Here is a 57671-nt window from a genome sequence, read left to right on the forward strand (position 1 = left end):
CGCGGTTGTATTTGCTCACTGTCGTTCGCCCTCGCCTGCGAACGCCGCCGGCGTTCGCTTCACGGCTCGGCCTACCTACGGACAGCCCACCGGGCTGTCCGCTTAACGGCTCAGTGCTCAGGATGACCGGAGGCAGACCACGCTCCGCTCAAAACGCCAGCGCCTTATACCACTTGGGACGGGAAAAAACAAGACTGTTGCGGACGGAGATTTCTCCCTATGCTGTGTTCCCGGTTTGAGAAACACCGAGCACAGCAAAACATCGCAGATAGAGAGGAAATCCATGACCGCTTCGCGTCTCGCCACGATCAGCCGCCGCCTCACCGCCACCGCGCTCGCCGCGCTCACGGTGATCGGCATGTCCGCCTGCGGCTCCCAGAACGCCGCAACCACCGCCACGTCCGGCAACAACTCCGCCTCCCAGAGCGCGGACGGCGCATTCCCCGTGACCATCAAGCACGCTCTGGGCGAAACCACCATCCAGTCGCAGCCCAAGCGCGTGGCCGCGATCGGCTGGGGCGCCGACGACGCGCTCGTGGCCCTGGGCATCGCCCCGGTGACGCTCAAGGACAACGGCACCTTCGGCAAGACCGTCGATGGCTTCCTGCCGTGGACCAAGGACGCGCTGGACAAGATGAACCTGTCCGCCGACCAGATGCCCACCCTGCACGACGAGTCCGACGACATCGACGCCGAGGCGATCGCCGCCGCGGAGCCGGACCTGATCATCGGGCCCTACTCCGGCGTGACCGAGGACCAGTACAAGACCCTGAGCAAGATCGCCCCCACCGTCCCGCAGATCAAGGCCGCCTGGAGCGAGCCGTGGCGCGACGAGATCGAGGTCGTGGCCCAGGCCGTGGGCAAGGAGGACGAGGGCAAGCAGCTCATCTCCGATCTGGAGAACACCATCGCCTCCGAGGCCGCCAAGTACCCGGACATCAAGGGCAAGACCGCAGCCGTGCTCTATATGGATGCCTCCAAGCTGTCCTCCTTCTCCCTCTACAACACGCTGGACACCCGCGCCCAGTTCCTCAACGACTTCGGCTTCGAGACGCCCGATTCGGTCAAGAAGATCTCCGAGAACGCCAGCACCTTCTACGCCGACGTCTCCTCCGAGAATGCCGACCAGTACGCGGACATCGACGTGATCGTCACCTACGGCACCCCCGATCTGCTCGACGCGATCCAGAAGGACCCGCTGCTGTCCAAGATCCCGGCCGTGGCCAACGGTTCGGTCGTGGTGATCGACACCTCCACCGAGATGGCCAACGCGCTGAGCCCCACCGCCCTGTCCATCCCCGCCACCGCCGCCGAGTACGCGAAGATGCTCGGCGAGGCGGCCGCGAAGGTCAAGTAGGCCGGACAAACCGCAGGTTCCCCGCAATGGCTTCGCTCTCGCAATCCAATACGCAGCGGCAGCCGCGCACGAGCGCCGCGACGAAAACCGCCGTCCTCACGGTGGTCCTCGTCGCGGCGCTCGCCGCATCCTGCCTGCTGTCCGTGGCGTTCGGCTCGCGCGTCGTCACGTTCGGGCAGATCGTCAACGCCTTCGCACACCCCGAGGTGACGGACATCGCCAGCGACGCGATCCGCCTGAGGGTGCCGCGCACGGTGCTCGCCATCCTCGTGGGCGCGGCGCTGGCCGTCTCCGGCGCGCTCATGCAGGGCGTCATGCGCAATCCGCTGGCCGATCCGACGATCCTGGGCCTCAATTCCGGAGCCGCGTTCGCCATCGTCTGCTCGATCGCCTTCGTGGGGCTGTCCACCCCGGCGCAGTACATGATCGTCGCGCTGGCGGGCGGGGCCCTGACGGCCATGGCGGTCTGGGCGGTCGGCTCGATCGGTCGGTCCGGTCCGTCCCCGCTCAAGTTCACGCTCGCCGGCGCCGTGATCGGATCCGTGCTGAGCTCCCTGACCTCGGCGATCACCCTGCCGCGCACGGACGTGATCAGCACCTACCGATTCTGGCAAGTGGGCGGCGTCTCCGGAGGCCGATTCGAGCTCATGGCCCCGGTGCTGCCCCTCATGGCCGTGGGGTTCGCGGTCGCGGCCCTCAGCGCCCGTCAGCTCAACGCGCTGGCTTTGGGCGATCAGATGGCCGCGGGGCTAGGCGTGGACGTGAACCGCGCGCGCATGATGGCATGGTCGGGCGCGGTGCTGCTGTCCGCCACCTCGACCGCGCTGGCCGGCCCGATCGGCTTCGTCGGCCTGGTGGTCCCCCACGCGGCCCGTCTGATCGTGGGTGCCGACTACCGCCGGATCCTCGCCATGAGCGCGCTGATCGGACCGCTGCTGCTGGTCGCCTCCGATGTGATCGGCCGTGTGGTCTCCCGCCCGGACGACGTGGAAGTGGGCATCGTGACCGCGCTGATCGGCGCGCCCGTGTTCATCGCGCTGGTCCGCCGACGTTCCATGCCGGAGGTGTGATATGGCAACGGCTTCCAGCATTTCCGCCGCCTCCGCCGCGCTGACGGGCCTCCGCCGCACCCGAGCCCGCGCCGCCCGCCGCAGGGCCATCGCGCTGATCGTCCTGGTCGCGCTGACGGCCGCGCTGTTCGTGATCGACCTCGCCTACGGGCGCAAATTCTATGCGCTGGACGATGTGGCCCGCGTGGTGATGGGCCAGGATGTGCCCGGCGCGACCTTCATCATCGGCGAGCTGCGCCTGCCCCGCGTGATCGTGGGCACCCTGTGCGGCCTCGCGTTCGGCATGGCCGGCGTATGCTTCCAGCAGATGCTGCGCAACACCATGGCCAGCCCGGACATCATCGGCATCACGTCGGGCGCGAATCTGGCGGCCGTGGTGGGCATCATCCTGCTCAAATGGTCCGGCCTGCCCCTGTCCGCCCTCGCCATGGCCGGCGGCCTGATCACCGCGCTCGTCACATCCGGATTGTCCTGGAAGGGCACGATCGCACCCAGCCGGCTGATCCTCATGGGCATCGGCCTGTCCGCAGCGCTCAACGCCGCCACCTCGTGGGTGCTCATCCGCGGCGACCAGTGGGACATCCAGGCCGCATCCCGATGGCTCACCGGCAGCCTCGCCTCCTCCGACTGGACCGATGTGCCCCAGCTGGCCGCCATCCTGATCGTGACCGCGGTGCCGCTCATGCTGCTCGTGGGGCAGATCGACGTGCTGCGTCTGGGCGACCCGATGGCCCGATCGCTGGGCGTGCGCACGAACGCCGTGCAGACCGCGGTGATCGTGCTGGCCGTGCTGCTCCTGTCCTCCGCCACGGCGGCCAGCGGACCGATCGCCTTCGTGGCCTTCCTCTCCGGGCCGATCGCCTCGTGGGCGGCCGGCCCCTCCAAACCGCCGCTGGCCGCCTCCGGATTGGTGGGCGCGTCGATCGTGCTGCTGTCGGACATCGTGGCGCAGCACATCCCGCCCACGCAATTGCCGGTCGGCGTCGTCACCAGCGTGATCGGCGGACCGGTGCTCATCATCCTCCTGATCCGGTTGTCCAGAAAGCAGACCCTCATATGACCCAGATTTCCACCGCCGTCTCCCCCACCGCGCATTCCCTGTGGGCCGATCATATCCGTCTTGCCTACGAGCATCGCACGGTGATCGAGGACCTGAGCCTGGACATCCCACAGGGACGCATCGGCGCAATCATCGGCGCCAACGGCTGCGGCAAATCCACGCTGCTCAAGGCGCTCGCCCGCCTGCTCAGGCCGGCCAGCGGGTCGGTGCTGCTCGACGGCAAGGCCATCAACACCATGCCCACCAAGCAGGTGGCCCGGATCCTGGGACTGTTGCCGCAGTCGCCCATCGCGCCCGAGGGTATCACGATCGCTGACCTTGTGGCGCGCGGACGTCATCCGTACCAGAAGCTGACCGGATCGTTCACCGAGGCCGACGAGCTGGCCGTGGCGCATGCGCTGGAGGTCACCGGACTGGCCGATCTGGCCGAGCGGCCGATCGACGAGGTGTCCGGAGGCCAGCGGCAGCGCGCGTGGATCGCCCTCGCGCTGGCCCAGCAGACCGACATCCTGCTGCTCGACGAGCCCACCACGTATCTGGACATCGCCTACCAGATCGAAGTGCTCGATCTGTTGAGCGAGCTCAACGCCCGCGAGGGCACCACGATCGTCATGGTGCTGCACGACCTCAACCAGGCCGCGCGCTACACCGATTGGATCCTCGCTCTCAAGGACGGCGAACAGGCCTACTACGGCACGCCCGCCGAGGTGATCAGCGAGCGGATGGTGGCCGATGTGTTCAACACCGAGGCGCGGATCGTCACCGATCCGGACACCGGGCTGCCGTTCATGATCCCAGACGCCCGGCATTCGCTTGCGCGGCACCGGAGCGCCTAGATCCCGCTCCCGCTCACGTCATCCTGAGCAAGTGCCACGGTGACCGTCCCCCGTCATCCTGAGCAAAGCCCGATAGGGCGGAGTCGAAGGATCCTTCGTCATTTCGCACATAGTCATAGTGCGGAAGGCCAAGGATCCTTCGGCTCCACTGTGTCCGGCTACGCCGAACCGTCGCCGCCTTGGCGGCGGCTCCCTTCGCCTACGGACAGCCCGCCGGGCTGTCCGCTTAACGGCTCAGTGCTCAGAATGACAGAAACCACACCCCTACCCAACGTAAGGACCGATCATGGCCAAACCCCAATCCCATCCCCCATTCACCCCGTTCATCGCGCGCGTGGAGACCGCGGAGCGACTCGCCCCGCACGTCATGCGCATCACCTTCACCGGCCCGGAGCTGCACCATGTGGCGAACACCGGCTACGACCAGCGCATCAAGCTGCTGCTGCCGCTGGCCGACGACCCCCAGTGGGAGCATTCCCCGCTGTTGAGCGAGGAATGCCGCACGCAGGGCACATGGTGGGACGTGTGGCGTTCGCTGCCCGTCAACCAGCGCAATCCGATCCGCACGTACACCCTGCGCGACGTCACCGCCGATGGCCGCGTGATCATCGACTTCGCCCTGCACGCCCCGGCCGGTCCGGCGGGCACCTTCGCGGCCAATGCGCAGCCCGGCAACACCGTGGTGCTGGTGGCCCCGGACGCACGGTCGAGCACGTACGGCGGCGGCATCGATTTCCACCCGGGCATCGCCTCGCAGGTGCTGCTGGTGGGCGATGAGACCGCGGCTCCGGCGATCGGCGGCATCGTCGATTCGCTGGCCAGGGCCGGCTGGCCGGGACGGGTGACCGCGTTCGTCGAGACGCCCGCGCGCGAGGACCATTGGCCCATGACCGGTCTGCCGGACGGCCGCAGCACGATCCTGTGGATGCCACGCGACGGCCGCGAACGCGGAGCGGATCTGGTGGAGCAGGTGCGCGGATGGGCATCCAGCCATCCGCAGCTGTTCACGACCCGATGGCGCAAAACGGGCACCGCCACAGGTCCCGCCGCGCCCTCACCCTCCGACTTCACCGAGGCCGACATCGACCGTGAGCTGCTCTGGGAGACGCCGGGCGAAGGCGTGCCCACAGCCGGTCAGCTGCCCAAGCTGGCCACCGGTTCCGACGGCTTCTACGCATGGGTGGCAGGCGAGGCCGCCGTGGTGCGGGACATCCGCCGCGTGCTGCTGCGCGACCACGGTCTGGACCGCCGCAGAGCCGCGTTCATGGGGTATTGGCGGGCCGGACGCGCAGAGAACTAAGCGCCCCGAATCATCCGCGCGCACAGCGGCGAAAACACCGCCGCGAAAACACCGCACACCGCGAATACAAGAAAACCCCGCTCGATGGCGGGGTTTTCTTGTATCAGTTCAAAACCGAATCAGGCGGGTCTCAGGCCTCGACCGGAGCGTTGACGTCCTCCGGCAGAGCGGCCTTGGCGGCCTCCACGATGGCCTTGAAGGCCTCGGGATCGGAGACGGCCAGCTCGGCGAGAGCGCGGCGGTCCAGCTCGATGCCGGCCAGACGCAGGCCCTGGATGAAGCGGTTGTAGGTGATGCCCTCGGCGCGGACGGCAGCGTTGATGCGCTGGATCCACAGCTTGCGGAAATCGCCCTTGCGAGCCTTGCGGTCGCGGAAGTTGTAGTTAAAGGAGTGGAGCAGCTGCTCCTTGGCCTTGCGGTACAGGCGGGAGCGCTGGCCGCGGTAGCCGGAGGCCCTATCCAGAACGACGCGACGCTTCTTGTGGGCATTTACTGCGCGCTTGACACGTGCCATAATCTATTTCCTCAGCTTTCTAAAATGTCTTACCGATTGCGAGCAGTGCTCACTTCTGGAGCATGGCCTTCAGGTTCTTGCTCTGGGGCGTGGCCACCACGGAGTCGGCCGACAGGGCGCGACGCTTGCGGGCGGACTTGTGCTCCAGGTTGTGGCGCATGGCGCTACCGACGTGCATCAGCTTGCCGGAACCAGTGACGCGGACGCGCTTGGAAGCGGCGGAATTACTCTTCATCTTCGGCATTGCTGCCCTCCTTGGTTGTGTTCTTCGTTGCGGAAGTCTGCTTGACGGACGCCTGGACTTCGGCCGCGGCCTGAGCCTTGGCCTCCTGCTTGGCCGCCAAGCGCGCGGCCTGACGGGCCTGGCGCTCGGCGCGGGACTGGTCGCCGCGACGACGCTGCTCGGACTGGGTGTGCACCTTCTTGCCCTTGGGCGCAAGCGTCATGATGATGTTGCGGCCCTCCTGCTTAGGCGCGGACTCGATGGTGCCGTACTCACCGACCTCGTCGGCAAGGCGCTGGAGCAGCTCCACGCCGCCGATCGGACGGGACTGCTCGCGGCCACGCAGCATGATGGTGACCTTGACCTTGTCTCCGCCGGTCAGGAACCGGACCACATGGCCCTTCTTCACATCGAAGTCATGCTCGTCGATCTTCAGACGGAAGCGAATCTCCTTGATCTCCGCCGTGCTCTGGTTGCGGCGAGCCTCACGAGCCTTGATCTTCTCGTTGTACTTGAACTTGCCGTAGTCGATGAGCTTGGCGACCGGAGGCTTCGCATTCGGCGCAACCTCGACCAAGTCGAGATTCGCCTCCTTGGCCAGGTTCAGCGCGACCGAGGTTGCGATGACTCCCACCTGCTCGCCGTTCGGGCCGATCAGGCGTACTTGGGAGACGCGAATCTCGTCGTTAATCCGTGGTTCGTCGCTGATGATGACTCCATTCCTCAATGCCTTCGTCGCGTCAGTCCCCATCCTGCGTTCGAGGCATGCCGAAATGTGCGCCGCAAGGGGCGCCGATTTGCTTCCGATCGCGTTCGCGCAAAAAGCGTGAAAAGATCGTTGCGCGGTTCGCTCCATTCGTGGACGAGCCGCGACAGGCTGTTGCCTTGAACCCGAAGCCATAAAAGGCTTCTAGGTGGGAATATCCGCTTTCTTGATTTCTCAAGCCTTGCATAGTGTAGCACAACCCCTGATTCCCGCGTGTCGCGCACGCGTCGATCGGAACATGCGACGATCGATTCGCCGTCCGCAATCCATCAGCCGTAGTATCGGATGCCCAGATACACCGACAGCACCAGCCCGGCCACGCACGCGATCGTCCGCATCACGCCCTCCGGCACGCGGCGCACCACCGCGGGCGCCAGCCTAGAGCCGATCGTCGAGCCGATGAACAGGGCGATCATGGCCGGCCAGTGGATCATGCCCGTCGCCATGAACACGATGGTGGCGGAGATGTTGCCGCATCCGCTGCCGATGGTCTTCAGCGCGTTGATCTGCGCATACGGCCCTACCTTGCCCACGCTGAGCACGGCCAGCGTGGCGGTCCCGGCCCCCGCGCCGAAGTATCCCGAGTACACGGACAGCAGCGACAGCGCGGCGAGCAGCAGGGGATTTCGACCGGGATCGCGTTTCGCCGGAACGCCCGGGGCCTCGCCGTCCCTCGCCGGTTCCGCGCCCTTCTTCGGCCTGATCAGAATCAGCAGCGCGCTGATCGCGATGAACGGCGGCACCGAATACTCGAACAGCTTCGCCGGCAGCTTGAGCAGCAGGATCGCCCCGATCACACCGCCCGCCAAGCCCAGGCAGGCGTAGATGATCGCCAGCTGCCTGCGCGCGCGCAATTCCGGCCGCGCGCCCAGACAGCCGCCGATCGTGACGCCCACATTGCCGGCCGTGTTGGTGGCCGAGCTCATCACCGGCGGCACGCCCACCGCCAGCGTTGCGGGGAACGACACCAGCGAGGCGAGACCCACGCTGTAGCCCACGAAGCCGGCGGCCATGCCGGCGAGGATCAGGAAGACGAATTGCCAAATGCCCATGCGCGCCACCGTAGTCCCGTCATCGGCCGATGCTCATCCACGTGCCATCGGTTGCCGTCACCGCACCGTTGCTCTCACTGCACGGCCCGCATGAGCCCGCCGATGCCCTCGGTGCGCAGGATCTCGCGGTACGGGCCGGCCTGCTCGGCGATCAGCCGGTCGATCGCGCGCATGCCCAGCACCTCCACCGGCGCCTTGTCGTCGGTGAGGATCGTCGCATCAACGCCTGGTTCCTCCACCTCGCGCAGTCGGGACGACACGCCGTTCATGTACCGCTCCAGCTCGCCGTCGCCGCTGCGGGCGGCCGTGTTCGCGACCAGATCGCCGCGCGCCGCATCCGCCAAAGGAGACCCGTCGTCCGCCGCCTTGGCGAACAGCTCGCGGTTCGTGGCGTTCGGCACATCGGCGGTGAGCATGTTGGAGGCGCCGAACACTGAGGCGATCGTGTCGGACAGCGCCTCGTTGATCGAACCCTCGCCGTCGGAGATCATGTTCATGTTGACCACCATCACGCCGCCGGGATTGAGGTGGCGACGGACCAGCTTGAAGAACTCGGTGGAGCTCATCTGGAACGGGATCGTGATGTCCTGATACGCATCGACCATGATCACGTCGTAGGTGTTGCGGTCGGCGGCCAGCCACGCGCGGCCGTCGTACGTGGTGACCGGGATGTCCGCGGGCTGATCGAAGTACTCCCCCGCGAGCGCGGTGATCTTCGAGTCGATCTCCACGCCCGTGACCTCCATGCCCGGGTAGTAGCGCCTCAGCTGACGGGCGTACGTGCCGGTGCCCATGCCCAGGATCAGCGCGGAATCGGCCCGGTCGGCGAGCGCCGGCGCGGCCAGGGCGGTGTCGTAGTACATGCCCGTGAGCCCCCGGTCCTTCATGCTCACCGACTGCACGCCGAACAGCACGTTGGTGGACAGGATCGTGCGGTCGGAGAGGTTCTTGACCTGCAGGTAGTTGTAGATCGACTCGCCCTCGTAGGCCAGGTTGGATTCCCAGAACGCGAAGCCGCTCATCGGCGAGGCCACGGCGGAGACCACGAACGCGACGACGCTGACCGCCGAGGCCACGAGCCTGGTGCGCGCGGCGACGAAGTAGACGATCGGGATGGCCATGAGCACGCCGGAGAAAATAAGGAAGGTCACGAAGGTGCCCACGGCCGGGATGGTAACGAAGGTGGGCAGGAAGGTGCCCAGGATCGAACCGATGGTGTTGCACGCGGACAGGCGGCCCACCACGCTGGCATTGGTGTCCAGGGAGTCGGTGGCGAACTTGTTGAGGCCGGGCGTGACGGTGCCCAGCAGGAACAGCGGCGGCACGAAGATGATCATGCAGGAGACGAATGCGGCCACGACCAGGAAGTTCGTGGACACCGTGACGATCAGCAGACCGGAGATGGCGATGATCAGGTACTTGCCCACCAGCGGGATGAGCGCGATCCATGCGGCGGCGATGAGGATGCGGCGGTACAGCCGGTCCGGATCGGGATCGCGGTCCGCCCACCGGCCGCCGAACACCGCGCCGAGCGCCAGGGCGATCATGATCGTGCCGATGATGATGGTCCATACGATCTGCGAGCTGGAGAAATATGGGGCCAGCAGGCGCGAGGCCCCCAGCTCCGCGGCCATCACGGCCATGCCGGAGAAGAACTCGGTGATGTAGAGGAAGATCTTCGAGTTGAGGATGGGACGGTCCTTCGTCCGCTCCGCCGCCTTCGCCATGACTGATCTGCCTCTCCGCCCGCAAATCGGGCCTTCGCCGTGCCGTTCGCCGTATCTATCCGGGAGCCTACCAGCATTCGGCCTTGAGAGGGCGGATTGTCCGGTTTGCGCGAAGCCATTCGGCCTTCCTAGGGCAGCCGACCAGCTCGTCAACCGGCATTCGCGGCCCGAATACCCTGCATTTGCGGCCCGATTCCCCTGCATCAGGGACGGAATTCAGTCTTTGAGCCATTCCGACATGCCCTCGGAAGGCCAAATGGCTTCGCGAAAGGTCCGAAATCCGCCCCCGGAAGACGAAGTAGTCGCGGCAATCCACGTACAGTGGATTCCATGAGTGTCTTAGCCAAGGAAACCTGCGTGATCTTCGGGGCCGGCGAATACTACCCCGGCCTGCTCAATACCCCCGTCGTGCCGGACGGGGCCCTGGTGATCGCCGCGGACGGAGGTCTGGACCATGCCCGCGCGCTGGGGGTGGCCCCGGATCTGGTGATCGGCGATTTCGATTCGCTCCGGGGCGCGCGGCCGGCCGCCGGAGAGCGCACGATCGCCCTGCCGCCACAGAAGGACGATCCGGACATGCTCTCAGCGCTGAAGATCGGCTGGCTGCATGGGGCCCGCACCTTCCACATCTACGGCGGACTGGGCGGGCGCGTGGACCACACGATCGCCAACATCCAGCTCATGGCGTTGCTCGCCACGCACGGGGGCATCGGCTTCCTGCACGGCGACGGCACGGTGATCACCGCGATCACCGACGGCGAACTCGCCTTCCCGGCCAACGACGTGGAACCGGGACGCATGGTTTCGGTGTTCTCCCATTCGGACGCATCCCACGATGTGAACGAGCCCGGTCTCAAATACCAGCTGGAGCACGGCGAGCTCACCAACACCGTGGTGCAGGGCGTGAGCAACGAGTTCCTGCCCGGCGTACCCTCGGCCATCAGCGTGCGCAGCGGCACACTGGTAATTACCTTCCCCGCCGAAGCGCCGGCTCCCGAAGTGACGCGATTCCATGATTTCGAAGGCGATCTGGGCCCGCTCAGCACCGAAATCTCCTCGATACTCGCCCCGCAGGCCCGTGAGTGACGGGACGGCCGGCCCCGGCACGGGGACAGCGTGCGGCGACGAAGTGAACGCTCACACACGTGCTGTTGAACACCCGCGGAAAACATGTCAGACAACGTTGCCGTAAGTACAGGCGGCGCATTAGAGTAAATGCTGTTGGTAAACAATGGCCCGGCGCCATAGCGTGCCACGGCCACCCCACTAAAGGGAGAATTACATGACAGTTAAGATTGGTATCAACGGCTTTGGTCGCATTGGTCGTCTTGCCTTCCGTCGCATCTTCGAGCTTCAGGCTCGCGGCGGCCAGGCCGGCGATATCGAAGTCGCCGCCATCAACGATCTGACCACCCCCTCCATGCTGGCCTACCTGCTGAAGTACGACAGCACCCACGGCACCTTCCGTCACGACGACGGCACTCCGGTCGAGGTCACCTCCACCGACGACGCCATCGTGGTTGATGGCAAGGAGTACAAGGTCTACGCGGAGAAGGACGCCAACAACATCCCGTGGGTCAAGAACGACGGTGTCGAGTACGTGCTCGAGTGCACCGGCTTCTACACCTCCGCCGAGAAGTCCCAGGCTCACATCAACGCCGGCGCCAAGAAGGTCCTGATCTCCGCCCCGGCCAAGGATGACACCACCCCGACCATCGTCTTCGGCGTCAACCACGAGACCCTGAAGCCGACCGACGTGATCGTGTCCGCCGGCTCCTGCACCACCAACTCCATGGCCGCCATGGTCAAGCTGCTGAACGACAAGTTCGGCATCAAGGCCGGCTTCATGACCACCATCCACGCCTACACCGGCACCCAGATGATCCTGGATGGCCCGCGCTTCCCGAAGGCCCGCAACAACCGCGCCGCCGCGATCAACACCATCGCGCACTCCACCGGTGCCGCCAAGGCCATCGGCAAGGTCGTCCCGGAGGTCAACGGCAAGCTGCAGGGCCACGCCCAGCGCATCCAGGTCCCGGATGGCTCCGTGACCGAGCTGACCACCGTGCTCGAGAAGAACACCACCAAGGAAGAGATCAACGAGGCCTTCAAGGAGGCCTTCTCCAACACCGAGTACTTCGGCTACAACGCTGACGAGATCGTCTCCTCCGACATCATCGGCGACACCCACGGCGGTGTCTTCGATCCGACCCAGACCGACGTCAACACCGTTGACGGCGTGACCCTGGCCCGCACGGTCACCTTCTACGACAACGAGTACGGCTTCACCTGCAACATGATCCGTACCCTGCTGTACTTCGCCGAGATCTCCGAGGACTGAGCTTCCCCGGCAGCCTCGCGCGTAGTTACACGTAACTAGGTGTTGAAAATCCCCCGATCGGATCGCTCCGGTCGGGGGATTTTCGTATGCGAGCGGCGCATGACCATGTTCCGGGCGCCGCGGTAGAACTGTCACTATGAGCAAGAAAACCAAGAACGCGAAGGGCAAGGGGTCCACGCCGGCCACGCTCCAGCTTGAGCAGGCGGGCGTGCCGTTCGAGACCTACGAATACGAGCACTCCAACGATCACATGGACGACGGCTATGGCGTGGAGGCCGCCAAGAAGCTCGGCTTCGACGAGCATCAGGTGTTCAAGACGCTGATGGCGGACACGGGCTCCGAGCGCGTGGTGGGCGTGGTGCCAGTGAGCGGGCATATGGATCTGAAGGCCCTCGCCGCCGCCGTGGGCGCGAAGAAGGCCGCCATGGCCGACCCGAAGGTGGCGATGCGCGAATCGGGCTATGTGGTCGGCGGGATCTCGCCGCTCGGCCAGAAGGTGCATCACAAGACCGTGCTCGACGACAGCGCCCTCAAGTTCGACAAGATCCTGCTGTCCGGCGGCAAACGCGGTTTTTCCGTGGGCGTGAACCCGAACGACCTGCTCAAGGTACTGGACGCGGTGGCCGCGCCGATCGGCACCTGGTAGGGCGACTCCGGTCATCCTGAGCAGCCCGTCATCCTGAGCAAAGCCCATCAGGGCGGAGTCGAAGGATCCTTGATTCGTGCACAAAGTTAAGGATCCTTCAACTGCGCGCTTTGTTCAGGATGACGTGGGTCATCGCCGCACCCCGGACGTAAAGAGCCTGCGCATGCATACCACACTGGCCCACCCACAAACTGGGCAAATCGGAATACTGAATTCGCAAACTGGGCAGATCCGGTCTTCTGCGACCGGTTTTCGGCCTCCAGACGGCAGGATCCGCCCAGTTTGCGCGGCGAGAGGCCCGATCTGCCCGATCTGCCCAGTATGCGCGGCGAATTAGACGAACTAGACGAGAACTGGGCAGACCGGGCGGATCGGGCCGGTTCCGGGATCCGGCGTGACCCGGCGTGTGACCGGGGGCGTGACACGGCGTGCGGCGTGACCGGGTGCGTGACACGGTGTGGGCACGCCCGGTCACGGGGTGCCGGAATCGTTGGAATAAAGCCATTTTAAAATCCCCGTGACCGGGAATGGGCACGCCATGTCACGCCCCCCGGTCACAACGCACACCCGGTCACGCGCCGGTCCACCTTCCGGAGAGAGGTTTGATCCCGGCCACTGGGCGCCAGCCAGCAGCACCTCGGCGAGGTCCCCGCCGTGGCGTCCTCGAGGATCAGCGCGATCGAGACGGGCAAGAGGTTCCCTCCCGGGCTCGAGCGCCGTTGCTTCGACGGCCTCCACGCCATCGGCGACACCCCGACAAAACCACTTGACAAACTATAGGGGCATCGGAGTCACCTGCTGTCATCCTGAGCAAAGCGAAGGATCCTTAACCCGTGCGCATTGGCCAAGGCCGCTGCGGAATGCCCCCTACGATGCTCGGCCAGACCCGACTTGCTGAATCTGCCAGCAAGTCGTTCGTCTTTCCGGTTTACTGGCAGATCCTGTATCTTAGCGGGCCGCTGGGGGCTCTCAGATGCAAGTTCTGCCAGCAAACCGGAAAGCGGGACAGGTTGCTGGCAGAACTTGCAATTCGACGGAGATTTGTGCGGGAAGATTTGTGCGGGGAAGTTAAGGATCCTTCGATTCCGCGCTCCGCGCTCCACTCAGGATGACGGAAAACCCTTACGGGCGCGACGATTACCTGCGGGAGCGAAGCTCCGCAGGTAATACAAAATGCATATTCTCCTTGATCGTCTCCACCGCGTGCATGCCGGTGTATCCCATGGCCTGCAGCGCGTCGATCACGCCACCCACCAGTTCGTCCGGAACCGAGGCTCCGGAGGATATGCCCACGGCCTGAACGCCATCGAACCAGGAATCGTCCAGATCGCCGGCGTCATCCACCCGATGGGCCACACCGCGCGATCCCAGACCCTCCTGCGCCACCTCGACCAGACGCACCGAGTTGGAGGAGTTGGCCGATCCGACGATCACCACGCAGTCGGACTGCTCGGCCACGAGCTTGACCGCCGCCTGCCGGTTCGAGGTGGCGTAGCAGATGTCCGAGTTCGGCGGCATGGCGATCCACGGAAAGCGATCCTTGAGCGCGGCGATGGTGTCCGCGGTCTCATCGACGCTGAGCGTGGTCTGGGTGAGCAGCACCAATTTAGTGTCCTCGCTGAAATCCAACCCGTCCACATCCGACGCATGTTCGATCAGGTGCACATGATCGGGGGCCTCCCCCACCACGCCCACGGCCTCATCGTGCCCGCGATGGCCGATGTAGATGATCTCATACCCCTCCTTCACAAAGCGCAGCACCTCGCGATGCACCTTGCTCACCAGCGGGCATGTGGCGTCCACCACATGCATGCCGCGGGCCGCGGCCTCGCCCTTCACCGTCGGGGAGACGCCATGCGCGGAGAACACCACGGGCACACCGGCCGCCACGGCCTCGTCAGGCACCTCCGAAAGCTCCTCCACGAACACGGCGCCCTGTTTGGCCAGATCCTCCACCACATGCTTGTTGTGCACGATCTGCCGTCGCACGTACACCGGAGGCAATCCCCCGTCGCCCGCCGCGGCACCACGATCGGCCGCCTTCAGAATGGTCTGCACGGTGAGGATGGCGCGGTCGACGCCGGCGCAGAACCCGCGCGGATCCGCCAGCACGATGCGCTTGCCCCCGTCGCCGATGCCCGTCATAAGCCACTCCTCCCATGTCCGCGATGCAAATCGCTTCCCAGTATGCCATGACGGCCGCCTCGGCCGGCCTGACGCCTAAAGGATCCCGCTTTCAGCCGAACAGCTCGTCGTGCGACCCGGTGCGCTGGAAGATGGCCAGTTCCCCCGCGACGCACCAGATGAGCAGCCAATCGCCGGCGTTGGCCACATGGCACTCGTTGGACCCCATCCATTCCCCGCTCAGCGTGTGCATGTTGTGCCTGCGTTTCAGCTCCTCTATGGATGCGGCGGAGTTGTCCAAAATGAGCCGCATGACCTCGTCAAGTGGAGCTATGTCCATGTGGCGCTTGCGCAGCCGCTTGAGATCTCGCTTGAACTTTGAAGTGGGAGAAGGCCTGAGCATGATCACAACCCCAAATCCTTGTACATCTCATCAAGGTTGGCATACGCAGGACCACCATTCCTGATGATCTCCTGCGTCTCGCGAATGGCCTCGCGACTCTCCTCGTTGGGACGCTCCGCCTCGAAGCTGAGCGGGATGATGCCGGTGCGCGCCATCTGCGTCCAGAATGCGCGCGTGGCCGCGGCAAGCGTGAGCCCGTACGATTCCGCCACCTGGGACGCCTGCGCGATCACCTCCTTGCTGGCGCGAATGGCCTTGGATTCAGTTGCCGGAGCCACAGCCGCCTGAGCCACAGCAGGAGACGCAGTCGCGGTGGAAGTCATTGCCGTATCCATGGAAACCTCCTTGTTTGTTTACTGATGTGGTTAATAATACCACATCCGTGCACATACTCGAATGACACCTGCATTCCACCACCCACGCCGGCATCCCCCATAACGGCCATGCGGACGCTATAGTGGGAGCGGTAACATCGCCTCTGTCACAAAGGAAGTGCCACATGGTTGCGAAGAACATCCCGCCGCGCACCGGCCAGCAATACTCCATCGCGTACGGCGACTACAAGGCCGTCGTCACCGAACTGGGCGCCACGCTGCGCAAGCTCACCTATCAGGGCAAGGACGTGACGGTGCCGCTGGGTCCCGACGACCCGGTCACCTGCTGCCACGGCCAGCTGCTGGTCCCGTTCCCCAACCGCATCGAGGGCGGCGAGTACACGTTCGAGGGCAGGACCTACACGCTGCCGATCGACGAGCACGATCGCAACACCGCCATCCACGGCTACGGCTACCGCTCCTACTGGAAGCTTGAGTCCCTCACCGAAACGTCCGTGACCCAGTCCTGGCGCGTGCCGTTCCTGCTGGGCTACCCCTTCGACCTGATCGTCACGGCCACGCACGAGCTGGGCCCCGACGGGCTGACGGTGACCGTGGAGGCCTACAACAACGGCGGCGAGAACCTGCCGTGGGCGCTGGCGATCCACCCGTGGCTGTCCAACGGTGAAAAGGGCTACGGCGACGAGATCGACGGGCACAACGCCAAGTGCCGGGTCACCATCCCGGCGGACACGCACGTGACCGTGGACGGCAACCTCATCCCGACCGGCACCGAGCCGGTGGAGGGCACGAAGTACGACTTCCGCGAGCCGCGCCTGCTGGTGGACCAGCCGTTCGACGACGCGTGGACCGATGTGCATCATGATGCGGACGGGCGCGTGTTCGCCACGTTCGAGCGCCCGGACGGCCTGACCGTGCATGTGGGCGGCGACGAGACCATCACGTCCTTCCAGATGTGCACCGGCACCGGCTTCCCGGCGTTCAAGCACCCGGCCGGCACGGCGATCGAGCCGCAGACCGCGTACGCGAACGCGTTCAACACCGGCAACCAGCTGATCGTGGTCAAGCCCGGCGAGACCAGCGTCACCAAGCTGTTCATCAACGCAACGCAGGCCTGAGTTGCCGAAATCGACGGGTTGTGCCATAATTCCGTAGGCTTATTCAAAATCCAGTAAAGGAGTCCATCATGGGCATGCGCGGACGCAAGCGCAGGGATCGCCGCAAGAAGGCCGCCAACCACGGCAAGCGGCCCAACACCTGATCCTTTGCCGCTGTAACAACGGCAGAATAACAAAACCCGCATCTCGCCACAGGCGAGCAATGCGGGTTTTTTCTTTTGTCGGAAACGCCTGCCGTCAGCCGCGCCGGCTGCAGGCCTCACTGCCCGCAGCAGCGGTCCAGCACGGCGTTCAGCTTCGCCATCAGGCATTCGGGGGCCTGATCGGGGCGCAGATACGCGCGCAGGGCCGCGATCATGGCCTTCTCCCGCTCGTCGCAACTGGCATCCACATCAAAGCAGCCGCAGCCGCAATCGCCGGATGCAACGTCGTGCGCCGCATGCGTCTTGGTGTCCGATTGCGCGACGGCCGCGGCGGACGCGACGGCGGGCACGGCGGAATCCACCGGCCCCCTGCACACCTGCGTCACATGTATTTCGGTACGGGTCATGCCGTCGTCACTGACGGTGCTCACCGACGTGGTCCGCGTAATCGACACGCGGGACTGACAATCGTCGTTCATGCCTGCTCCTTTCGCTCTTCCCCTCCATTATGGGGGTTTTCGGAAGTCCCGGCCGCGGTTTCGCCTGTGGAATGATTCGCCGTGGGCGAACCAGTGCCCGAACCCGCGCGGGCCCCAGCGCGCGAACCGGTGTGCGGGCCCTTCCCCGCCGTATCCGTCACATAGCCCCGAGCCGCCGCATAGGATGCGAGCTCGCGCTTGAGCTGGGTGCGCGCGCGGTTGAGCCGGCTCATCACCGTGCCGATCTTCACATGCTGCTCGTCGGCCACCTGCTGGTACGACTTGCCGTCGATCGCCGCGTCGATGAACACCTGACGGCGCTCGGGGCTGAGCTTGTTGAGCGCGGCGAGGATCTCCTCCGGCGCGAAGGCGTCCAGATACTCCTGCTCGGCGGATTTGAGCCCCTCGCTCGAATGCTCGGCCGCATCGTAGATGTCCCAGTCGTCATACTCACCGGTCTCGTCGTTGGCCCGCTGCGGCCTGCGCTTGTCCTTGGCATACTGGTTGAAGTAGGCGTTGCGCTCGATCGTGGTCATCCACGCCTCGAAGTTGCTGCCCTCCTGGAACGAATCGAAGGCCTTGAACGCGCGCTCGAAGGTGTCCTGCACCAGGTCCTGGGCGTTGTCCGGATTGTTGGTCAGCTTCATGGCCTGCCGGTACAGCGCATCGACGACGGGCATGGCAAGGGCCTCGAATCGGCGTCGTTTGTCTTCCATGCTTTCAGTCACAGACCGTATTCTAGCCGACTGGCTATGGTGGAGGATTATGAATGACGAGCTGATGAAAGCGATCGAGGCGATCGCACCCCAGGACGAATCCACCACGCTGGCCGATTCCATGCTGCTGGGCTTCGACACGGAGACGACGGGCATCGCGGCGGGCAGGGATGCGATCGTGTCCGCCACGCTGGTGTTGCGCGACCCGTCCAAGGGGTACGACGGCGATGTGATCGCCACATGGATCGTGAACCCCCATCGCCCCATGAACCCGCGCGCCAGCGAGGTCAACGGGTTCACCGACGAATTCCTGGCCGAGCACGGCGCGGAGCCCACCGAGGCGATCGACGAGATCGCCGCGCTGATCGCCGCCGCCCAGGCCCGCCGCATCCCGCTGCTCGCCTACAACGCCCCTTTCGATCTGGCCATGCTCAACGGCGATGTGACCCGATGGAAGCTAGCCACGCTGGATGAGCGCCAGGCGGCCGAGGGGGTCTCCCCCATGCCGCTGCTTGTGGTGGACCCGCTGGTGATCGACCGCAAGGTTTCACGCCGCAAGGGCAAGCGCACCCTGACGGACACCACGTTCTACTACGGCGTGGAGCCGCACGGCGATTTCCACGATGCGACGGCGGACACGATCGCCGCCGTGGACCTGATCGCCCCGATGAGCACGCTGTACCCGCAGGTGGGACACCTCGCGCTGGGCGATCTCATGGCATGGCAGCGCGCCGCATACGTCGATTGGCGCGACTCCTTCAACGATTGGCTCTCCTCCCGGGGCCGCGCGCCCATCCACGGCGACTGGCTCTGACGGCCCGAACCGCGTGGCGGAAGAAGCGCCGGACGGCCCTACAATGAACACGAATCGATCGGAAAGGAACGACATGGCTTTGACCCTGGCCTCGGCGGCCGAACTGCTCAGGGCGCATCATCTGCTGCGCGAGATCATCCACGGCGACGCGTGGACCCTGGACCCCGCGCGCGTGGAGGGATCGGATGTCCCGTTCGCGGACGTCACCTACGACACCCGCACGGTGGAGAAGGGCTCGCTGCTGTTCTGCAAGGGCAACTTCAAGGCCGCATATCTCGACGGCGTGGACGCCAAGGGCCTCGCGGCCTATGTGGCCGAGACCGATCTCTCCGACGCCACCAAGGCGCCGGGCCTGATCGTGGACGACGCGCGCAAGGCCATGAGCCTGCTGTCCGCCGCCTTCTTCGGCCGACCGCAGGACGAGCTGACCGTGGTCGGCATCACCGGCACCAAGGGCAAGACCACCACCGCCTACTTCACGCAGGCCATCCTCAACGCCGCATCGGAAGGCCGGGCCGCGCTGTTCTCCTCCGTGGACAACTGCTTGGACGGCCACACGTACAAGGAATCCGATCTGACCACCCCCGAATCGCTGGACGCCTTCCGCATGATGCGCGAGGCCGCGAACAACGGCATGAAATACTTGGTCATGGAGGTCTCCTCGCAGGCCTACAAGGTGGACCGCGTGTACGGCCTCACCTTCGACGTGGGCGCGTTCCTCAACATCTCGCCCGACCACATCAGCCCCATCGAGCACCCCACCTTCGAGGACTATCTCAACTGCAAGCGCCGGATCACGGCCAACAGCAGGACGCTGGTGCTGGGCGCCGACTGCGCGCACGCGGATCTGATCCGCGAGGATGCGGCCGCCGCGAATGTGCCGGTCACCACCTTCGCGCTGCACAACGCCGGCCGCGACGAGGGCACTCCGGCGGACGTCATCGCATGGCCCGCCAACGCCGACCACAGCGCGTACGATCTTGCCTCGGACGGCGCCGAACTGGGCGCATTCCGCCTCGCGCTGGATGGCGACTTCAACTACGCGAACGCGGCGGCGGCCATCGCCATCGCGCATGCGGCGGGCGTCCCGCTGGATGACGCCACTGCCCTGCACGCGATCGAGCCGATCACCATCGCAGGCCGCATGGAACGTTTCGAGGATCCGCAGTCGAACACCATCGCCATCGTGGACTACGCGCACAACTTCGCGTCCGTGACCGCCCTGATCGACTTCGTGTACGAGCGCTACGGCAAGCGGGATCCGCGCATCACGCTGGTCACCGGTTCCGCCGGCAACAAGGCGGTGGATCGCCGCAAGGAGATCGTGGAGGCGGCCGAGCACCGCATCGCGAACTTCGTCTTCACCGCGGAGGACACGAACACCGAGCCGTTCATCGACATCTGCATGGAAATGCAGGGCTACATCACCGACCCGAACGTGACGTCCACGGTCATCTCCGACCGTGGCACCGCCATCACGAACGCGGTGTACGACGCCCGCGCCCATGCCGACCGCTTCAACGTGCTGCTGCTCATCGGCAAGGGCAACGAGCGGTGGATCAAGGACCGCAACCGCCATGTGCCGTACGAGGGCGACGATCACGTCATCGAGCGCCTGTTCGGACTGAACCAGAAGTGAAAGTGACAAAGGAACACATCGCATGATCACCATCGAATCCATCGATCTGCCGGACCTTGAGCGCGAGGCGGCCGGACTGGGCATCACCCTGCCGATCGAGCAGACCAAGGTCTGGGCCGATTTCCAGGCGGAGATTCCCGGACGCACGCCGTGGGGCGCCTTCCGCATCAAGCGGGGCGCCGAGGTGCTGGCATTCTGCTCGCTCATCGACATGGACACGCACGGCTACCACTATCTGCGTTCGATGCACGGCCCCACGTGGGTGAACAAGCCCGCGGATGCGGCCGCCGAGCATGAGGTGATCGACGCGATCGCCGCCGAGGTGAAGAAGCGCGACCACAACGTGGCGTTCCTGCGTCTGGACACCTGGTTCGAGGACGGCTACGAGCGCGCGCTGTCCACCGTGCCGTACGACCGCACCGTGGTGATCGACATCACCGGCGGCGACGACGAGATCCTCGCCCGCATGAAGCGCCGTGGCCGCCGCGATGTGCGCAAGGCCCTGCGCGAATGCCCGGCCGAGTGCGCGGACGAGACCGCTCAGGCGATCGTCGATTTCGCCGAATACTACGACGTGATGGTGGAGACCGGCAAGCGCGACGGCTTCACGCCCGCTCCGATCACCGATTATTCGGATATGATCGCGGCGCTGGGCGCCGACCACTGCCGCGTGTTCGCCGCCCGCATCGAGGGCCGCGTGGTCGCCTGGTCGATCGTGACCGTGAACGGCGATCTGGCCGTGCGCTATTACGCCGGCATGCGCAACGACGTGATGCGCCTGCACGTCACGGACAAGCTGCTGTACGACGAGTGCTGCATCCTGGGTTCGCAGGGGCTCAAGCGCTACGATCTCATGGGCATCGGCTCCGACTTCGCGCCCAGCCTCATGGGACTCAACGAATTCAAGACCAAGTTCACCGAGGAGGTCACCGAAGTGGCCGCCGGACACGACATCCCGATCAAGAAGGTGTTCTACAAGTCCCTGCAGGTAGCCAAGACCGTCAAGGACAGGATCCGGTAGGAACCGTTTTCACGCCGTTTTTCACAACGAGCGCAATACGGCGTCGGCCACGGCATGGGCCGTCCGCTCGCTCAGTTCGGTGGGCAGGCAGACGGCTCCGGCCACCAGACGGCCGGTGGTTTCCAGCCGCGCATGCACGTCGCCGTCCACCCCGTAGCGGGCCGGATCGGTCACACCCGGGAACAGCTCGGGGCGGTACCAGCGCTCGGCGTATCCACCGGCCTCGCGCACGGCCCCAAGCACCTGCTCGGCCCGTTCCGTGGTGTCCATGAACAGCGGGAACCGCAGCAGCGGCTGTGGACGGCCGGTCATCGCGCCGGCGGGGATGCCGAGCCGGTCCGCCACATCCCCCAGACGCTCGCGGTAGATGGCCACCACATGCCGGCGTCCGTTCTCGTTGGAGCTCAGCGCGCTGATCGCCTCGGTCGCCTTGCGTTCGATCCACTCCGTGGGCTTCATGGAGGCGTAGGCCAATCCGCCGGCCCGTTCCACGTCGGCGATCGGCGGCTCGTACAGCCCGATGCCCGTGAAGCCGCGGCGCATATTGCCACCGAGCGATCCCAGACGGGAGAACACGCGGTTCTCGTTGATGTAGGCGCGCGTGATCGCATCCAGCCGCCTGTCCGGCCGGGGCAGCGCCTCCAGCCGGCCGCGCAGTTCCGTGTCCACGGCCGGATCGGTCTCGGTAAGACGGGGGTTGACCCAGATCGCGCCGCCGAAGCGCGTGGGCAGGATCTTCTCCACGCCGAAGGAATGCACGGACACGTCCGCACGCGGGCTGCCGTCATCGGCGCGGGACATGCGGGCCACGCAGTGCGCGCAATCCTCCACCAGCAGCGCGCCGGGCAGTTTGCGTGTCGCCTCGGCCAGATGCAGATCGGCTGCGTTGTCGATGATGCCGAAGGTGTGCTGGAGCATCACCGCGCGCGTGGGCGCGTCTCCCCTGCTTTCGCGCAGGGTGGACGCGTCAATTGACAGCGTGCGGGGGTCGATTTCCTCGTACCGCGGCTTCAGGCCCGCCACGATGATCGGGTCCACCGCCGTGCAGCAGGTGAACAGCTGCGTGCGCACCACGCCGCTGCCGTGCGCCTTCCTCAACGCCGAGAAGGTCTCCAGCATGCCGTAGCGCGCCTTGAACACGGGATACCAGTCACGCGGGCTGGTGCCGGTGCGGTTGGCCAGCGCCTCGCGCAGTCGCTCCGTCGAAGTTGCCTCGGTCATATGATCCTCCGTGTCCGTCGCATTGGTTCCCGCTGTTGCGGTCTGAAGCCAACTGTATCGCGGAATGCGCCGGGATGGAGCTATATGGGCTGTGCGGAATGGACGGTCCCGCGTATAGTGGGTGGGGTTGACGATGCAATGCAAGGAGAACAATCAGATGACGGCTTTCCAACCGGTGATTCTTGGCGGCGATCTGGGAGCGTACGCGATGGCGCGCGAGCTCAACGAGGCGTACGGCGTCAAGCCCATCATGGTGACCGCCTACAACCCCTCGGCGATCCGCGATTCGGCGATCATCACGCGCCACGCCTTCGACAAGGCCAACGAGGAAGGCCCGCTGGTCGACGAGCTGCTGCGTCTGGGCGCCGATCTCAAGGCCCGCAACCCGCGCCGGCGCCTGTTGCTGCTCGCCAACACCGATTGGCGCATCCACGTGCTGGCCACGCACCGCGCCGATCTGGAGCGGTACTACGTGGTGCCGATCCCGCCGCTGGAGGTGATCGAGCGCGTGAGCGACAAGCAGGAATTCGAGCGCCTCGCCACCGCGCAGGGCATGCCGGTGCCCAAGTCGTTCTACGAGGACTTCTCCGGGGCGGATTCCCCCGAATGGCGTCCGCAGCCCACGCCCGCCGATCTGCGCTTCCCGATCGTGGCCAAGCCTGCCGACAGCTCGCAGTACGAGAACCTGCTGTTCGAAGGCCGCCAGAAGGTGTACCGCATCGACACCCCGTCGCAGCTGAGCGCCCTGTGGTCCACGCTTGCCAAGGCCGGTTTCCGCGGCACGTTCGTGGCGCAGGAGCTGGTGGAGGGCGACGACACGCAGATGTATTCGGTGACCGCCTATGTGGACACCACGGGCACGGTGTCGCTGCTGTGCTCGGCGCATGTGCTGCTCGAGGAGCATCATCCGGCCACGCTCGGTAACCCGTGCGCCATGATCACCGAGCCGATCAAGGAAATCCTGGAGCCGGCCCGCCGGTTCCTCGAATCGATGCCGTACCGCGGATTCGCGAACTTCGACGTCAAGCGCGACCCCCATACCGGCCGGTTCTACTTCCTGGAGGTCAATCCGCGCATCGGCCGCAACAGCTTCTACGTGGTGGGTGCCGGCATCAACCCCATGGAAGTGCTGGTCTCCGACGTGATCGAGGGCCATCCGATGGCCCCGCGCGTGGCCGACGACGAGGTGCTGTACTCGATCATCCCGAACCATCTGCTGCGCCGCTACGTGGTCGATCCGAAGCTCCGGGAGCAGGTGGTGCGACTGCAGAAGGCCGGACGCATCAGTCCGCAGCGCAATCCGAAGGACATGAGCCCCAAGCGCTGGCTGCATCTCATGGAGTCCGAGCTCAACCAGTATCGCAAGTTCGGCAAGTACTATCCCAAGCCCACCAACACCGGGTTCTAGGCCTTCCCAACGTCATCCTGAGCGCTGAGCCGTTAAGCGGAAAGCCCCGTCATCCTGAGCGGAGCGCAGCGGAGTCGAAGGATCCTTAACTTACTGCACAAATCAAGGATCCTTCGACTTCGCGCTACGGTGTCCGGCTGCGCCGGACCGTCGCCGCCTTGGCGGCGGCTCCCTTCGCCTACGGACAGCCCACCGGGCTGTCCGCTTAACGGCTCAGCGCTCAGGATGACGTTGAACCAGCATGTGCCAACCGCTGACTCACCACGGCGGTCACACCATCCGCACGCATCGTTACGCCGTACAAGGCATCCGCAATGCTCATCGTGCGCTGCTGATGTGTGATGACAATCAGCTGCGCATGCTCGCGCAGATCCTCCAGCGCGTTGAGCAGCCGGGTGAGGTTCACATCGTCGAGCGCGGCCTCCACCTCGTCCATCACGTAGAACGGGCTGGGACGGGCGGTGAAGATCGCGAACAGCAGCGCCAGCGCGGTCAGCGACCGCTCGCCGCCGGACAGCAGGCTCAGCTGTTTGACGCGCTTGCCCGCGGGGCTGGCCTCCACCAGCACCCCGGTGGTCAGCGGGCTGTCCGGATCCTCGAGCCGCAGCCGTCCGGTGCCACCGGGAAACAGCATGCCGAACATGCGCTCGAAGGCCTTGGCGGTGTCTTCGAAGGCCGATCGGAACACCTCCACCATCGTGTCGTCCAAATCCTTGATGATGCCCATGAGGTCGTCGCGCGACTGGACCACGTCATTGCGCTGATCGTTCAGGTACTGGTTGCGCGTTTCCAAAGCCTCGTACTCCTCGGTGGCGAGCGGGTTGACCTTGCCGAGCGCGGCCAGCTCCCGGCGGGCCTTGTCGAGGCGCTTGCGCTGTTCGTCGCGGTTGTACGGCACGGTCTTGACCGGCCGCTCATGCTCCGGCTGCGCGTGGTCCGTCCCGGCATCGGCATCCGACCGGTCGTCCGGCACGGGCACCGGCTGGTCCGGCCCGTATTGCGCGATCAGTTCCTCCAAGGTCATGCCCAGCTCGTCGGACACCTTCTGCGTGATCTGACCGTACTGGCCGGCCACGCGTTCGCGTTCCACGTCCAGGGTGTGCTCGCGCGCGGCAAGATCGGCCACCTGCGGGTCGATGCGATCCCGTTCGGCGCGCAGGGCCCTGAGCTCGTCGTCATGGCTGGACGCCTCGGCCTGCAGGGCGTCACGCTTGGCGGTGGTCTGGTCGATGTACTCGCCGATCATCTCCGCGATCTGCCGCGCATCATCGGCCACTCCGTTCGCATGGGCCGCCTGATCGCGGCGTTTGGCGTTGAGCGCCTCCACGCGCGTCCGGCGCTCCGCGGCCTCGCGCGACTGATCATGCAGCAACCCGGCCTGACGTTCCAGCGAATCGGCCTTGCGCGTGGCTTCGGTCCATGCGATCTTGGCCGTGACCTCCTGCTCGCGAGCTGCGGACAGGTCCCGTTCCAGCACGGTCTCGCGCTCGGCGAGCTCGTCGGAATCGGCGTGCTCGCCGTCCGATTCCCCAGCCGCTTCCAGTGCCACGCGCAGATCGTCCAACTTGAGCCGGTGGGTCTGCCGATCGGACTCGACGGATGCGATCTTGCCGTCCATCGCCTTGATCTGCCGTTCGAATCCCGCCACGCGATCGTCCGCCGATTTAAGCGATTTGGCGGCCTGCTGGGCCTTCAACCGGGCTTCCGTGCGCTTGGCCGATTCACGATCGACCGCCAGCCGGGCCTCATCACGATCGGCTGTGGCACGCGCCACGCGATCGTCCAGCACTTTGAGATCCTCAGCCAACGCCCGGGATTCGGCCAGCGCCTTGTCCCTCCTTGCGGCCAAGGACAGATCGGACTGGGACAGCGACGAGCCTCCCGCCGCCGCGACCGCGTTGACGATCTCCCCGTCCCGCGTGGCGGCCGTTCCCCATCCGGCGGCGAGCGCCGATCGGGCATCATCCAGCGTATCGACGGCGGCCACGTCCTCAAGCAGCCGGCGCACGGCGGCCGTCACGCCCTGTGCAACGGCTGGATCATGCGAGGGACCGGCGTCCGGACCGTCCTGCTTGGGATCGGCCTGCATCACCAGCGATCCGAGCGACGGGAATCCACCCATCCGCCGGTTCCCCGGATCTCGGCCATCCGCATCGCCGTCCGCGAATCCCCCGTCCGCGGCCAGCACCACGGCACGGCCCAGCCTGTCCTCCCTCGCCCGGCGCAGGGCATGCATCATCTGCTCCGCGCCCGGCACCACCATCGCCCCGGCGAAGGCATCCAGCGCGTGCGCGACGGCCTCCTCCCAGCCGTCCTGAATGCGGATGAAGTCGGCGAGCCGGCCCATCGCGCCCACCTGCCGGTCATGCTCGAGCTCACCGGATGCGGTCCGGCTTTCCAGCGTATCCGTGAGCGCATCCGCCTTGGCCTTGAGCGAGATGATCCGGCCATTGACGCCCCGCTGTTCGTCCAGCAGACCGTCCAGCTTCTCCTGTGCCGCGGCGAGCGCGGATCTGGCCTCGTCCAGCGCCTTGCCGTCATCGTCCGCCATGATTTCGGATTCCCGCCTCAGCTGATCCGCCTGCGCCTGCGCGTCCCCGAGCTGTCGCTTCAGGGCGTCACGCTGCGAGGCGAAATCCCGGGCACGCGTTTCGGCGAGTTCCACGGCCGCCGATTCCCTGGCCGCGAGCGTATTGAGCTCACCGACCCGAGTCTCGCGCTCCCGCGCGCTTTTGCGCAGTTCGGTGAGCGTCTGCCGCACGGAGGCGAGCTTCCGTTCGCCGTCCGCACGCCGTTCGGTGACCCGATCGTACGCCAATCTGGCATCGGAGACCGCGTCACGCTGCCGCCGGGCCTGACCGTCCAGTTCCACGGCCCGGCGCTCCAGCAGCTGCGGATCCTCGCCCGGCTGCTCCACCACCTGCCCGAGCAGCGACCGGGCACGCTCCCCCGCCACCTGCGCGAGCGACCGGTAGCGCTCCTGCAACTGCGCGTAGCGATGCCAGATCTCGTTGACGCGCGCGATGGCCGGACTGGATTCGCTCGCCAGCGCCTCCACCTGCTCAATGCGCACCTTCACGCCTGCCAGCTGCCGCCGCGATTCGATGAGTTTGGCGCGCACGTCCGCCAATTCGGCGCGGGTCGCATCGCGACGCCGTTCCACAGCGAGCGCGTCCTCGGCGTACAGGCGGGACTGCGCATCACGCACGGTGGCTTGGATCGCGTCGGCGCGGCGGGAGATGCGCGCCTGACGGCCCAGAGGACCCATCTGGCGGCGGATTTCGCCGAGCAGATCGTCCAACCGGGCCAGATTGCGCTCGGTGTTGGCCAACTTGCGCAGCGCGCGCTCCTTGCGCTTGCGGTGCTTGAGGATGCCGGCCGCCTCCTCGATGAAGGCGCGGTGGCCGGACGGGTCGGCCCTGAGTATCGCGTCAAGCCGCCCCTGCCCCACGATCACGTGCATCTGCTGTCCCAGACCGGTGTCCGAAAGCAGTTCCTGGATGTCCAGCAGACGGCAGGGCGAGCCGTTGATCGCATATTCGGAGCCGCCATTGCGGAAGATCGTGCGGGAGATGGTGACTTCCGTGTACTCGATGTTGAGCGCATGGTCGGTGTTGTCGATCGTCAGGGTCACCTGCGCGCGTCCCAGCGGCGGACGCGACGACGTGCCGGCGAAGATCACGTCCTCCATCTGGGCGCCGCGCAGGGCCTTGGCCCCCTGCTCGCCCATCACCCAGGCTAGCGCGTCCACGATGTTCGACTTGCCCGAGCCATTGGGCCCCACCACGGCGGTGATGCCGGGCTCGAAGCGCAGCGTGGTCGCGGAGGCGAAGGATTTGAAGCCCCGAAGGGTCAGCTCCTTGAGGTACACCGCGACCCGCTATGCGCCCAGATTCGGCTCGATGCGGCCGGCGTCCTCTGCGGAATCGTCCGCCACGCGCTCGGCCTTGGGCTTGGCCAGATCGGGGTTCATGTGCTCCTTGAGCAGCGTGCGCGCGTCGCCGGCGGTCACGAAGCTGCCGCAGATCACCACGCCGCGGCCGTAGCCCACGCCGGTTTCATCGGCCGCATCCACCAGATCCACGGCCGTCTGGATCGCGTCGGGCAGATCGTCGCGGCGGATCACGCGGTCCGGCCCGAACACCTTCACGGCGATCTTCTCCAGCTCGTCGGCGGGCATCACGCGATCGCGCCACGAGTTCTCGGTGACCACCACCTGGCTCAGCACCGGCTCGAGCACGCCCAGATACTGCTCCACCTGCTTGTCGTGCATCATCGCGACCACGCCCACAAGCTGCTCGAACTCGTAGTTCTCCTCGATCGCCGCGCGCAGTGATTCGGCCGCATTCACGTTGTGCCCGCCGTCCAGGATGATCGTGGGCGAGGTGCGGATCTGCTCGATGCGCCCGGGGATCTTCACGCCGCTGAGGGCCTCGGCCACGGCATCGCCGTCCAGCGCGCCGGCCACGGGGATCACCACCTCGGCGGCGGCCAGGGCCGCGAGGGCGTTGTGCGCCTGATGCTCGCCGAACTTGGCGATCGGGACCTCCGTGTACGTGCCGCTCGGCGTGCGCAGCGTGGCGACCTGTCCGCCCACGGCCGGCATGCGCGAGACGACCTCCATCTCGTAGCCGTCGCGCACCAGACGGGCGTGGTTGGCGCGCGCGTGCTCCTCGATGATCGGCAGCACCTCGTCCTCATGCGGCTGCGGGCCCACGATCACCGTGCAATCGGGCTTGATGATGCCGGCCTTGTGCTCGGCGATCTCCTCCACCGTGCCTCCCAGCCACTGCATGTGGTCCATGTCCACCGGGCCGATGATCGCCGCATCCGCGTTGAGCACGTTCGTGGCGTCGTCGCGGCCGCCCATGCCCACCTCCACGACGGCCACGTCCACCGGCGCGTCGGCGAACTTCCAGATGGCCATGGCGGTGAGCACCTCGAAGAAGCTCATTTTCGGCTTGCCCTGCTCAGCCATTTTGGCGTCCACCAGATCCACCAGATCCTTGATCTGGTCCCACGCGTCCACGAAATCGTCGTCGGAGAGTTCCTGCCCGTCGATGGCGATGCGCTCGTTGATCCGCTCCAGATGCGGCGACGTGTACAGGCCCGTGCGCAGGCCGTACGCGCGGCAGATCGCCTCCGCCATGCGCGCGGTGGAGCCCTTGCCGTTCGTGCCGGTCACATGGATCACGCGGAACGACTCCTCCGGATGCCCCAGGATGTCCAGCATCAGGGACATGCGGTCCAGATCCAGATTCGTGGTGTTGTGCTCCGGCGGGCGCTTCATGATCTCGCGCTCCACCTCGCGGATCGATTCGCCGTTCCTGTTCGGATGCTCGAATGACATTCCGTTCTCCTCCTGCCTCAAAACCCTCCCCAGTCTAGACGGCCCCTTCAACCGGACCGGTGAAGCCCCGGTTCCGGTGCCGGATTCGGCCCGGCGCGGAAACGCGAATGCAATGCAAGCGGTTAGGATAGGCGTTGTATGTGAACCATACCGTCAAAAGGAGCATTGATGACCGACGTGGTGACCGCAAAGGACAAGGAATACGAAGCTGAGGAGGCAAAAAAGGCCCCGGGCGACGACCAGCCGATGAAGGACCGTGTGAACAACCGTTCGCTGCGCCCCTTGGGCAGCGCCTTCAAGGACTTCATGAAGACCGGCTGGGATGCCTCCGAGCCCGAGGTCGAGCCCCTTGAGTCCTCCAAGTTCATCCCCGAGCGCATCGCGGCGCTGGGCGCCCAGTTCCCGGGCGAGCGCATCGTGATCCCGGCCGGCCAGCCGAAGGTGCGCAACAACGACTGCGACTACATGTTCCGCCCGGACACCACCTTCGCCTACTACACCGGACTGGGCGTGGACTACGAGGCGGGCGCCGTGCTGGTGCTCAACCCCACCGATCCGGACTCCGATGAGGCCAAGGCCGGCAAGACCCATGTGGCCGAGCTGTTCGTCGCCCCGCGCGCAGACTACCACACCGCCGACTTCTTCATGAACGCCCATTACGGCGAGTACTGGGTGGGCCCGCGCGCCGGTCTCAAGGAGCTGGCCGCTATGACCGGTCTGGAGACGCACGACATCGCCCAGCTGCCCGACGCGCTCGGCAAGGACGTTGGTGCCGAGGCCGGAGCGGTCCGCGTGCGCGTGGTGCGCGACACCGATCCGCAGATCACCGCGATGGTCGAGGGCCTGCGCGAGACCAACGGCTTCCCGGATCCGGACACCAACGCCGCGGCCGACGACAAGCTCAAGGAGTTCACCTCCGAGGCCCGCATGACCAAGGACGCCTACGAGGTGGGCGAGATGCGCAAGGCGATCGACGCCACCAAGCAGGGCTTCGATCGTCTGCTCGAGAACCTGCCGCGCGCGCTGGACAAGCCGCGCTCGGAACGTATCCTCGAAGGCGCATTCAACGCCGTGTCCCGCGAGGTGGGCAACGCGGTGGGCTACGATTCGATCGTCGCCTCCGGCGCGCACGCCCCTATCCTGCACTGGATGCGCAACACCGGTGTGGTCCGCCGCGGCGACATGCTGCTCGTGGACGCCGGCGTGGAGGTCGATTCCCTGTACACCGCGGACATCACCCGCACGTTCCCGACCAACGGCAAGTTCACCGATTTCCAGAAGCGCCTGTACGAAGCCGTGCTCGACTCCCAGCAGGCCGGCTTCGAGGCCGCGAAGGTGGGCGCCACCTATTCGGACATCCATCATGCCTGCATGCGCGTGATCGCTGAGCGCCTGCACGAGTGGGGCCTGCTGCCGGTGAGCGTGGAGGAGTCCCTGTCCCCCGAAGGCCAGCAGCACCGCCGCTGGCTGGCGTGCGGCGTGGCCCATCATCTGGGCCTCGACGTGCACGACTGCGCCCAGGCCCGCTTCGAGGCGTACCAGGGCGCGCCCATCCGCCCGGGCATGATCTTCACGATCGAGCCGGGCCTGTACTTCCGCGACAACGACCTGCTGATCCCGCAGGAGTACCGCGGCATCGGCATCCGCATCGAGGACGACGTGCTCATGACCGAGCACGGCCCCGAATGGCTGTCCGCCGGCATCCCGAAGCAGCCCGCGGACGTGGAGGAATGGATGGCCGACTGCGCGGCCAAGGCGCGCTGATCCCCGCCGTCCGCGTCATCCTGCGCAGAGCGTGGCCTACGCTGTCATCCTGAGCGCTGAGCCGTTAAGCGGACAGCCCGGTGGGCTGTCCGTAGGCAGGCCGAGCCGTGAAGCGAACGCCGGAGGCGTTCGCAGGCGAGGGCGAACGACAGTGAGCAATTAAAGCTACGACCGCAGGCCGACCGCAGTTGCGGTCGAGCCGCCGCCAAGGCGGCGACGATCCGGCGTAGCCGGACACCGAAGGGCGAAGTCGAAGGATCCTTGACTTTCTGCATTGTGGCTTGCGAGGAAGGTTAAGGATCCTTCGCTTCGCTCAGGATGACGGAACGGGACGCTCAGGCGAAGTGAGCGGCCGCCAAGGCCGCGAAGGATCATGGCCACAACCGGAAAGGACCCAAAGCCATGCCAACACCAGAATTCGTACTCGAACTACGCAAGAAAATCGGCCATGCTGAGCCGTGAAGCGGACAGCCCAGTGGGCTGTCCGTAGGCGAGGTGAGCGGCCGCCAAGGCCGCGAAGGATCATGGCCACAACCGGAAAGGACTCAAAGCCATGCCAACACCAGAATTCGTACTTGAACTGCGCAAGAAAATTGGCCATGATCTCCTCTGGCTCACCGGCGTGACCGGCTACGTGCGCGACGGCGAGGGCCGCGTGCTGCTGGGCCGCCGATCAGACACCGGCGAGTGGGCGCTGGTCTATGGCATCAACGAGCCGGGCGAGCAGCCGGCGGACACCGTGGTGCGAGAGATCAAGGAGGAGACGGGCGTGGACGCGGTGGTGACCGATCTGGTCGCCGTCGTCTCGTCCGATCGCGTGATCACCTATGCGAATGGCGACAACACCATGTACATGGATCACTCGTTCCTGTGCGAGCTCAAGCCCGGCGGCAACGCCCAGCCGTTCGTGGGCGACGAGGAGAGCCTGTCGGTCGGCTGGTTCGATCCGGACGATCTGCCCTCCCCGCTCGCCAAGAGCACCGTGGAGCGCATGGCGATCTTCCGCCGCTATCTGGAGAACAAGGCCCGCGGCGACGTCCACGCCATCTTCGTGACCGACGGCAGGATGATCTGACGGGGCAAGCCGTCATCCTGAGCGAAATCCGAAGAGACATTCCCCAGTCATCCTGAGCGGAGTCCGAAGAAACATTCCCCAGTCATCCTGAGCGGAGCGTAGCGGAGTCGAAGGATCCTTGGACTTGTGCACAACGTTAAGGATCCTTCGACTCCGCCCTTCGGGCTTCGCTCAGGATGACGAAAAACGACTCCGCCCTTCGGTGTCCGGCTACGCCAGACCGTCGCCGCCTTGGCGGCGGCTCCGCTCGCCTACGGACAGCCCACCGGACTGTCCGCTTAACGGCTCAGCGCTCAGCATGACGGTAAGCCCCGTCATTTCACCGCTTCGCCCTCGTCCAGATACCGCAGCGGATTGTCGATGAACCGGCGCAGACCCACCTCGGCCGCGCCGCGCAGCGCCGGGCGTTCGGACACGGGCGGTTGCACCACCTGCATGGCCAGCTCGCGCCCGGCGAGCACCTGACCGGCCACATCGCGTGTGAGCCGATCGGTCAGATCGGTGCCGAACTGCTGCCAGAAGCCGCCCAAGATCACGGTCTGCGCATCCATCAGATTGATCGTGGAGGAGATCGCCGAGCCAAGCGCCCTGACCGCGCGCTCGATCGTCTCCACGGCCTTTTCATCGCCCCTGCGCCACCGCTCGTACAATTCGATCGCCGCACCCGATCGCGCCGCGTCGGCTCCGGTCGCCACGCCGGCAGCCTCCACCATTGATCGGCGTCCCGCATACGCCTCCAGGCATCCGCACCGGCCGCAACGGCACTTCGGACCGTCCATCGAAACGGACAGGTGACCGATCTCCCCGCCAAAGCCATGATCGCCGGTCACCACGCGCCCGTCGCGCACCAGAGCGCCGCCGATGCCCACGTCGGTGGACACGTACAGGAACGATCCGCCCGCATCGATGGGTGACTCCCCGCCCCCACGGCAGGTGGCATATCCGGGGATCTGCGCGAGTGCCGCCATATTGGCCTCGTTGCCGGCGGCCGCATCAAGACGGGTCACCACATCAAACTCCTGAAGATCGACCATGCCCCAATCGAGGTTCGGCGCGGACAGCAACCGCTGGTCGTCGGTGACCAGGCCGGGCAGCGCGAGTCCGGTGCCCACCACCCGGTACCCCAGATTGGCGAGTTCGCGTTCCGTGGGCGTCACGAGGGCATCGAGGCGGTCGAAGATCTCCTCGGGACTGCAGCCGATGGGGCTTGACGGCTCCCACTCCTGCGCGATCACACGGCCGGTCAGGTCCAGCACGATGTATCCGTAGCCGTCGGTGTTGATCTGCAGGCCGATGCCAGCCCAAGTTCCGGCTGCGATGGCGAGTGGCGTGGACGGTCTGCCGTAGTTGCTCTGCATGGTCGGATCGCCCTCCGTCACCACCCGGCCTTCGAGCAGCATGGAACCGAGCAGCGACATCGTGGCCTTGGTGAGTCCCGTGGCCTTGGCGAGTTCGGCACGGCTCATCGGCACGGTGGATTGCAGCAGGGTGTCGATCACCACGGACAGGTTGTGGTTGCGCAAGTCCTCCTGATTGATGCGTCTGAGTGCGGCCATGGACTCTCCTTCCTCTGGGGCGCGGCCCGGTTCCGAAGGATCGGGTCGGCATCCGTCGCACGCGTCCGCGATGACACGCACGCCTTAGTTCGTTCATTTCACAATAGCGCGGTTTATGTGCTACCATGATATTAGTTCATTGATCTAACATTTATTGCCGGCGGCGGCCGGCACCGTCCGGAACCATCAGGGCGAAAGACGGCACAGCATCAAGGAGGATGGCATGGCACGAGTTCTGGTAGCGGGCGTGGACACCTCGACCCAGTCCACCAAAGTCCGCGTCACCGACGCCCTGACCGGCGAGACGGTGCGCTTTGGGCAGGCGAAGCACCCGGACGGCACGAGCGTGAACCCCGAGGCATGGTGGGAGGCCTTCCAGGCCGCCGCCGAGCAGGCCGGCGGGCTTGACGACGTCTCCGCTCTCGCCGTGGGCGGCCAGCAGCACGGCATGGTTCTGCTCGACGCCAACGGCAACGTGGTGCGCGACGCCCTGCTGTGGAACGACACCCGCTCGGCCCCGCAGGCGGCAGCGCTGATCGAAACGCTCGGCAAGGCCCCGGCCAACGCGGACGAAACGGCCCTTGGCATGCCCGCGGGCTCCGACGACGCCAGTATCCAGCTGCGTGGCAAGCAGCGCTGGGTGCGCGCGGTCGGCTCATCCCCCGTCGCCTCCTACACGCTCACCAAGGTGGCATGGACCGCCGAAGCGGAGCCGGAGAACGCCCGCCGCATCGCGGCCATCGCCTTGCCGCACGACTGGCTGAGCTGGCGCATCGCCGGATACGGCCCGGTCGCCGAAGGCGAGGACGCCCATCTGGACTCCCTGTTCACCGACCGCTCCGATGCCTCGGGCACCAGCTACTTCGACGCGGCCACGAACGTATACCGGCGCGATCTGTTGGCTCTGGCCCTCGCACCGGCCTACGGCGACGCCGGCTCCGTGGATTCGTACGGCACCGTTTCGGCCCCCACCGAGGCCGCGGCCGCCGCCGACCGCATCACGCTGCCCGCGGTGCTGGGCCCGCGCGACGCCGCCGCGGTCAAGGCCAGCCCCGCCATCGCCGGCAAGGATGTGCCCGGCGGATGCATCCTCGCACCGGGCGGCGGCGACAACGCCATGGCCTCGCTGGGTCTGGGCATGGCCGTGGGCGATGTGTCGATCTCCCTGGGCACCTCCGGCGTGGCCGCAGCGATCGCCGAGAACCCCACCTATGACATGACCGGCGCGATCTCCGGATTCGCCGACTGCACCGGCCATTTCCTGCCCCTCGCCTGCACGATCAACGGCTCGCGCATCTCCGACGCCGGCCGCGCCGCACTGGGCGTCAGCTACGACGAGCTGGCCGATCTGGCCGCCCAGTCCACCCCCGGCGCCGGCGGCATCACGCTCGTGCCGTACTTCGACGGCGAGCGCACGCCGAACCGCCCCGACGCCACCGCCACGCTCAACGGCATGACGCTCGCGAACACCACCAAGGCGAACATCGCCCGCGCGTTCGTGGAGGGTCTGCTGTGCTCGCAGCGCGACTGCCTGGAGCTCGTCAGGAACCTGGGCGTGGACGTCAAGCGCATCCTGCTGATCGGCGGCGGCGCCAAGTCCGCGGCCGTGCGCGCCTATGCGCCGGGCATTCTGGAACACAGCGTCGACCTGCCCGCCACCGACGAGTATGTGGCGATCGGCGCCGCCCGCCAGGCCGCGTGGGTGCTCTCCGGCGAGGCCGAGCCGCCCGCATGGCCGCTCACCATCGACGAGACCCTCACCGGCGAGCCGACACCCGAGGTCTACGCCCAGTACGCCAAGTACCGCGGCTGAATCCGGCTCATCCTGAGCAAGCCCCTCATCCTGGATAGGCCGTCATCCTGAGCGAAGCGAAGGATCCTTAACCTCCTGCACTATGACTTTGTGTGTAATGACGAAGGATCCTTCGCTTCGCTCAGGATGACGGGCAGCAATGCCCATCCCCAAGGAAGCCCCGAATGACAGGGCAAGCACATCCCCCACGTTCAACGAAGAACAGGACACACCATGACCACCACTTCCCACACCCTTTCCGCAGCCGCAATCACCGCCGCGATCATCCTGCTGCTCACCGCGCTTGTCGTCCTCGACGTGCTGCTGCTCAATATGAGCGCCGGCGCGGTGTTCGGCTCCTGCCTGACCCTGCTAGCGCTTGTGGCCGGGTACCGATTCCGGGCCCGTTGGCGCAGGTGACCGCAGATTTCCGGTTCACGCAATGAAATCGCGAATGTTCAGTGAACTGGAAAGCGCACATTCCCAACCATAAACAAACACGGGGATTGCCGGAATTCCGGCAATCCCCGTTCCAATATGCACAACCGGTCTGGTTCACTCAACAAACGCACATTCATTGCGTGAACCGGATCCGCATGCCATCACCTTTCCTCATAGGCAAAATCCATGAATTTCGCCGGCGTCCGATACCCGGCGAGGTCCACGCAGGCCAATCCCACGAATGCGCCGGTGAAGAACGCGCCGGTGCGGCTCAGCACATAGTCGTCGGAGAGCTTCGCGGCGTCATATACGCCCGGCAGAGTGGTCCACGTCTCATGGTCGAAGGAGACCTCGTACACGTAGCTCGACGTGCGCACACGCGTGCGCAGCCACACGCCCGTGGCGCCTTCCGGCACCTCGACGGCTGCATCGCCCAAATCCGTGTATGCTCCAAAATCGTTCTGAGCTGCGCCCACCACACGGCGGCCGCGCTTGTCGTCCCATGTCACATACGCCCAGCTCCATGAACCGTCGCAGTAGTAGTTCGTCAGACCCGCCATCTGCATGTAGTTGAACGGGTCGAATTCCACGCGCACTTCGGCATCGAAGCCGAACGCCTGCCAGCGACGGGCCACCAGGGACAGGTCGAACAGATTGCACAGCGAGCCCTGACCGTAGAGGGTCAGAGCGCCGTCGCCTGTCGAGCCCATGACGGGCGTGAACGGCACGCGCAGAGTGTTCCAGTCGGGGCCGAGTTCCGCTGCGGTGAAGTCGTCATGGTGGTCGCGCGTTTCGGGCGCGGCGGTCGGTATCGCGTCCGCAGGGGCGTCCACCACCGCGAGTCCGCCATGTCCGCCCACCACGTACGGCCATCCGTCGGCATCCCACTCCACCTTCTGGATCGCGGTTTCGCGGCCCAGCGTGCACCAGCCGCGGCAACCGTTGAAGGACTCGTCATCACGCCTCCACGGACGGCCCGTGAGCGAGGCGTAATACCACTCGCCGCCGGGCGTGGAGACGAGCGCGCCGTGGCCCTGTTTCTGCAGGTAGGTGCGTGGGGTGTCGAAGTTGGTGAGGAACGGGTTCCTGGGGCTGACCTCAAAGCTCAGCGCGTCAAGCGTGCGCGAGCGGGCCACGGACTCCTGGTGCTCGTATGACGTGCCACCCTCGGCGCAGAACAGGTAGTACCAGCCGCCGATCTTGTAGATGTGCGGACCCTCGACCACTTTGACGTCGGTGCCCGCCCAGATGGTGCGCGTCGTTTCGGGCTTCAGCGTCATGGTCTCGGCGTCGAATTCCGTCAAGGTGATGCCATCGAAGCGGTGATGCCCTGCGCGGAAATCCCAGGTCTGCTGGACCAGGTACTTGCGCCCGTCGTCATCATGGAACAGCGAGGAGTCGAAGCCCACGCCGTTGAGGCGGATCGGGTCGGACCACGGGCCGCGCACATCCTCCGCCCAGACCAGATAGTTGGTGCAGTCCTTGAATGCGCCGCCCACCACCTTCACATCCGTGTAGACGAGCCAGAACCTGCCGTCCGCGTAGGACAGGTCGGGCGCCCAGATGCCGCCGGAGGACGGGTTGCCGCGCATGTCGAGCTGCGAGGTGCGGGTGAGCGCGCAGCCCGCATAGTTCCAGTGCGCGAGGTCCTTCGACTCGTGGATGCGCACGCCGGGCCACCACTCGAAGGTGGAATTGGCGATGTAATAGGTGTCGTCCACACGGATGATGGACGGGTCCGGGTGGAAGCCCGTGAGGACGGGGTTGTGGATTTGCATCGTTGCCTGCTCCTTGTTTTGGCTGTGTTGGGTTATGGACGCGTTGTGTTGTTCAACAGTGGAATGGGCGCATTCAGGCGATCAGGCCGAGCGCGGTGGGGACGAGCACGCCCAGCGCGCCGCCGATCAGCGGCCCGGCGAACGGCACCCAGGCATACCCCCAGTCGGAGTCCCCCTTGCCCCTGATGGGCAGCAGGAAATACGCGAGGCGCGGTGAGAAGTCGCGGGCGGGGTTCATGGCCGCGCCGGACACACCGCCCAGTCCCATGACGAGCACGGTGATCACCAGCGCGATGCCCAGAGGCCCCACCGCCGTGGGCGTGCCGCCGTTGACGAAGACCCAGCACACCTGGATGAACGTGGCGATGATCTCGGTGATCATGTTCCACAACGGCGACTTGATCGGCGGCTTGGTGCAGAAGATCGTCAGCTTTGCATCCGCAGGCGCCGGCTCGTCGAAATGCTTGCGAATGGCCGCCCAGCCAAGGCATGCCCCGGCGAATGCGCCGGCGAACTGCGCCGCGATGTACACCACCACGGCGGCCGCGCCCACGGGCACACCGCCGTCGGCGAGCGCGACGCCGTTCATGGTCACACTCGGATCGAATTGGTGGCGCAGCACGCGGGCCAGCGTGATGATCGGATTGAGATGGGCGCCCGATCGCCAGCCCACATACACGCCCACATACACCGCCAGGCCCCATCCGAGCGCCGCATTGATCCAATCGCCGCCGAACGCGCCGGTTCTGGGCAGCGCGCGGCTGCCGCATACCATGACCGCCACGGCGATCATCAGACAGGTCCCGATGAATTCGGACCCAAACACCGTCCACAGGCTCACTTCGTCAGCTCCCTGTAGTCGAAGTAATCGAACTCCGCCACGGCCCCGTACCCGGAATAATCCGTGCACGCCAGTCCCACGAAGGCACCGGTGAAGTACCCGTCGAGCTTTTCGAACACGTAGTCGTCGGAGAGGATCTTCGCATCCAGCGTGACGGGGATCGGGGTCCAGGAGACGCCGTCGAACGAGTACTCGTAGGTGTACGTGAACGTCCGCACGCGGGTGCGCAGCCAGACGTCGGCGCCATCGGGGACCGCGATCGCATCGTCGCGCAGGAATGACGTGTAGGCGTTGCGGTCGGACTGGGCCACCTCGATCACGCGGCTCCGGCGCTGCTCATCCCAAGTGACAAACGCCCAGCTCCAATTGGCGTCGCTGTAGTAGTTCGTCAGTCCCGCCATGGCCTGATAGGTCTTGGGATCGAAGCGCACGCGGGTTTCGGCGTCGAAGTCGAACGCCTGCCAGCGGCGGGCCACCAGGGACAGGTCGAACAGGTTGTGCAGCGAGCCCTGGCCGATCAGGCGCAGCGATCCGCCTCCCACGGACCCCATGGCCGGACCGAATGGCACGCGCAGGGTGTTCCAGTCGGGACCGAGCGTGTCCGCTTCGAATTCGTCGTGCTGGCTGTGATCCGTTGGCTCGCCGCCATCCGCAGAGACCGCAGGCGCGTCGATCGGCGCCTCCACCTCCGGCAGGCCGCCATGCCCGCCGACGATATGCGGCCAGCCGTCGGCGTCCCATTCCACCTTCTGGATGGAGGTCTCGCGGCCCAATGTGCACCAGCCGCGCGGGCCCACCACGGATTCGGTCTCATGATGCCAGGGCCGTCCGCACAGCGAGGCGTAGTACCACTCCCCCGCAGGCGTCTGGACCAGCGAGCCATGCCCCTGCTTCTGCAGCGGCGATCGCGGGGTGTCGTAGTTGCCCAGGAACGGCTCGTCGCCGGGCATGGTCTCGAAGCTCAGCGCATCGAGCGTGCGGGAACGGGCCACGGTCTCCTGATGGAGGAACGTGGTGCCGCCCTCCGCGCAGAACAGGTAGTACCAGCCGTTGATCTTGTAGATGTGCGGCCCCTCGGTGAGTTTGACGTCGGTGCCGGCCCAGATCGTGCGCGCGGTCTCGGGCTTGAGCCGCATGGTCTCCGTGTCGAGCTCCGTGAGGGTGATGCCGTCGAAGCGGTGGTGGTATTCGCGGTGGTCCCAGGTCTGCTGGACCAGGTACTTGCGCCCGTCGTCATCATGGAACAGCGAGGCGTCGAATCCCACGTAGTTGAGTTTGACCGGCTCTGCCCACGGGCCGTGGATGCTGTCCGCCCAGGTCAGATAGTTGGTGCCGTCCTTGAAGATGCCGGTGACCATCTTCATGTCCGAGTAGACCAGCCAGAACCTGCCGTCCGCATAGGACAGGTCGGGCGCCCAGATGCCGCCGGAGGACGGGTTGCCCCTGAGATCCGCCTGGGAGGGGTCGGTGATCGCATAGCCGGTGAAGTCCCAGTGCGCAAGGTCCTTCGACTCGTGGATGCGCACGCCGGGCCACCACTCGAACGTGGAGCTGGCGATGTAATAGGTGTCCCCCACGCGGATCATCGAGGGATCGGGATGGAAGCCGGGTAGGACGGGGTTGTGGATCTGCATCGTTGCTTGTCTCCTCTGGTGTCTGTATCGTCGATCAGGCGTAGATCGTGCGCCCGTGCTCGTCGTCCACGCCGCTCATGCGGTGGAAATAGGTGTTGATCTGGTCGCGCCAGGCGACGGCGTTCTCCCGCTGGCGTTGCAGCCGTTCGGCCACGTTCGCCCAGTCGTCCTCGCCGATCGACCCGCGCACGCCGTCCCATGCCCTGATGTAGCCGTCCACGGCCTCCACGCCGGCGAAATGCGTGTCGTAGATGTGCTGGATGACGGTCTTGCCGCTGTGCAGCACATGGCCATAAGGCACATGATGGAAGAAGAGCAGCAGCTCGTCCGGCGTGGTGTCAAGCCCCTCGTACATGGCGGCGTTTTCGGGACGGTACTGCGCGGTGTATCCGGAGCCGGTGGCCACCGTGCGGTCCACGCCCATGCCGTCGCGGTCGGCGAAGTGGTAGGTGCCCCAGCGGTCGTATTCGTAGCCGTTGACGGAGACGCCGTAGTGCAGTCCGGGCACCACCATGAAGCCCACGCCCAACGGCGCGCAGTAGTTCTCATACGTCTGGTTGGAGGTGAGCATGATCCCGCGAATCGCCTCCAGCGCCGCGGCACCGGCCTGCGGGAAGGTGAGCGCGAGCCACTCGTCGAGGATCGACTCGGCGGTGGCTTCCCCGTCCCAGCACATGCGCCCGAAGCCGTAAAGGTTGGCCTGGGCGAGCTTGTTGCCTGTCCAGTTGTCGTCCATGCCCACGTTGGCCACGCCCGCATAGCCGGAGCAGCTCGGGTTGGGGCTGAGCCGCGGCACGATCGCCTTGACGCGGGCATCGCCGGCCTGGCCGAGGAGTTCCGCCGGGGCGGCCGTGTCGAAGTTGGCCACGCGCAGCCACTGCGGCAGCACGTAGTTGACGTCGATCTGATGGCCCAAGTATTCGGCGGTGATCTGGAACTCCACCATGAGGTTGGTGTGCTCGAGCGTGCCGATGAGCGGGGTGAGGGGTTCACGCACTTGGAAATCCATGGGGCCGAATTTGACCTGCAGGATCACGTTGTCCGCAAACTGGCCATCCAGCGGCGCGAAATTTTCGAAAGCGGCTTTGGCACGGTCCGTGGTGCGATCACGCCAGTCCTGCCTGCAGTTGTAGACGAAGGCGCGCCAGATCACCGCGCCGCCATGACGGGCCATCGGCTCGGCCAGCATGTTGGCGCCGTCCTTATGGTCGCGGCCGTACTGCATGGGTCCGGGTTCGCCCTCGGCGTCGGCTTTGACCAGAAAGCCTCCGAAGTCGGGAATCGCATTGTAGATGCCGTCGATCACCCCGGACCACCATGCGCGCACGGCCGGGTCGAGCGGGTCGGCGGTGTCAAGTCCGCCGAGCTTCTTCGGGGCGGCGAAGTTGATGGCGAGGAACAGCTTGATGCCGAATCCGGAGAACACGCGGGCGATCCGCGCCACGCGGCCGAGCAACGGCTGGACCATGAGTTCGGCCGCGCGGCCGCGCACGTTGACGTTGTTGAGCGCGATCGCGTTGATGCCCACGGAGGCGAGCAAGCGGGCATAGGACTCGATACGGGCCATGTCGCCACGGAACGGATCGCGGCCCGGACGCTCAGGAAAGTCGCGGAAATCGGTGTGGTCGTTTGAGTCGAGATCGCCGAAGAAGATCGACTCTCCAGCATACCCGCGCTCCACCGATCCGTCCACCTGATCCCAGTGGTCGATCATGCGCATCGCCTGCTGCGGGACGGACGCATAGCCCTCGGGCCCCTCCGGAACGCCTTCGCCGGTCGCGGTGCGACGAATCCATGCATACAGGCCATACAGGGCGGCGACCGCGGTGTTGCCCTCGATGACGATCGACTCCGCGCTCGTCCCCGCACGCCGGATCCGGAAGGCCTCGCCGCCGTCAAGGCCGGCATCCGCATATCCGATCCGCAGCACCACGTCGGCCTCGGATGGATCGGAGACAAGCGGCCGCTTCATGAATTCGACGATCTCCGAACGCAGCCGCAGCGACGACGCATCCTCGGCCCCGGCGTTGTCCACGCAGAAGACCCGTCCGCGGGCCGCGGCGTCGACGGCCTCTTCGGTCAGCCACATCGCATCAGCCATAGCACACCCCTCACTGTTCATTTCGACCTGCGACCTCGCATGTCGAATCGGTACTTTCGAACTTAATTTCGTAATTTTACATAGTCATCCATGGGCTGTCAAAACCATATGTCCGTGCGAGTCGCAACCGATCTGACTCCCTGAAACCGCCTTCCATCCACCATTTCACACCCTGCGACCGCCGTTTGCCGATTCTGAAACTTTCGATATACTATGAGGCAATATGTTCCAAAGACGGTTCCGATGAGAAGGGATTTGCCATGCCGGTACAGCGCGAGCTCAAAATGGCGGACATCGCCAAAGAGGCGGGGGTTTCCATAGCCACCGTGTCCAAAGTCGTCAACGGACGCTCCGACGTCGCGCAGCGCACCCGAGCCAAGGTCGAGGCCCTGCTCAAGAAGTACGACTACCAGAAGCCCCTCATCAAAACCGCGGCCAGCAACTGCATCGAGGTGATTCTGGAACGCATCGACACGGTGTGGACGCTGGAGGTCCTCGACGGCGTGAGCGAAAGCGCCACCAGACATGGCCTGAGCGTCACGCTCACGCTGACCGGCATGGATCCCGACCAGCCGCACGACTGGATCCAGGGCACACTGGAACGGCGTCCGGTCGGCGTGGTGTTCGTGCTGCTGGACGGCAACGCCGAGGACAAGCAGCTGCTCGATTCCCGCAAGATCCCCTACGTCACCGTGGACTCGCGCGGCGACGCGGATCCGAACTGCGTTTCCATCCGCGCGGACAATTGGACGGGCGGCATGCTCGCCGCCAAACACCTGCTCTCACTCGGACACACGCGCATCGGCGTGATCGCGGGGCCGGAGAACATGACCTGCTCCAGGGCCCGCATCGACGGCTTCACCTCCACCCTCGCCGCGGCCGGCGTGGAGCTCGACCCGGACCTCATCCTGCCCGGCGACTACACCGTCGAATCCGGCCAGGAGCAGTCCATGAAGCTACTCGACCGCCCGGACCGCCCCACCGCCATCTTCCTGGGCGACGATCTGCAGGCCATGGGCCTGTATGAGACGGCCCGCCAGCTGGGCCTGGCGATCCCGGACGACATCTCGGTCATCGGCTTTGACGACATCCGAACCTCCCAGTACCTCGGCCCGGGGCTCACCACCATCCTCCAGCCCATCAAGACCATGGCCCAGACCGCCGTGGATCTGCTGGTGGACATGAGCGAGGGCAACACCGTACCCAGCGAAACCGTCCTGCCCACCAAGCTGGTGGTCCGCGACAGCACCGCCGCCCTGTAAATCCGCCCTCCCCGGATACAGGTCCGCCCGGAAGCCGGCCAAGCGCCGAACTTCCGGGCGGATTCATGAATACTGTAGCGGTCAGGCCACAGCCGAGCCGCGGGCAATCGCTACTTGGCCACGATCACCTGCGTCGCGGAGCGCATGCCGGGCGCATCGGCGGCGAGGACCACACGGCCCGCCCCCTCAACGCGCACGAGCACGGAGGCCACGCCCTGATGCATGTGGATCGTGTCATTGCCATACGGTTCGTTGCCCATGAGGTTGCCGTTGTCCACGGCGACGATCGACGCCGGGCCTTCCACGCGGAAATGCACGGGCGCGAACTCGCGGAACACCGGGTTGCCTTCGGCATCCAGCGCCTGCACCGAGAACAGGCGCTCATAGCCGCCGCGGCCCTCACCCGCGAACGCCGGCAACTCCACGGTTTCGGGCAATGCCGGGCGGCCCGGTTCGGTCACATCGGCGAACCGCAGCTCCACGGCCGGTGAAACGGGCGTGACGGTCTCCTCGCGGCACACCTCCACACCGTCGCGGTAACCCACCACGGTGAGCGTGCCCGGCTGGTACGGCAGATACCCGGTGACCACGCGGTTCGGGAACTCGGCCACGGGGGCGACGAAGATCTCGCGCCAGTTGACCCAGATGCGCACCTCGTCGCAGTTCGTGGCGATCATGTACGGCACCACGTTCTTGTGGTACTGCGGGAAGTGCCAGTGCCCCACGAACGGCGGGATGTCCCAGTGCTCCTTGACGTTCTCGTCGGCCTGGGAATAATCGGCCACCATGAAATGCGCGAACGGCTCGCCGTCGGGCTGCCAGTAGGACTTCATGAGCCAGTAGCCGGCCTTGGGTACGCCGTTGGTGCGCACAAGCGCGCCGGACCAGCCCTTGGACGGCCATCCCATGGACTCGCCCAGATAGTCGAAGCCGGCCCAGATCGTGCCGCCCACCACGTACTCCTTCTCCTCGGGCACGAGATTCGGGTTGGCGGAAATGTAGTCCTGCATCTGGTTGTCGTGCCCAACGAACCACTGGTAGACCTCGGAGCCGAAGATCGGCTTGTCCGGTACGGCCTCGTGGACGCGGTCGTACCACTGCTCGGAGTAATTGAGCACGGTCACGTCGGTGATGTCCGCGATGAGCTTGATGCGCTCCACACGCTCGGCGGGATCCTCGATCTCCTGATCGGCCGGCGTCTCGTCGGTGGCCTGGATGATGCCCTCGGACTGGGAGGTGTCCGCGGCCTCGGTCTGGAAATGCGGGCTCATCGCGCATCCCACTGGACGTCCGGTGTCATCCAGCCTGTGGGCCTCGTCCACCAGATCGCGCAGGATCGCGAGCATCGAGCGCTTGGCCTGGTTCTCCACCTCGTTGCCCACGCCCCACATCACCACGCTCGGACGGTTGCGGTCGCGCTTGATCATCGCGGCCAGATCGCCCCTCCACCCGGCTTCGAAGTAGCGCTTGTAGTGGCCCGACTGCCACTTGTCGAACGGCTCGGAGTAGACGTAGAAGCCCATCTCGTCAGCCAGATCGAGCATCTCCTCGGGATGGACGTGGTGCGCCAGACGCAGGCCATTGCATCCCATCTCCTTGAGCTGGACCAGACGGTCCCGCAGCAGTTCACGATTGGTGGCCGAGCCGACGCAGCCGCCGTCCTGATGCAGGCAGACGCCGCGAAGAATCGTCTTGACGCCGTTGACGAACATGCCGTGGTCCGGGTCGAAGGTCACGGACCGCAGACCGATGCGGATGTCGATCGAGTCATCGCCCAGCGCGAGGGTGAGCGTGTACAGGTACGGGTCCTCAGCGCTCCATAGGTGCGCGTCGGCAACGTTTAGGGCGATGCGCGCGGCACCTTCTCCAGTTGCGACCTCATTGCCGTCGGCGTCACGCAGCACAGCGGACACCACAGCGCCCTCGCCGACGCCGGTCTCCACGTCGACCGCCACGGAACCGGTTCCGAGGTCCACATTCTGGCGCACGATCACCTCGCGCTCGTCCAGATGCGCCTCGGGCACATCGATCAGACGGACCGTGCGGTAGATGCCGGCACCGGAATACCAACGGTCGGTGGGCGCGTCCAGATTCTCCACGCGGATCAGCACATCGTTGTCGCCATCGTGCAACGCCTCGGTGGCATCCAGTCGGAACGGCGTATAGCCGTAGGCCTGTCCGCCGATCTCAACGCCATTGACCCACACGGTGCTGTTCTCGTACACGCCGCCGAAGTCGAGGTAGTACCGTCGGCCCGGCTCCACGGCGTCCAGATGCAGGGACTTGCGGTACCAGCCGATCCCCCACCAATCGCGGAACGCCTGATCGACGCCCCAGTCCATGGGATTGACGATCGGACGGTTGATCGCCCAGTCGTGCGGCAGATCGATCGGCTGCCCCTCGCCGGCCGGTTTGGCGGTTTCTCCGGTGGAGAATTCCCAACCGGTCATGATCGTGGTGACGTTGCGGGTCATGGATTTGGCTCCTTTGTCTGGTTGTTGTATTTAAGCGTAGCGGGAACGGCCCGGACGCTGATAGTTGTGGACGTTTGTTGACAGATTTCTCCCAACGTCATCCTGAGCAAAGGCAAGGTTCCTTCCTCCGTCATCCTGAGCGAAGCGTAGCGGAGTCGAAGGATCCTTGATTTGTGCAGATAGTTAAGGATCTTTCGACTCCGCCCTAGCGGTGTCCGGCTGCGCCGGACCGTCGCCGCCTTGGCGGCGGCTCGACCGCAATCACGGACGGCCTGCGGCCGCAGCATTATTTGCTCACTGTCGTTCGCCTTCGCCTACAAACGCCACTGGCGTTTGCTTAACGGCTCAGCCTGCCTACGGACAGCCCACCGGGCTGTCCGCTTCACGGCTCGGTGCTCAGGATGACGAAAAAAGACCGCTCTCCTTCCCCCTCAGCTGATTTCGATCTCGAACGGCGAGGCGAGCAGCCCTTCGGCGTTGCGCAGCGTGGGATGCGGCGAATCGCCCCACGCATACCGGATGAGGGATTCCGCCCCAAGCACGCGGTCGCAGGGCAGGCTGATCGTCACGGTGTCCGGCGAGGAAATGCGCCCGGGCAGCCTGTCCGCATGAACCGCCGCGAAACCGTAGCCGGCGTCGATCACATCGAATTCCAGCGGCGTGCCGTCGGTTTCAAGTCCCGCAGCGCAATGCGAGAACCGCAGCACGATCGAGCCTTCCGAAGCTTCGGCGGTTGCGATGACCGGGCCCATGGCCTCATGATCGGCTCCATAGACCAGCGATTCGGCCGCGACGGCGAACCGTTCGCCCACCGTGGCCTTGTCCGAAGGATGCAGATCGTTGTCCTCGCCCGCGTCCAGCAGCACGGTCATGGCGGTGTTCTTCAGGCTCAGGGCCTTGCGCTGCTCGTCGCGCAACCTGGCCCATCCGCGAGCCCCGAAGCCGATGCCCGGCAGCTGCGCCCAGATGAACGGCATGTCCGGCTCGTCGAAGGTCTCACGCCAGCACTGCACGAGGGCGATCATCTTGTCCGCATACCGCACGGGCGTGCGCGTGGCGTTCGATTCGCCCTGATACCACAGCGTTCCGGTCACGCCGTAGCGGGCGATCGGCGCGATCATCGCGTTGTAGCAGGAGGCGGTGAACCGCGACAGGAACGTCTGCTCGGGGGCCTGCGGGGTGCGCGCGGCCACGGCATACCGCCACGGGCCAAGCGCGTCCACGTCGATCACTTCGTCGCCGCAGACGATCACATGCCGCTTACCCACGCGGAATCCGCCACCGATCGCCGTGTCGATGCGCAGACGGAAGGCGATGGTCATTCGTTCGGCGAGCGCGGGGATGACGTACTCACGCGGCGGGTACTGGTAGCCGGTCTGGCCGATCATCTCGCCGTTCACGTAGCAGTCGTCGGCGTCGGTGAGGGTGCCGAAACGCATGATCGCACGCCTGCCCACCAGATTCGCCGGCACGTCGATGGTCTTCCGAAACCACACCACGGCCGGGCCGCTGAACGCGGCATGCGGCGCATAGGCATCCCTGAGCTCGATCGCGTCCCAATCCGCATCGTCGAACGCCGGGTCCTGCCAACGCTCGGCAAGTCCGCGGTCCAAGGCGTCCACATCGGCTACATAACGGCTGAACGCGGCGCTGTATTCGTCCGCGATGGCCTTGATGTAGGCATCGTTGCGCCACTTGCCGTGGTCCGCGGGCTTGAGTCCAAGGTGGTCCATCCACGGCTCGCTGATCCACGTCTCGATGGTGGTGCCGCCGATCGCGGTCTGCAGCAGGCCGATCGGCACATCCACGCGCCTGCGCAGGAACTTGGCGAAGAAGTGCCCGGCGCCGGAGACCATGGAGCAGTCATCCGCGCCCTCCTTGAGCCATGAGCCGCCTTCAGGCAAGGCATTGGACGGCCCGTGGAAGTTCTCGGCCTCGGGCACGATGAAGCAGCGGACATCGGGATCCGCGCCGTCGACCAGCTCGTTGGGATAGCGCTCCTCAAGACGTCCCATCCACAGCTGCATGTTCGACTGCCCGCCGAGCACCCACACATCGCCGTAGAGCACGTCATGCGATTCCGCGGTCTCCATCGCCTCGCCGGATCCCAGTCGGACGACGAGCGTGTAGGGACCTCCTGCGGGATGCGCGGGCAGGACGGCCTGCCAATCGCCGCTGGCATCCGCGACGGCCATGGATTCCATATCGTCGATGGACACGGTCACCCTGGCACCGGCGTCGGCCCGGCCCCACACGCGCACCGGCTTGTTGCGCTGCAGCACCGCCCCATCGCCAAACAGCGGGTTCAATTGCAAGGTCATCGTCATCATTCCTTCCAGCTCATACGGCTTAGAACTCCACCGTGGCCTTCAGCGGCTCCACGCCGCACAATTCCACGGATCGGCGGTCGGGCTGGCTCACGCCCACAAACAGCTCGAAGCGATTGCCGTCGATCACACGGTCGCCGTTCCCGTCCACCACGGTGAATGCATCGGGATCAAGGCCGATCGTCACGGTCCCGCGCTCCCCCGCTTCCAGTGCCACGCGCCGGAATCCGGCGAGCTGCCAGTTGCGCGGAGCGAGCGGCGACTCGCAATTGCGCACATACGCCTGCACCACCTGTTCCTCGGCGCGCCCGCCGGTGTTGGCCACGTCGATCGTCACGGTCGCCGTACGGCGGTCCGCATCCGGGCTCACGCTCAGATCCGCGAGCGCGGTGGTGGAGTAGGTCAGGCCGTAGCCGAACGGGTACAGCGCTTCACCCTCCATGAACTTGTAGGTGCGGCCGGCCATCGAATAGTCCTCGAAGTCGGGCATGCCCTCGCAGTCGCGGTAGAACGTGACGGGCAGTTTGCCGGAGGGCGCGGCCTTGCCGAACAGCACGTCGGCCACCGCGTCGCCGCCTTGACCGCCCGGGTACCACACCTGCAGCAGGGCCGCCAGATTCGGATGGTCCTCCAAACCATCCAGCGTGAGTGCACTGCCGGCCGCAAGCAGGACGATCACCGGCTTGCCCACCTCCAGCAGACGCTCCAGCAGATGGCGCTGACGGCCCGGCAGGCTCAGATTCGCCTTGTCTCCGGCGCCCATGGAGTTGCCCGCGTCACCCTGCTCGCCCTCGATCGTGGAGTCAAGGCCCAGCGCGGCGATGATCACATCGGAGTGCTCGGCGTTGATCACCGCTTCGGATTCGCGCTCGTTCTCACGCGACAGTCCGGATTCGGCATGGGTGCCGAACAGCGAGCAGCCCAGTCCGGAGTAGACGCGCACGTCGTCGCCGCAGGCCCGTTCGATGCCTTCGAGGATGGTGGACTTGTGGCTGGGCCGGCCGAAGTAGTTGCCCAGGATCGCCTGCATCGAATCGGCGTTGGGGCCGGTCACGGAAATGGCGTTGAGTTTGGTGCGGTCCAGCGGCAGGATGCCGTCGTTCTTGAGCAACACGAAGGTCTTGGGCGCGATCGCGCGGTTGTAGGCACGGTGTTCGGCGGAATCGTTAGATTCGTAGCCGATCGCGTCATACTCGCAGTCGCCGGCGAACATGCCGAGCCTTACGCGCGTGGCATACAGCTTCTCCACCGCCTCGGTGACCTCCCGCTCGGACACCAGCCCGCGTTCGATCGCCTCCTTGGTGGCCCCGGAGCATCGCCCGGCGCACAGGTGCAGTCCCGCCTTGATGGCGGCGGCCATGGTTTCAGCGGCATCCTTGGTGTAGTGGTGGTTCTCGTGCACGTCCTCAAGCGCCATGAAGTCGGAGACCACGTGGCCCTTGAAATCCCATTCGCCGTACAGATGATGCCCCAGCAGATCGTCGTTCACGGAGCAGGGCTGGCCGTTGGTGGAGTTGTAGGCGGTCATGATCGTCTCCACGTCGGCCTCCTCCACGGCGGCCTTGAAGGCGGGCAGATAGGTTTCCGCCATGTCCTTCTTCGATGCGACCGCATCGAACTCGTGCCGCTTGGCCTCGGGACCGGAATGGACCGCGAAGTGCTTGGCGGTGGCGGCGAGCTTCAGATACCTGCCGTCCCCCTGCAGGCCGCGGATGAATGCGACGCCAAGGCGGGAGGTGAGATACGGATCCTCGCCATAAGTCTCCTGGCCGCGTCCCCAGCGCGGGTCGCGGAAGATGTTGACGTTCGGCGACCAGTACGTGAGGCCCTTGTAGATGTCGCGGTCATTATGCGCGGCATACTCGTTGTACTTGGCACGCCCCTCGGTGGCGATCACCTGGGCCACGCGCTCCAGCTCGTCCGGATCGAACATGGCGGCCAGGCCGATCGACTGCGGGAACACGGTGGCCACGCCGGCGCGTGCCACGCCGTGCAGCGCCTCGTTCCAGTAGTTATACTCCGGAATGCCGAGTCGTTCGATGGCGGGGGCCGCATAGTTGAGCTGGCCGATCTTCTCGTCCAGCGTCATCTTTGCGACGATCCCCCTCGCCTGCTCCAGCGCCTCCACATGCGTCATGCGGGTTGCCTTGGTCATGATGCTCATCACCTCATTGTGTTGACGGACAATACAAGTTAATTGATTTGATTTACAGTCTAACCTGATGGTTCGATAGTTTCAACCAACACGCCGAATGTTTCGATGAGGGCGGTTCCGGTCATCCTGAGCGGAGCGCGGAGCCGAAGGATCCTTCGACTACGCCCTATCGGGCTTCGCTCAGGATGACGAGAAGTCCCCTGCTGTCATCCTGAGCGGAGCGCAAAGCGCGAAGTCGAAGGATCCTTTGTCAACTCGCATTGGTCATTGTGGTGGGATGACCTCACGCATCGCAACGCAGAGTCACAACGTACGCCCCGCAGTGTGACGGCTGGATCTGCCCAGTTTGTAATAGAAACCGAGCAGACTGGGCAGACTGGGCCTCAATGTTTGCAAACTGGGCGAATCCGGTCATCTGGAAGCCGATTTGGGCGTCCAGATGACCCAGCCTGCCCAGTTTAAGAATTGAGTACCCCAATCTGCCCAGTTTGCAATCATGCGTGCCGATCTGCCCAGTTCGTAACTATCGAGTTCGTAACTGTTCAGTTCCGATTTGCCCAGTTTGCAGCGCAGACTGGGCAGATCAGGTCAGCCCCAACCGGACGATGTCCCTCACCCGACAGCCCTGCGCTTCGACAGACCACATACGCATGATCTGCCAGCAAGTCGATCGACTTCCCGTCTTTCTGGCAGATCTTGTTCCGTAGCAGCATCGCAATCCCTCTGAGATGCAACATCTGCCAGCAAACCTGCAAGTCGGCGAACTTGCTGGCAGATCATGCGCGTCTGCCGAATAGAGATGCCGACCATAAAGAAATGCCGTGCATGCCCACGAGGACGAGCGTCGATGGGGAGGCATGCACGGCACGGTTGGAAAGGGGTGGAGTTATGAAGACTGGGCAGAGTGGGCTCAGAGGGTGCGCTCAAGGCGGTCGGACCCTTTCGAGTTTTGTCTGCGGGGGCCCACAGGGTTCCTCGCTTAACGGCTCGCCTTCGGCCCCTGCAAGTAGGGACTCGCCCTATGGGCGAGGCTCAATCCAACCTTCGCCGCCTTAGCGTCAGCCCTTCACGGCTCCGATCATCACGCCCTTATCGAAGTACTTCTGCAGGAAGGGGTAGATGACCAGCAGCGGAAGCGTGGCCACAATGATCACGCCGTACTTGATCTGATCGGCGAACTGTTGGGCAGCCAAACCTGTCATAGCGGTATCGGTGCCCATCTGGTTCGTCTGATTGGCCAGCAGGATCTGCTGAAGAACGTTCTGCAGCGGCAACTTGTTCTGCTTGGTGATGTACAGAAGGCCGTTGAAGTAGTCGTTCCAGTGACCCACGAAGTAATACAGGCCGATCACGGCGATGATGGCGCTGGACAGCGGCAGAACGATCCTCAGGAAGTATCCGAAGAAGCTCAGGCCGTCGATCTGGGCCGCATCATGCAGGTCCTCCGGGATGGAGGTCTCGAAGAACGAGCGGGCGATGATGAGGTTCCACACGGACACGGCACCCGGCACAATGAACACCCACATGGAGTTGAGCAGACCAAGCTGCTTCATGAGCAGGTAGCTCGGGATCATGCCGCCGGAGAAGAACATCGTGAACGTGAACAGGAACATGATTATGCGGCGCGGCTTGAACTCGGCGCGGGACAGCGCGAAGGCGGCCGGCATGGTCACGACCATGTTGAGCGCGGTGCCGAGCACGGTGTAGATGATCGTGTTCTTGTAGCCATTCCAGATGCGAGCGTCACTGAACATGGTCTGGTATCCATACAGGCTCACGCCCTTGGGAATGACCGTCACCTCACCGGCGGAAACCGCGGCCTGGTTGGAGAAGGACGCGATGATCACGAACCACAACGGGTAGATCACCGCGAAGACCACGGCGGCCAGGATCACCCAGATCACGATGTCGACGATCCAGTCGCTGATCGACTTTTGCTGACGAACCTTCGGATTGAAGGGGATTTCATCGGAAGAGAGCTTGGGCGCACCCACGTACTGGGCGGAATTCGTTGCAGTGGACATATTGATCGTCTCCCCTTAGAAGATGCTGGTGTCGGAAACCTTCTTGGACAGGAAGTTCGCAAGCACCAGGAAGAAGAAGTTGATGACGGTGTTGAACAAGCCGATGGCCGTGGAGTAGCTGAACTGGAAGCTGATCAGACCCATCTTGTAGGTGTAGGTCGAAATGACCTCGGAAGCCGTGGAGTTCAGCGTGTTCTGCATCAGGTAGACCTTCTCGAAACCGACGCCGAGCACGTGGCCCATGTTGAGCACGAGCAGGATGACGCAGGTCGGAAGAATGGTGGGGATGTCGATGTGGCGGATGAGCTGGAGACGTCCGGCACCATCCATCTTCGCGGCCTCATACAGGGAGGTGTCCACGGAGGACAGGGCCGCCAGATAGATGATGGAGTTCCATCCGCAGTGCTGCCAGATTTCCGAGATCCAGTACAGCGGTGTGAAGGCGCTCGCCACGCCGAGCAGACTCTGATCGCCCAGGAAGCGGCCGATCAGACCGGTGTCCGGCGTCAGGAAGATGTTCAGCATGGACACCAGCACCACCGTGGAGATGAAGTGCGGCATGTAGGTGATGGTCTGCACGAAGCCCTTGATCTTGCGCGAGCCGATCTGGTTGATGAGCAGGGCCAGAATGATCGGGGCGAAGAATCCCATGACCAGCGTCCACAGGGAGATGCGGAAGGTGTTGACGAGGATCTGCGCGAACTGCGGATCATTGAAGAACTGCTGGAAGTATTTGAAGCCCACGAACTTGCCGCCGGTCAAACCCAGCTTTGGGTTGAATTCGCGGAATGCGAGCTGGATGCCGTACATCGGCACGTAGGCGAACAGAGCCACGAAGCACATGGCTGGCAATACCATCAGCCAGTGCTGCCAGTAGCGGGAGAAATGGAAGGCAACTTTGCCGGTGAAAGTGGTCGGCACGCCGGATGCCACTTCCTTCTTTGCTTTGCGGGGCTTCGATGCCGCCGCGGAATTATTGACGCTCATTACAATTCCTCGTGTGATATCCCGATTTTGGAATAGGAAAGTCCGGGTACCGTTTCCGCGCAGATGGCGACTGCGGTGCCCGGACTTATGGGACCGGATGCTTCCACCCGATTTCAGCTGATATGAATCAGATCACTTCACCCAGGTGTCGTAGGCCTCCTGCCAGAGCTGGACCTGCTGGTCGAGACCGGTGGTCTTGAGCTTCTGCACGTAGGTGTCCCACTCATCATCGATGTTGGTGTTGCCCTGAATCCAGTTGGCGGTGGATGCCATGGCGTAGTTCATGATCGTGGTGTTGAGGTTCGAGATCGTGGTGGCGTCCTCGAGCTTGGTCTTCACATACGCCGGCATGGTGTCCTTGACGTGGTCGTAGTGGGTGTAGTACTCCTTGTACACCTCGTCGGTGGCCTGCTGCTCGTCGGCGTCGGTGTCACCCTCGATCTTCATGTCGGGGGAGATATACGAGGCCATAAGCTGGGAGGGAGACATGGTCAGCTCATACTTCTCGGGCTTGATCTTGTAGGTCTTGTCGCCGGTCTTCTCAACGTAATCGGTGCCATACCAGGACTCGACGGACATGTCGGCGCTGTAGAACGTGTCGATGATCTTGAACAGGGTGTCCTTGTTCGGGGCATCGGCAGCCATGGCCATGGAGTTGGTCACGACCGGAGCGACCTGACCAGAGGAATCCCAGGTGATTTCGTCATCGGACTGGGATGCATCAGCCTTCAACGGGGGCAGAGCGACGTACTGGTCGTACAGCTTGTTGCCCACGCCACCACGCGGGGTCCAAGCGAAGCCCATGCCCACGCGAGCGGTCTCACTATCGCCCTTCATCTCGTTGGTGTAGGTGGAGGAATCCTGCGACAGCACATTCTTGGAGATCAAGCCCTCCTTCATGAGCTTGGCCAGAAACTTGGTGACCTGCTTGTACTCATCGGAGATGAAGAAGTTGGCGACCTTGCCATCCTTGACGTAGATGCCCTGCATGGACGGCGAGGAGTTGAAGTTGGTCACCAGGCCCAGGGAGTTGAGCAGCATGTACGGGGAGTACCACGTGATCTGGCTGGTCTCGAGCTTCGGGAAGCTCATGCCGATCTCGTCGGCCTCGCCGTTGCCGTTCGGATCCTGCGTGACGAAGGCCTTGAGAACCTCCTCCAGCTCATCCCAGGTGGTGGGCATTTCAAGGCCCAGCTTGTCCAGCCATGTCTTGTTGATGATCATGTGCTGACCGGTGGTGCTGTAGGCATCGCCCTTGTAGGTGGGCAGCGTGTAAAGCTTGCCCTCGTTGTTGGTGGCGATCTTCTGGACGTCGGGGTACTGCTCGAACATGGCCTTGACGTTCGGCATCTTGTCGAGGTCCTGCGAGAAGTCCTCGAACAGGTCGCCGTACTGGTCCGGGTCTCCGGTGTAGTAGGCACGGATGTTCAGGTCGGCGATGTTGGCACCGGCCAGAGTGGCGGACTTCTGCTGGCTCCAAGCCGAGCTATCCACCTCCTCCCATTCGATCGTGCAATCGCATGCGGCCTGAAGCTTCTCCGGCCACTTCATATCCTTGATGGCCGCCGTGTTGCTGTTCTTGACCACGCGGATCTTGACCAGCGGCTTGCCATTGGCATCCAAACGGGTGCCGTCGGATCCGGCATCGCCACCGCCACAGCCGGAAAGCGCCATGGTGACGGCAGACAGCGCCGCGATAGCAGTCACGGCCTTCTTCATTCCACGTCGTTGTGACATCTCTGTTCTCCTGTCCCGAAACTTTAGATGTTATCCTCGAAACGTTGAGGTGATTCTTTTATACAGCAGGGTGACTACTTTGTCAAACCATTGCACAAACGCTGCGCAGATCGGCGTGTTGCCTTAATTTCCAACGATTTGACGCTTTAGTCACATGGACTGAATGAAACGATCACCATCGCTCAGTTTCGAGCATCATGACCAGAATACCCCCCCCCCCCGCGACGTTTTCACGTCTCAATCAGCCCAAAATCCCCCACTACTGACGCCAGATTTTCGACTCACTTTCGAAACTAATGACCTGACACGTACCCCCACGCGCAAAGCACTTGACTTCATCTATGATATTGCATAGGAATTACATAAGGATGCTGCTTATGGCTCTGATCCAAATCAACGTCCCGGACGACATCAAGGAACGAGCGGACGCGGCATTCGCCCGCAACGGCATCACCACGCCAATGGCCATGAAGATGATGGTCACCCAAGTCGCCAACGAAAACCGGACGCCGTTCGACGGCATATTCAGCAATGGGACCAGCCGCGAGCTCACCGAAGACATGCGAAGGGACATGATTTTCGCCGAAGCCCAGGAATACGGGCTCATCCCGGATGACGCCACCGATGCCCGCGTCATTCCCAATGCAGACTGAAGCGCCCGGCCAGTGACGGCCTGAGCGACCGTCTTCATCCACGGAACTCGAATTTCCCGTCGAAACCGGCGGAATCCCAAGGATGGATTGAAGAAATTCGAGTTCCATGGATGAGAAGGACAGCTGAGAAGGGCAGAGGAGCAAGGCAGATGAGAGGGGCTGAAAGGTCACACTCAGATCAGGCCCCTCTCACTTCCGCCCAGCTTCTGCCGCATCGACGCCCGCCAGGCACCCCACGAACCCACCGGCACGATCGGTGCTCAGGAAGGCCGCAGGCAGATCAGCCACGATCGTCGCGTTCTTTGGCATCCCGGCCGTCAGCAGCATCAGCGCGTCCCGATCGTCCCGCAACGCATCCGGCGGCGGACATGCGAACGCCGTCAGACGATCATCATGCAGTCGCAGTCCGATCGCCGTATTCTCCGGCTCCGCCAACGCCATAGCCGATCCGACGGCCGATCCAGCGACCTGTTCACCGGCGGTCGATCCGCTCCGCCGCTCGACCGCAATCCGCCCATCGGCGTCAATCGCCACGTCCACGCCATGCGCATCGTTCTGCCGCAGGGACAAACCGCCAGCAGCCGGCGCGATCACCGTGAAATCAAGACGATCGACGCGGACGTACGCCTTTGAGCCATCGCCGCGGACATACAGCAGTTCAGGGTCGCCGGCGCGGACCACGCGATCGCCGAATGGTTCATCAGCCGTCTCAGTCTCACCGATCCGCTCGGGCAACCGCCCCAATCCGGGCGCCACCACGGGCCAGCCACTCTCCCAGCCCACCGGCGCGACGAACGTCTCGCGACCCAGATAGCTCACATGATCCCCCGTGGATTCGCGCACGCCCAGACAGGTGAGCCACCAGCCCTGCTCCGGATGATGCAGCAGATCGGCGTGCCCCACGCACTGCACGGGGTAGTCCGCACCCAAGTGCCGATGGGTGAGGATCGGATTGCGCTTGCATGCGCGGAACAGGCGGTTCTTCGCATCGCCGCCAGCCCCGATCACGCAGCGCTCCCCCGGCAGCGGACCGTCGATCGGATGCTCGGCCATGAAGCGGGACACCGCGGCGGCGAATCCACTGGGCGCATAGGCGCGCATGATCATCTCGCTGTGCTCCGGCCCGGTGCCGCCCTCCGCGGTCATGAGATATACGTAGTCGCCGTCCGGTCCGGTGCCGCCGAACCGGTACAGGTGCGGTCCCTCGGCCCACACGGCGTCAAGCCCATAGCCACGCCACAGGATCACCTTGCCCGCGCCGCCATCCGGCCATGCCGCAAGCTGCCACGTTTCGGGATCGATCGGCTGCGTCCACACCTCGGTCTGGCCATCCCATTGCGGGTCGGCTGCGGGTCTGGTCTGAGTCCAGAACACCGTGCCATCGCGATCCTCGAACACATCGGGATC

At 64.9% G+C, this 57671-nt stretch carries 45 protein-coding genes (1 of these 45 running past the window's edge); 20 read left to right on the forward strand and 25 right to left on the reverse strand.

Going from position 1 to position 57671, the window contains the following annotated elements; genetic code table 11:
• Nucleotides 1-283: 283 nt before the first annotated feature.
• From EMO90_RS10690 to EMO90_RS10710, 5 genes are all read left to right on the forward strand, one after another.
• The gene (locus EMO90_RS10690) at nt 284-1357 is read left to right on the forward strand and encodes an iron-siderophore ABC transporter substrate-binding protein (RefSeq protein ID WP_150353705.1); all 1074 of its coding nucleotides are present in this window, start codon (nt 284-286) and stop codon (nt 1355-1357) included.
• A 26-nt stretch (nt 1358-1383) separates the two neighbouring features.
• Nucleotides 1384-2427: a FecCD family ABC transporter permease gene (locus EMO90_RS10695; RefSeq protein WP_150353706.1), complete on the forward strand. Its 1044-nt coding sequence runs from the start codon at nt 1384-1386 to the stop codon at nt 2425-2427.
• Nucleotide 2428: 1 nt separating this feature from the next.
• Nucleotides 2429-3487 carry a FecCD family ABC transporter permease gene (locus tag EMO90_RS10700; protein ID WP_150353707.1) on the forward strand — a complete coding sequence of 353 codons (1059 nt, stop codon included), beginning with the start codon at nt 2429-2431 and terminating at the stop codon, nt 3485-3487.
• Nucleotides 3484-4323 (forward strand): ABC transporter ATP-binding protein, encoded by an 840-nt coding sequence (locus EMO90_RS10705; RefSeq protein WP_150353708.1) that lies wholly within the window; start codon nt 3484-3486, stop codon nt 4321-4323. Before EMO90_RS10700 ends, EMO90_RS10705 begins: the two co-directional genes overlap by 4 nt.
• Before the next feature lie 286 nt (nt 4324-4609).
• Entirely contained in the window at nt 4610-5623 is a 1014-nt protein-coding gene (locus tag EMO90_RS10710) for a siderophore-interacting protein (RefSeq protein ID WP_150353709.1), read from the forward strand.
• 130 nt (nt 5624-5753) lie between these two features.
• Here EMO90_RS10710 and rplT read toward each other — a convergent pair whose 3' ends face one another.
• The 5 genes from rplT to EMO90_RS10735 all read right to left on the reverse strand — a co-directional run bounded on the left by rplT (nt 5754) and on the right by EMO90_RS10735 (nt 9905).
• Complete coding sequence (gene rplT, locus EMO90_RS10715; protein WP_150353710.1) at nt 5754-6137, reverse strand: 50S ribosomal protein L20; 384 nt, start codon at nt 6135-6137, stop codon at nt 5754-5756.
• A gap of 49 nt (nt 6138-6186) precedes the next feature.
• Nucleotides 6187-6381, reverse strand: a complete 195-nt coding sequence (gene rpmI, locus EMO90_RS10720; RefSeq protein ID WP_150353711.1) for a 50S ribosomal protein L35 — start codon at nt 6379-6381, stop codon at nt 6187-6189.
• Nucleotides 6362-7087: a translation initiation factor IF-3 gene (gene infC, locus EMO90_RS10725; protein ID WP_150353712.1), complete on the reverse strand. Its 726-nt coding sequence runs from the start codon at nt 7085-7087 to the stop codon at nt 6362-6364. Before infC ends, rpmI begins: the two co-directional genes overlap by 20 nt.
• A gap of 308 nt (nt 7088-7395) precedes the next feature.
• Complete coding sequence (locus tag EMO90_RS10730) at nt 7396-8178, reverse strand: sulfite exporter TauE/SafE family protein (protein WP_150353713.1); 783 nt, start codon at nt 8176-8178, stop codon at nt 7396-7398.
• Between the two features lie 74 nt (nt 8179-8252).
• Nucleotides 8253-9905, reverse strand: coding sequence for a spermidine synthase (locus EMO90_RS10735; protein ID WP_223849709.1), 1653 nt, complete (start codon nt 9903-9905; stop codon nt 8253-8255).
• Nucleotides 9906-10235: 330 nt separating this feature from the next.
• Here EMO90_RS10735 and EMO90_RS10740 point away from each other — a divergent pair, with 330 nt between their 5' ends.
• The 3 genes from EMO90_RS10740 to ybaK all read left to right on the forward strand — a co-directional run bounded on the left by EMO90_RS10740 (nt 10236) and on the right by ybaK (nt 12892).
• Entirely contained in the window at nt 10236-10991 is a 756-nt protein-coding gene (locus EMO90_RS10740) for a thiamine diphosphokinase (RefSeq protein WP_150353714.1), read from the forward strand.
• Nucleotides 10992-11187: 196 nt separating this feature from the next.
• Complete coding sequence (gap, locus tag EMO90_RS10745; RefSeq protein ID WP_150353715.1) at nt 11188-12246, forward strand: type I glyceraldehyde-3-phosphate dehydrogenase; 1059 nt, start codon at nt 11188-11190, stop codon at nt 12244-12246.
• 136 nt (nt 12247-12382) lie between these two features.
• The gene (gene ybaK, locus EMO90_RS10750; protein WP_150353716.1) at nt 12383-12892 is read left to right on the forward strand and encodes a Cys-tRNA(Pro) deacylase; all 510 of its coding nucleotides are present in this window, start codon (nt 12383-12385) and stop codon (nt 12890-12892) included.
• A gap of 1137 nt (nt 12893-14029) precedes the next feature.
• Here ybaK and EMO90_RS10755 read toward each other — a convergent pair.
• The 3 genes from EMO90_RS10755 to EMO90_RS10765 all read right to left on the reverse strand — a co-directional run bounded on the left by EMO90_RS10755 (nt 14030) and on the right by EMO90_RS10765 (nt 15754).
• Nucleotides 14030-15037, reverse strand: coding sequence for a 4-hydroxy-3-methylbut-2-enyl diphosphate reductase (locus EMO90_RS10755; protein ID WP_150353717.1), 1008 nt, complete (start codon nt 15035-15037; stop codon nt 14030-14032).
• A gap of 91 nt (nt 15038-15128) precedes the next feature.
• Nucleotides 15129-15419 (reverse strand): type II toxin-antitoxin system RelE/ParE family toxin, encoded by a 291-nt coding sequence (locus tag EMO90_RS10760; protein ID WP_150353718.1) that lies wholly within the window; start codon nt 15417-15419, stop codon nt 15129-15131.
• Nucleotides 15420-15421: 2 nt separating this feature from the next.
• Nucleotides 15422-15754: a type II toxin-antitoxin system RelB/DinJ family antitoxin gene (locus tag EMO90_RS10765; protein WP_223849710.1), complete on the reverse strand. Its 333-nt coding sequence runs from the start codon at nt 15752-15754 to the stop codon at nt 15422-15424.
• A 164-nt stretch (nt 15755-15918) separates the two neighbouring features.
• Between EMO90_RS10765 and EMO90_RS10770 the strand changes: the two genes are divergently transcribed.
• Complete coding sequence (locus EMO90_RS10770) at nt 15919-16872, forward strand: aldose 1-epimerase family protein (RefSeq protein ID WP_150353719.1); 954 nt, start codon at nt 15919-15921, stop codon at nt 16870-16872.
• A 68-nt stretch (nt 16873-16940) separates the two neighbouring features.
• Complete coding sequence (locus EMO90_RS12755; RefSeq protein ID WP_099327425.1) at nt 16941-17015, forward strand: 50S ribosomal protein bL37; 75 nt, start codon at nt 16941-16943, stop codon at nt 17013-17015.
• 116 nt (nt 17016-17131) lie between these two features.
• Here EMO90_RS12755 and EMO90_RS10775 read toward each other — a convergent pair whose 3' ends face one another.
• Complete coding sequence (locus EMO90_RS10775) at nt 17132-17494, reverse strand: hypothetical protein (protein WP_223849711.1); 363 nt, start codon at nt 17492-17494, stop codon at nt 17132-17134.
• Entirely contained in the window at nt 17491-18210 is a 720-nt protein-coding gene (locus EMO90_RS10780) for a sigma-70 family RNA polymerase sigma factor (RefSeq protein ID WP_150353761.1), read from the reverse strand. The genes EMO90_RS10775 and EMO90_RS10780 overlap by 4 nt, the downstream gene beginning before the upstream one ends.
• 49 nt (nt 18211-18259) lie before the next feature.
• Here EMO90_RS10780 and EMO90_RS10785 point away from each other — a divergent pair, with 49 nt between their 5' ends.
• From EMO90_RS10785 to EMO90_RS10795, 3 genes are all read left to right on the forward strand, one after another.
• Nucleotides 18260-19024, forward strand: a complete 765-nt coding sequence (locus EMO90_RS10785; RefSeq protein WP_150353720.1) for an exonuclease domain-containing protein — start codon at nt 18260-18262, stop codon at nt 19022-19024.
• Between the two features lie 73 nt (nt 19025-19097).
• The gene (locus tag EMO90_RS10790; protein WP_150353721.1) at nt 19098-20663 is read left to right on the forward strand and encodes a UDP-N-acetylmuramoyl-L-alanyl-D-glutamate--2,6-diaminopimelate ligase; all 1566 of its coding nucleotides are present in this window, start codon (nt 19098-19100) and stop codon (nt 20661-20663) included.
• A 22-nt stretch (nt 20664-20685) separates the two neighbouring features.
• Nucleotides 20686-21684 carry a lipid II:glycine glycyltransferase FemX gene (locus EMO90_RS10795; protein WP_150353722.1) on the forward strand — a complete coding sequence of 333 codons (999 nt, stop codon included), beginning with the start codon at nt 20686-20688 and terminating at the stop codon, nt 21682-21684.
• A gap of 21 nt (nt 21685-21705) precedes the next feature.
• On the opposite strand, the gene EMO90_RS10800 is transcribed toward EMO90_RS10795, so the two are convergent.
• Complete coding sequence (locus EMO90_RS10800; RefSeq protein ID WP_150353723.1) at nt 21706-22905, reverse strand: DegT/DnrJ/EryC1/StrS family aminotransferase; 1200 nt, start codon at nt 22903-22905, stop codon at nt 21706-21708.
• A 157-nt stretch (nt 22906-23062) separates the two neighbouring features.
• On the opposite strand from EMO90_RS10800, the gene EMO90_RS10805 reads away from it, so the two are divergent.
• Nucleotides 23063-24313 (forward strand): carboxylate--amine ligase, encoded by a 1251-nt coding sequence (locus tag EMO90_RS10805; protein ID WP_150353724.1) that lies wholly within the window; start codon nt 23063-23065, stop codon nt 24311-24313.
• 220 nt (nt 24314-24533) lie between these two features.
• Here EMO90_RS10805 and smc read toward each other — a convergent pair whose 3' ends face one another.
• Entirely contained in the window at nt 24534-28184 is a 3651-nt protein-coding gene (smc, locus tag EMO90_RS10810; protein WP_150353725.1) for a chromosome segregation protein SMC, read from the reverse strand.
• Between the two features lie 9 nt (nt 28185-28193).
• The gene (locus EMO90_RS10815; RefSeq protein WP_150353726.1) at nt 28194-29663 is read right to left on the reverse strand and encodes a bifunctional folylpolyglutamate synthase/dihydrofolate synthase; all 1470 of its coding nucleotides are present in this window, start codon (nt 29661-29663) and stop codon (nt 28194-28196) included.
• Nucleotides 29664-29831: 168 nt separating this feature from the next.
• Here EMO90_RS10815 and EMO90_RS10820 point away from each other — a divergent pair, with 168 nt between their 5' ends.
• Both EMO90_RS10820 and EMO90_RS10825 read left to right on the forward strand, forming a co-directional pair.
• Nucleotides 29832-31427 carry an aminopeptidase P family protein gene (locus EMO90_RS10820; protein WP_150353727.1) on the forward strand — a complete coding sequence of 532 codons (1596 nt, stop codon included), beginning with the start codon at nt 29832-29834 and terminating at the stop codon, nt 31425-31427.
• A gap of 553 nt (nt 31428-31980) precedes the next feature.
• Nucleotides 31981-32502, forward strand: a complete 522-nt coding sequence (locus EMO90_RS10825) for an NUDIX hydrolase (RefSeq protein WP_150353728.1) — start codon at nt 31981-31983, stop codon at nt 32500-32502.
• Between the two features lie 314 nt (nt 32503-32816).
• Here EMO90_RS10825 and EMO90_RS10830 read toward each other — a convergent pair whose 3' ends face one another.
• A complete protein-coding gene (locus EMO90_RS10830) occupies nt 32817-34058 on the reverse strand; it encodes an ROK family transcriptional regulator (RefSeq protein ID WP_150353729.1) in 1242 nt (413 codons plus the stop codon).
• 223 nt (nt 34059-34281) lie between these two features.
• Between EMO90_RS10830 and EMO90_RS10835 the strand changes: the two genes are divergently transcribed.
• Both EMO90_RS10835 and EMO90_RS10840 read left to right on the forward strand, forming a co-directional pair.
• Entirely contained in the window at nt 34282-35871 is a 1590-nt protein-coding gene (locus EMO90_RS10835; protein WP_150353730.1) for a xylulokinase, read from the forward strand.
• Between the two features lie 213 nt (nt 35872-36084).
• Nucleotides 36085-36270: a hypothetical protein gene (locus EMO90_RS10840; RefSeq protein WP_150353731.1), complete on the forward strand. Its 186-nt coding sequence runs from the start codon at nt 36085-36087 to the stop codon at nt 36268-36270.
• 182 nt (nt 36271-36452) lie between these two features.
• On the opposite strand, the gene EMO90_RS10845 is transcribed toward EMO90_RS10840, so the two are convergent.
• From EMO90_RS10845 to EMO90_RS10860, 4 genes are all read right to left on the reverse strand, one after another.
• Nucleotides 36453-38069 (reverse strand): glycoside hydrolase family 43 protein, encoded by a 1617-nt coding sequence (locus EMO90_RS10845; RefSeq protein WP_150353732.1) that lies wholly within the window; start codon nt 38067-38069, stop codon nt 36453-36455.
• Between the two features lie 73 nt (nt 38070-38142).
• Complete coding sequence (locus EMO90_RS10850) at nt 38143-38910, reverse strand: MIP/aquaporin family protein (protein ID WP_150353733.1); 768 nt, start codon at nt 38908-38910, stop codon at nt 38143-38145.
• Entirely contained in the window at nt 38907-40544 is a 1638-nt protein-coding gene (locus tag EMO90_RS10855; RefSeq protein WP_150353734.1) for a glycoside hydrolase family 43 protein, read from the reverse strand. Before EMO90_RS10855 ends, EMO90_RS10850 begins: the two co-directional genes overlap by 4 nt.
• A 34-nt stretch (nt 40545-40578) precedes the next feature.
• The gene (locus tag EMO90_RS10860) at nt 40579-42645 is read right to left on the reverse strand and encodes an alpha-glucuronidase (RefSeq protein ID WP_150353735.1); all 2067 of its coding nucleotides are present in this window, start codon (nt 42643-42645) and stop codon (nt 40579-40581) included.
• A 260-nt stretch (nt 42646-42905) separates the two neighbouring features.
• Here EMO90_RS10860 and EMO90_RS10865 point away from each other — a divergent pair, with 260 nt between their 5' ends.
• Nucleotides 42906-43907 (forward strand): LacI family DNA-binding transcriptional regulator, encoded by a 1002-nt coding sequence (locus tag EMO90_RS10865; protein ID WP_150353736.1) that lies wholly within the window; start codon nt 42906-42908, stop codon nt 43905-43907.
• A 110-nt stretch (nt 43908-44017) separates the two neighbouring features.
• Here EMO90_RS10865 and EMO90_RS10870 read toward each other — a convergent pair whose 3' ends face one another.
• From EMO90_RS10870 to EMO90_RS10895, 6 genes are all read right to left on the reverse strand, one after another.
• On the reverse strand, nt 44018-46381 hold the full coding sequence (locus EMO90_RS10870) for a sugar-binding domain-containing protein (RefSeq protein ID WP_150353737.1): 2364 nt from the start codon (nt 46379-46381) through the stop codon (nt 44018-44020).
• Nucleotides 46382-46812: 431 nt separating this feature from the next.
• A complete protein-coding gene (locus EMO90_RS10875; RefSeq protein ID WP_190971967.1) occupies nt 46813-48702 on the reverse strand; it encodes a sialate O-acetylesterase in 1890 nt (629 codons plus the stop codon).
• A 28-nt stretch (nt 48703-48730) separates the two neighbouring features.
• The gene (locus tag EMO90_RS10880) at nt 48731-50863 is read right to left on the reverse strand and encodes a glycoside hydrolase family 3 C-terminal domain-containing protein (protein ID WP_150353739.1); all 2133 of its coding nucleotides are present in this window, start codon (nt 50861-50863) and stop codon (nt 48731-48733) included.
• A 1058-nt stretch (nt 50864-51921) separates the two neighbouring features.
• Complete coding sequence (locus EMO90_RS10885) at nt 51922-52887, reverse strand: carbohydrate ABC transporter permease (protein WP_150353740.1); 966 nt, start codon at nt 52885-52887, stop codon at nt 51922-51924.
• Between the two features lie 15 nt (nt 52888-52902).
• Nucleotides 52903-53874 (reverse strand): ABC transporter permease, encoded by a 972-nt coding sequence (locus EMO90_RS10890; RefSeq protein WP_150353741.1) that lies wholly within the window; start codon nt 53872-53874, stop codon nt 52903-52905.
• Between the two features lie 132 nt (nt 53875-54006).
• On the reverse strand, nt 54007-55581 hold the full coding sequence (locus EMO90_RS10895; protein ID WP_190971968.1) for a type 2 periplasmic-binding domain-containing protein: 1575 nt from the start codon (nt 55579-55581) through the stop codon (nt 54007-54009).
• A 407-nt stretch (nt 55582-55988) separates the two neighbouring features.
• Here EMO90_RS10895 and EMO90_RS10900 point away from each other — a divergent pair, with 407 nt between their 5' ends.
• Nucleotides 55989-56264, forward strand: coding sequence for a type II toxin-antitoxin system RelB/DinJ family antitoxin (locus tag EMO90_RS10900; RefSeq protein ID WP_150353743.1), 276 nt, complete (start codon nt 55989-55991; stop codon nt 56262-56264).
• 189 nt (nt 56265-56453) lie between these two features.
• On the opposite strand, the gene EMO90_RS10905 is transcribed toward EMO90_RS10900, so the two are convergent.
• Nucleotides 56454-57671 carry the 3' portion of a glycoside hydrolase family 43 protein gene (locus EMO90_RS10905; protein WP_150353744.1) on the reverse strand. Its footprint extends 429 nt past the window's final position, so only the last 1218 of its 1647 coding nucleotides appear in the window; its start codon lies off the right edge, out of view — the gene reads right to left on this strand; its stop codon occupies nt 56454-56456.

This window comes from Bifidobacterium vespertilionis (assembly GCF_008698145.1).
GTDB lineage: Bacteria > Actinomycetota > Actinomycetes > Actinomycetales > Bifidobacteriaceae > Bifidobacterium > Bifidobacterium vespertilionis.

Bases quoted from the DNA above. Each gene is read 5' to 3' on its own strand.
- EMO90_RS10690 (WP_150353705.1), top strand. From the start codon at position 284: ATGACCGCTTCGCGTCTCGCCACGATCAGCCGCCGCCTCACCGCCACC.
- EMO90_RS10695 (WP_150353706.1), top strand. From the start codon at position 1,384: ATGGCTTCGCTCTCGCAATCCAATACGCAGCGGCAGCCGCGCACGAGC.
- EMO90_RS10700 (WP_150353707.1), top strand. From the start codon at position 2,429: ATGGCAACGGCTTCCAGCATTTCCGCCGCCTCCGCCGCGCTGACGGGC.
- EMO90_RS10705 (WP_150353708.1), top strand. From the start codon at position 3,484: ATGACCCAGATTTCCACCGCCGTCTCCCCCACCGCGCATTCCCTGTGG.
- EMO90_RS10710 (WP_150353709.1), top strand. From the start codon at position 4,610: ATGGCCAAACCCCAATCCCATCCCCCATTCACCCCGTTCATCGCGCGC.
- rplT (WP_150353710.1), bottom strand. From the start codon at position 6,137: ATGGCACGTGTCAAGCGCGCAGTAAATGCCCACAAGAAGCGTCGCGTC.
- rpmI (WP_150353711.1), bottom strand. From the start codon at position 6,381: ATGCCGAAGATGAAGAGTAATTCCGCCGCTTCCAAGCGCGTCCGCGTC.
- EMO90_RS10730 (WP_150353713.1), bottom strand. From the start codon at position 8,178: ATGGGCATTTGGCAATTCGTCTTCCTGATCCTCGCCGGCATGGCCGCC.
- EMO90_RS10735 (WP_223849709.1), bottom strand. From the start codon at position 9,905: ATGGCGAAGGCGGCGGAGCGGACGAAGGACCGTCCCATCCTCAACTCG.
- EMO90_RS10740 (WP_150353714.1), top strand. From the start codon at position 10,236: ATGAGTGTCTTAGCCAAGGAAACCTGCGTGATCTTCGGGGCCGGCGAA.
- gap (WP_150353715.1), top strand. From the start codon at position 11,188: ATGACAGTTAAGATTGGTATCAACGGCTTTGGTCGCATTGGTCGTCTT.
- ybaK (WP_150353716.1), top strand. From the start codon at position 12,383: ATGAGCAAGAAAACCAAGAACGCGAAGGGCAAGGGGTCCACGCCGGCC.
- EMO90_RS10755 (WP_150353717.1), bottom strand. From the start codon at position 15,037: ATGACGGGCATCGGCGACGGGGGCAAGCGCATCGTGCTGGCGGATCCG.
- EMO90_RS10760 (WP_150353718.1), bottom strand. From the start codon at position 15,419: ATGCTCAGGCCTTCTCCCACTTCAAAGTTCAAGCGAGATCTCAAGCGG.
- EMO90_RS10765 (WP_223849710.1), bottom strand. From the start codon at position 15,754: ATGGATACGGCAATGACTTCCACCGCGACTGCGTCTCCTGCTGTGGCT.
- EMO90_RS10770 (WP_150353719.1), top strand. From the start codon at position 15,919: ATGGTTGCGAAGAACATCCCGCCGCGCACCGGCCAGCAATACTCCATC.
- EMO90_RS10775 (WP_223849711.1), bottom strand. From the start codon at position 17,494: ATGAACGACGATTGTCAGTCCCGCGTGTCGATTACGCGGACCACGTCG.
- EMO90_RS10780 (WP_150353761.1), bottom strand. From the start codon at position 18,210: ATGGAAGACAAACGACGCCGATTCGAGGCCCTTGCCATGCCCGTCGTC.
- EMO90_RS10785 (WP_150353720.1), top strand. From the start codon at position 18,260: ATGAATGACGAGCTGATGAAAGCGATCGAGGCGATCGCACCCCAGGAC.
- EMO90_RS10790 (WP_150353721.1), top strand. From the start codon at position 19,098: ATGGCTTTGACCCTGGCCTCGGCGGCCGAACTGCTCAGGGCGCATCAT.
- EMO90_RS10795 (WP_150353722.1), top strand. From the start codon at position 20,686: ATGATCACCATCGAATCCATCGATCTGCCGGACCTTGAGCGCGAGGCG.
- EMO90_RS10800 (WP_150353723.1), bottom strand. From the start codon at position 22,905: ATGACCGAGGCAACTTCGACGGAGCGACTGCGCGAGGCGCTGGCCAAC.
- EMO90_RS10805 (WP_150353724.1), top strand. From the start codon at position 23,063: ATGACGGCTTTCCAACCGGTGATTCTTGGCGGCGATCTGGGAGCGTAC.
- EMO90_RS10815 (WP_150353726.1), bottom strand. From the start codon at position 29,663: ATGTCATTCGAGCATCCGAACAGGAACGGCGAATCGATCCGCGAGGTG.
- EMO90_RS10820 (WP_150353727.1), top strand. From the start codon at position 29,832: ATGACCGACGTGGTGACCGCAAAGGACAAGGAATACGAAGCTGAGGAG.
- EMO90_RS10825 (WP_150353728.1), top strand. From the start codon at position 31,981: ATGCCAACACCAGAATTCGTACTTGAACTGCGCAAGAAAATTGGCCAT.
- EMO90_RS10830 (WP_150353729.1), bottom strand. From the start codon at position 34,058: ATGGCCGCACTCAGACGCATCAATCAGGAGGACTTGCGCAACCACAAC.
- EMO90_RS10835 (WP_150353730.1), top strand. From the start codon at position 34,282: ATGGCACGAGTTCTGGTAGCGGGCGTGGACACCTCGACCCAGTCCACC.
- EMO90_RS10840 (WP_150353731.1), top strand. From the start codon at position 36,085: ATGACCACCACTTCCCACACCCTTTCCGCAGCCGCAATCACCGCCGCG.
- EMO90_RS10845 (WP_150353732.1), bottom strand. From the start codon at position 38,069: ATGCAAATCCACAACCCCGTCCTCACGGGCTTCCACCCGGACCCGTCC.
- EMO90_RS10855 (WP_150353734.1), bottom strand. From the start codon at position 40,544: ATGCAGATCCACAACCCCGTCCTACCCGGCTTCCATCCCGATCCCTCG.
- EMO90_RS10860 (WP_150353735.1), bottom strand. From the start codon at position 42,645: ATGGCTGATGCGATGTGGCTGACCGAAGAGGCCGTCGACGCCGCGGCC.
- EMO90_RS10865 (WP_150353736.1), top strand. From the start codon at position 42,906: ATGCCGGTACAGCGCGAGCTCAAAATGGCGGACATCGCCAAAGAGGCG.
- EMO90_RS10870 (WP_150353737.1), bottom strand. From the start codon at position 46,381: ATGACCCGCAACGTCACCACGATCATGACCGGTTGGGAATTCTCCACC.
- EMO90_RS10875 (WP_190971967.1), bottom strand. From the start codon at position 48,702: ATGACCTTGCAATTGAACCCGCTGTTTGGCGATGGGGCGGTGCTGCAG.
- EMO90_RS10880 (WP_150353739.1), bottom strand. From the start codon at position 50,863: ATGACCAAGGCAACCCGCATGACGCATGTGGAGGCGCTGGAGCAGGCG.
- EMO90_RS10885 (WP_150353740.1), bottom strand. From the start codon at position 52,887: ATGTCCACTGCAACGAATTCCGCCCAGTACGTGGGTGCGCCCAAGCTC.
- EMO90_RS10890 (WP_150353741.1), bottom strand. From the start codon at position 53,874: ATGAGCGTCAATAATTCCGCGGCGGCATCGAAGCCCCGCAAAGCAAAG.
- EMO90_RS10900 (WP_150353743.1), top strand. From the start codon at position 55,989: ATGGCTCTGATCCAAATCAACGTCCCGGACGACATCAAGGAACGAGCG.